Raw genomic sequence first — 44190 nt, forward strand, 5'->3', positions numbered from 1 at the left:
TCAACCAATATGGCGATGAGATTTCAGCCGAAGAAGTCGTAAAAGATATCGATGGAAATGGTGCTAAATTGAAGAAGACCGAACCGAAATTTTATTCCATAACGGTCAGTCCTTCAAAATACGAATTGAACAGATTACAGAACAGCAGCGAAGATTTAAAAAAGTACACTCGTGAGCTGATGAAGGATTATGTGGCATCCTTCAATCGGGAAATTAACGGTCGCCCGATTACCATCGATGATATAAAATATTATGCAAAAATCGAACATCAACGAACCTTTAAGGGAACGGACTTTCAGATTAAAGAAAACCAACCCTACGCCACAAAAATACTTCAGCTCAAAAATGACATCCGTAAAATAGAAAGTGGAACACTAGAAGGGAATATAAAACGCAAAGAAAAGGAAATGGCAAAATTGGAACGTGAAGCACCACACCAACAGAACGGTAAACGAATCGTACAGGGAATGCAAAAAGATGGAAACCAAAGTCATATTCATATTATCGTGAGTAGAAAGGATGCTTCCAATACATTCAGCCTTTCGCCAGGGAGTAAACACAAAGCTTCGGAAGTGGAGATGCACGGTAATAAAGTAAAACGTGGTTTTGACCGTGATAATTTTTTTCAGAGTGCCGAAAAAACCTTTGATAAGACTTTCGGCTATCAACGGAATTTTGCGGAGACCTACAAGGCAAGAAAGGATTTCACAAAGAATCCAAAAATCTATTTCGCATCATTGATGAAATTACCCACCAATGAAAAAGCATTGGCCTTCAAAATAATGGGCAAAGCGGGCATTCCGATGATTCCAAGTATTCCTGTTACGCAAGCGCAATTGGCAATGAAAATATTTAACAGGCTACGACGTGGTGCAGAAGTGGCCATTAAATCAAGTTCCATAGGAATCTAAATTATGCAGTTAGACAATCTCTTAACGGTTCTTTTAATTATTGGTTTAACCAGTACGGTTTTCTATGGAATGTTTCGGATAAACAGATATGCGTTCATTATCAATTTTCTGATACTTGGTGTTCTTGTGGTTTATCTAAACGAAAAAACACAACTAATTTTAATAGCACTCTATTTGGTCTGTCCTCTCACATTAATTAATATAGGACTGTATGTATTCTTGCATAAAACTGAAAGCCCAAAAAATGATAATACCAAGTATCAAGTCAATTTTGACACTACCAACGGAAACTTCAAATTGGATAATATTAAGCGTGGTGCATCGGTTATAGGTTCTGCAGGAAGCGGAAAGACCGAAAGTGTAGTTTATGGATTCCTGAAGCACTTCCGAAAAGAAGGCTTTTGCGGAATCCTCCACGATTACAAAGATTTTGAATTAACCGAAATGGCATATCCACTTTTCAAGGATAGCTCTATTCCATTTAAGGTCATTTCCTTCGATAAAATCATCCATAGGGTAAATCCTATAGCACCTCGCTATTTGGAGAATGAGGAAAGCGTAAACGAAGTTTCAAGGGTGCTTATTGAAAACCTGTTGGAACAAAGAGAAAGTGGAACAACCGGCACGACAAAATTCTTCAATGATGCTGCCGAAGGTTTAATAGGAGGATTAATTTGGAAGCTGAAAACAGACTACCCTAAATATAGTACACTACCACATTTAATAGCAATTTACCAACATCTCGATACAGATAGCCTTATCCAATTTTTGGAAACCAACACTACTTCAAGAGCAATGGCAGATGCGTTTATTAGCGGAAAAGATTCTGAAAGACAAACAGCAGGTGTGAAAAGTACTTTGGCCAATGCGTTAAAACGAATTAGTACACAACGCATTTTTATGGTACTATCCGCAGACGAAGTGCCACTCAATATAAATAATGAAGAAAACCCAGCAGTCATTTCCATAGTGAATAATCCAAAATTTGAGACTTCGTATTCGCCTGTAATCGCAACAATTATTCATACAATTACAAAACAAATGAGTGTGCGGAATAGTGAACCTTCTTTTTTATTAATGGAAGAAGCGCCAACCATTCGTTTATTGAATATGCATCGTATTCCTGCAACATTACGGAGTTATAATATCTCTACTATTTATGTGATGCAGGATAAAATTCAAAATGATATGATGTATGGCGATAAAGCGAGTAAAGCAATATTGAGCAATCTATCCTATCAATTCTTTGGAAAAGTAAACGACCCGGATACCGCCAAATATTACGAACGTTTTTTTGAAATTATTAAAGACCCAACTAAAAGTATTAGTCGTGGACATAACCTCGATTTTGATACTCGAATTACTACTGGAGAGAAGGAAATCCCAAAAATTAGGGCAGATGTTTTCTTTAGATTAAAACAAGGGGAGTTTATTACGTATGCAGACGGAAAGGATAAGAAGGTTCAGTTTAAATTAGCCAATATTCAAAGGGAATTTCCACAAGAAATAAATCGGTATTCCAACGTAGAATTAGAGGTTAATTTTGAACGAATTTATGATGAAGCGCGGTCGATATTTAATTGAATTACAATGAAATTTTATTCAATATTTATGATTGAAATATCCTGACCAAATTTTGCTTTCAATTGAGCTTCGGTTATTTTTTCTGGGAATGCCATAGCCAATAAGTGTTTAGGTCTAGACATAGCCACGTAGATTATGCGTTTCTTTTCCTTAATAAAATTCTCATTATCTGGCTCTAAATCTCTGAAATTAATATTACTTGCGTGATTTCTTTCGTCAAAAAATATGAGAATCGCATCCAAAGTTTTTCCCTTTACTTGATGAACTGTGGTAAGCGAGCTGGTCTTTTCTATGTCCACCCGATTGAAATGGTCTGAAACGGGTTCGGAACGTGTAGATTTTAAAAAGAATTTTGATGTTTGTTTCAATCCAAAGTTTATTTCAAAATCGAGATTTAATACTTCCTTTACATAAGTAGGACACAAATCTGACCATTCCTCTACAGTAATTGACAGCTCTGGCAGTCCTTCTATAAATTTTATAATATGTGCATTAAATAAAAAATCAGTTTTTAGTTTAGCTCGTAAATGACCAAACTCTGAAAAAGTGAGACCTTGGTTTTCTAAGGTTATTACGATGTTTCTAGCAATGTTGATAGCATCTTTCAAATTCTTGTCATCATATTCTATTTTTGCCGTGATTAGATCGTAAGCCAGTTGATTGTGCCAAGGTTTTTGTTGTGCATCCCTACCAAGCATTTTATTTCTTACGCCATTTCCCCTTACAACAACCTTCAATTTCTGGTAGCCTTTACCATTGCAGTACAACTCGAAATTGTTGATTATATCACCTCTATCATCTGCTTTATAACGATAAATCATCAGAGATTCATTTAGGTCTATTTTACAGGCGCTTTTAATAGTGCGTTCCTCAACTGGTCTTAATAATGAAAAGCAATCTACAATACGCTGTGGCGACCTTCTATTATTAGATAAATCCAAACCTTGATAGTCTTCGTGGTTATATTTGTCCAGAAACAATTGAGGGTTGGCATCCCTGAATTCATATAAGCTTTGATATGGGTCGCCAATGAATTCAATATTCTTTAAACCCTGCTTATTCAATTCTTCGAAAATTTGATGTTGCATAAGCGAATTATCCTGTGCTTCATCAACAATAATATGGGGAAACCTTTTGACCAACCATTTACTGATTCTTGGATTTTTTTTGAGAAGTCGTAAAGCAATATAGGCAGAATCATTAGTTGTTATAAGACCTTTTTCGAATTGCCATTTCTTAATATATTCGCAATACTTTTTAAAAACGGCTATATCAACTTTGTCAACTGAAGGAGCGTTGCCGTTCACGGAATAACTTCCATCTGGTTCTAATCTTATTTCTGATGGTAAGTATTGATAATAAATACTTCTGTTGGTTTTTGCCTTAAAAGAATTCATAGGATTCTTTAGACCATCCACCAACTGACCTTTACTGTTCTTGTATTTGGTCTTCCAAAATGAATCTAAACGTTTGTTGTTTTCCAGAATTTGTGGTCTTGCAAAATTTCTTTCCAAGAGATAGTAAAAGGGTAACGTAATGTAAGTGTTGATAAAACTATCAATAGTACTTACCTGATGCGGATAATTTAAGGATTGACCATTAAGTTCATTGTATGTTAAATTGATTTCATCCTTGGCAGCATTAGTAAAAGAAAGACAAGCAATTCCGGAATGATTGCCATAAGTACTTTTATATTCTTTTTCAAGGTTGGTTATCTTTTGTGCAATTGCAGTTGTCTTTCCGCCACCAGGACAGGCATTTAAGACGACTCTGCCCTTTGCATCTAAATAATTTTGTAATTCTTCTGTAATATCTAATTTCATTCCGTTCCCTTCAAATGTTTTAGACTTTTAAGAATGTATTTTGGGATTACAAATTCCTTTCGGGCCCGTTTTACATTTTTGAGAATGTAGAGGGAAAAGTTTTGGGAAAAATCACCTTTTGAGGGAAATGATTTCCAGAGTAGAATTGCTGCTTTTCTTTGTTGGTCATCAGTTAGTTCTTCGGAAACCACAGTATCAATATAATTTAAAATTGCTTCTGCTTTTTCAGGTCTTTTATTTTTAATGTATTTAAAGAGGAAATTATTTTGGACACCTTCTTTTGTTTTGGGAATATTCGCAAGTGCCAATTCATATTCGAGTGTCTTTTCGGCAAAGAAAATTTTTATAGTTTCTTTTTCCTTGATGGCTGAAGTGATGTTTGGAATTCTGGATGAGACTTCCGCATCTTGAATAGCAGCATCCAGTTCATTAAGTTTTTTATAATCCTCAACAAGAAGGTTGTCAAATGAAAATTCTTTTTTCTTTGAGGCAGGAAACTTATCGTTGTCCGTTAAAATTGAAACAGGTTTGTCAATTGATTTGTCTGGTTGATTTGAATTAAATAAGTGGATAAATGGATAAAAACTTGTGCCACCGATATTAACAAGTTCAATTCTGTAATCTTCTAACCGGTATTTATTAACTGCCGTAAAAGCTGAAATTAAAAGTTCTTCCGAAATGCCCTCTACGAAAAGAACAGATTTGGCAAATAACAATTGGGATTTGGTAACATCGATATACCTTTCCAATTGATTTTTTCTAAATTTAAAATTTGCATCCCCCAATTTTTTAGCTTTGACAGTATCTTCAATAATTTCTTCCACAACCCTATTTTGAAATTGCTTGTTTAATCGAAATGCCTTGCCATCCAATAAGATTAAGTTTTTTAAAGGCACTTTTGATGTTAATGTGGGCGAATGGGTAGTTATAAATAATTGGCTATTTTTAGAAGTACTGGAATCTCGTAAAAAACTATATAAACTTAATTGAAGTTGTGGATGAAGGTGTGCTTCTGGTTCTTCAATAAGCAAAGCAAAATGAGGAATTTTAGTTTCTTCAATTTGGTCCTTTATGTCCCCAAGTACGGTAGCTATATAAATAAGGTTATTTTGGCCTAAACTATTTTGCCAAAGTGAAAATCCATCCCCTGCCAAACTATCCCGATTATGAGGTAAAAAAGGTTTGATGGCGTTTACGATATATTCGGTTTTGGATTGCTCAATTTGAAGCCCTATCTGATTATCTTTAAATTGTTGATAGATTCCAGAAAGATTATCATTTACGCCGTCACGAGTTTCGGAAACTTCTAATTGTGCCAAAAGCTCATCGTTAGCTTTTCTCATTATGCCTTCGATAATTTCTTCCGATTCATTTTTCTCGACTCTTCTTTTTATAACCCGACCTAACACATTACCGCGACTTGTCAATAAATCGCGCGTGCTATCTCGCAAACCACTTAAATAATAATGTTGGAAAACAGAAAATGTGTTGAAGTCTGCTTTTTGACCTTCCACATTACCAGTAAAAAAAGAGGAAATGGGATATTTGCCACCTTTGTCCTCATAAGTTAAGGTTACCTTTGCATATTCATTAGTATCGTCCTCTGGATCTATAACCATATACTCATACAATGCACCTTTTTGAGAAGCGGACAAGCCTCTAAAACAAAAGGCGATAGTAATCTTCTCTTCCTTTTTTATAGTAAGTTTACCATCAGCATCTTTCTCTACACTTTCGTGAAAATCCGCGAATCCAACAGAAATATCTCGGATAGGTTCGCCCATATTATAAAGTAATCTTATAGCATCAATTACTGCTGATTTGTTACTTCCGTTTTCTCCGATTAGTATATTAATACTTCGATTGAAATTGAGTTTCATTTCTTTGATTCCACGGAAATTTTGGATGAAAAGGTTGGATAAATACATATTTAAATTAATGGTTGTTTTAGCTTATCAGTTTATCAATGTTTTTAATGGTTTTTAGAGATTCCTCCTTCACAAAAGGGAATACGCAATTTATCTATATTAAAAGAAGACTAAGAACTAACTTTTACAAATGTTAATTCACAAGCCTTACATATTCGTCTTTCTTGGATGTATTCATTGATATCATACCAACCACCAGTTTTTTGCCAAATATCTAGTCCTCTCCCTAAAATCACTTTCCATCCGTTATTCATTTCAATAGATCTGTCGTGAATAAAATCGTCAAACTCATAGGAAAATAGGATACCCATTGATTCCAACGAATAGCGCATTTGTTCAAATGCATCTTTCGCATTTTCTATAAAATCTTCATTATTACTAGTTACTAAGTGAACTTTAACTTCTGTGTCAGGATCTTTCTTTTCACTAATCAGTTTTGCTAGTTCCATAAAGTTGCGCAACTGATAGGGTAGCCTAATGTATGGGTCTGTGATATTAAAATCAGTGGCATTTAATAAATAAGCTCCAAACAAATTATCATAGGAAATACCAGACTGATTATCTCTAATTATTTTTTGCCCAGGTTCTAGTAATAAATTAACGTTTTCGGATTTCTGCGATTGACTGTTCTCAGCAACTTCCGTTTGCTGTATAGTAGGTTTTACTTCATTTTCAATCTCTTCTAGTGTCAAGATAGGAAAATGTTCTCCTGTTGATTTACTAACGTAACTAAAATCTACTTCTTCGAAGGTTTCATCCATTTTACGAAGTTGATCTTTAACACGCTTTCTATTTTCAATAGCGAAATCTAAAATTTCTTTTGCATCAGCTTCAGTGAAATCATTATCTGGATAGATTATTTTAATTAGACCAGCGAATGTTTTGGCAATTGATGTTTTGTCTCGGGTAGTAATTGTGCTCGATAATTCAAAGTATTTTGTATAATCGTGCGTTCTATCTTCTTTCCTGAGGTTCTTTAATACTTCAGCAAGGTAATCAACAATAAAACCGTACTGCGAAGTAAACATTTCATTTCGTAATTTCTGAACTTCCCACCCTGGAAGATATCCGTGCATACGGTCAAGGAAAGCTGTGTCATAATAATCCTTAGGCAAGGCCTCAAAAAGATCGCTATGTTTCATCATATATTTTACTGAATGGTCTGTGTTTCCAACAAATACCATTGAAGCAGAAGCACCATAGACTTGTGTTCCTCTTGAAAAGGATTTATTAGCCATATAATTTTTCATTATATCCACTAAGCCACGGTCTACACGCTTTGTTTTACCTGCAAATTCATCATAGGCAACAACATCCCAATACCCAACTAATCCTATATCACCTGAACTATTATTTACAAATAGTTTCGCTTTTGATACTTCTCCACCAGAAATTAAAATACCGTGAGGTGACATTTCAGAATAAATATGGGACTTTCCTGTTCCTTTTGGACCTAGTTCTATTAAGTTATAATTGTTCTCTACAAATGGAACAAGTCTGCTTAGTTGTAAAAGTTTTGAACGAAATGTAAATTCTTCTGGATTAAGTCCAATTGATTGTAATAAAACATCCATCCATTCTTCCTTGCCAAAATGTTTCCGAACGCTTTTATATTCTTCAATATCTACATTAGAAACTTGAATAGGTTTTAAACTTTCAACCATCCAAGGTATATGATCTCTTTCATCTGAAGGAAAGTAAGCCAAGGTTAAAATGCACCAAACACCACTAGATAATAGTTTTTGATGCTCTCTGATAAGTGCATCTGAAATTGGAACGCGGTTTAAACCTAGATTCGCAAATGAAGCTTCATACCTATCCTGTCTGTCATTAAGCTGAACCGCCACTTTATCTATAATTCTATGAGAACCTTTTTCTCGAATTGTAGATTTTATTATTTGAGACTCGTCTCGATGCACAAAATGTTTGGCAATAATATTTTTAACGGTTTCTACACCTTCATTAATTGTTGCTTCGTCATCTGTAGCGCAGTATTGCCCTAATAAATATTCAAGAACATAGGTAGGAACTATAGCATTACCTTTTACTAATTTGGTTAAATCCTTACGAACTACCTTACCTGCAAAGTGCTCGTTTATTTTTACATTTAGTGCGTTCATAGGTTTTAAAATTCATCAAAGTCATTAGTAAAAGAAATATTGAGAGTATAGTAATACTCTTTGTAAGTTCTCCATTTGTTAGCGCGATCCATTGGTTCTTCTAGTACCAGTTTTACGCGTTTATTTTTATATTTACCGCTTGCTTGAGCGGTTAGTTGGAATCTGTTCTTAACTTCTCGCTGACGTTGATTTTCTTCTTTAATATCGAAGGTGTAGGTAAACTGATCACTTAACAACGTACCATCTTCTGCTTGAATGGATGCTTTAATTTTTCTTTCCAACATAGTATCATCTATCTGCTCTGTTTGAATAAATGAGACCGCGAGCAAGTTTGTAGTTATCTTGTCGGTAGATTTTATAATATCTATTTCTACCTGAGCTGTCGTGTCTTGACGCTTTTTATTCACTTTTACTACGGGTATTATAATTTCTTGTAACGATGCACCACCGTGAATAAATTTAGATCCAGCACCTTTAACTCGTAATCTATTTACCGATTTTGGAATTAATGCATTACCGGTACTTTTTAGTCCGAGTTGCTCGTGCGTAAAACACTTTACTCCATCATTCCCAGTTATGTCAGTTCCAAGTACAAACCTTCTATTTTGCTTATCAACTACACCTTTTATATCAGCTGTTGTAAAATCGCTTTCTTCTAATGTTTCATATTGATATAAAAACCCGTGATCTGAAGTGATAATCATATTATTACCATTCATATTAGAAATCTTCTTTAATAAGTCCATAAAGAAGTTTAGCTCGCTTTCTACCGCATCAAATACTTTGTCTTGCGAGGTTGTGTCATCACCAGTATCATCTATATTGTTATGGTAGATATAAATAACATCATATTGCTTTACAAAGTCCCTACCTGTTGTATTGGCACTAAACTTCATAAAATCTTCAGCTAAAATTGCTGTTGCTCGTGCTTCAGAATTTTCTGTTAGAATTTTCGAGCGAGATGCAATACCCATAGATGGCATTCCATCTACTAAAATTTGGTCTGTTCCTTCTTTTATTGATAGATCTTTATGAGGCAACAATGACGCCATCCCTAATTGTGTATAGGATGGTAATGATGCTAACGCACCTTCAATTTCACTATCATATCTATTCTCTTGTGTTAATCTTTTATGGATCTCAACACCACACTCAAATCGTAATGCATCAGATATTATGACAAACACACGTTGCTTTTTTTCAACAAAAGGTTGGATGTGGTTTTTGAAAAATTGTCTTTGACTATAGTTTTTGGCTACTGGCCAGTTTTCTAAATCATCAATAATTGATTGCCATTTATCATTGTAATGAAGTAACCAGTCATTGGTATATATTTTTTCTACTTTTTGAGCCAAACCGGCAAGTATGTTATCTTGATTGGATCTTCGGTAGTTTAGAATAAACTTTCTATATAGATAATCAATTTCATAAAGTGACGTCGTGTATTGTTCTAAACCATTTTCAACAGACATAAATTCAACTTTAAGTTTTTGAATTTGATATTGTAGCTGTGAAGCAAAAGATACACTTTGGTAAAATGCCACAAAATGAGGGTTATACCAAAACGTATGTTCCCTTTGTTTTACGATATTTTGTAAGGACTCATTTGAAATTTCATTTATAATTAAACGCTGAACGAGATCGTGAATTATTTTTTTGTCAGTGAGTTTAAATAATTCATCGTTTACGGCTTTTTCTAAAGGCAACGTATTGAGAATACTTTCAACTTGTAGGTCGCTTGCTATTTGAAAAGAAATTTTATCAAACCCTTCTCGGTAGGTAATGCTATCTTTCCAAAGGGCTAATAAAAGTCTTGTTTCTTTAGAAAGTTTAGGGCTAGCGGTTGTATTAAAATTATCTGTAAATGCCTCTACAAGGAAATCATAGATTGATGGCGTTTTACTTGTGTATTTAAACTTGTTTTGAATTTGAGTCCAGTAAAAGTCTGATAGTTCGTAACGTTCTAAATCTCTTTGCAACTTTTCATTACCATTAGCAAAAGCTGTTCCGTGTGCGTGTATAAAGGTGTTAAGATTAACGTAATCAGTATTTAGGGTTACTGCTACCATTTTGTAACGAATGTCTCTGTGAGAATCTCCTTTACCTAATAAATCTTTTAATTTGTCAACGCGCTCTTTGGACTTGAAAAATTGGATATGTTCCCCAACTAATTCCTTAAAACTAAACTCTAACCCTAAATCTTGAAGAATAATAGCCTCTTGATCGGTATGGAAAACATGATACGCTAGCTCTAAATCTAACAACCAATTTTCATTGGGTTTAGGTTTTGGGGTATTGCTATACACCAGAAATTTAATCTTAGTGGTATTCGATGTAATCTTATACTTTATTTCAAATTCATTGCTTTGTAGATGGCATTTTTCAACCCCCTTTAAATCCAGGGCATCAAAGCTTTCTTTTAATTCATTACGATCATCGTACCAAAAAATCACATCGTGATCTCGGAACTTTTTTTCTAACGCTTCTTGTATTTTTATACTCATTTAATATTAACACTTTATAATTCTGTTTTAAATACTCTAATAACTTTAGACCAACCACGATTCCATGTTCCACTTGCTTTATCATCAAATAGTAATAATTCATTATTTACGTTACTACTAATTTCTTCAACGAAAGTTTCCAATCGTTGTGTTTTGGTTATTGAAATTAATGGACTTACTAAGACATAGTAGGTTAACCTACTAGAGTTTCTTTTTAGTAAATTAATTAAACTGTGTAATTGGAAAAAATCCATATCAATTACGTTCGAGAAAATATGAACAGTAATGTCTCCAACGTTTTTGGCAAGGACTATATCTTCATCAATTAAAGAGTCAAAATCTTTATTAATCGTTCTTATTATTTGAGTGTCTTTAGAAACGTGCAGAGCTGCTCTTTTAAGTGCAGCTAGGGAAGGTTCTATTAACGTTACTGATTTAATATTTTCACTTGAAAACCTATCAATAAACATTTTTGAGGCTGGTGCCTGACCACATCCCCAATCGAATAAGTGTATATTTTCTAAATTTTCAGGTAATCCATCAAAAGCATCTTTCAACTTTGCGAAATGCATTTTTCCGAGTTGTGACATATAAACCACTAATTGATCCTCAGTTGTTAGAACAGCTGTGCCACGACCTAAAGATCTAAATATTGAATCTGTGTTCAATAAATTATTATAGAGCTCTCTGTTAAGCCCCCAAATTTCACTCATATCGTAATAATTGGCAGATATTAACTCTGCATAAGCTGTGTCGCTTTCAATAATATAACCAGGTATAAAAGGTGCAGTAATAATACCCCTTTCTAGATATGTATCTATTAGCTGTTGGATTTCATTATAAGGATTATCCTCAAAATTGATACTTAAACCCAGAGCCTCTTCTAAAATGGAATTTTGAAGAAATGTCTTTGTGCTATTCCCGTAACTTTCTACTAATAAATCTCTTATTTCAGCAAGCCGACCTCCATTGAATTCTGCAAAATGCCCAACGGCAGTTGCATAGTAATTTAATAAAACGTTCAAAGTTTCTTTTTGCCCATCTGACTGCGTTAAGAAGGAATCCTCCAGTAAATCTAATAGAGGCCCATAGCCATCAATTAATTCAGTTGCATTACGACAATTCATAAATATTGTCGATGCCTCTATAATTTTAGATTTTTCTAAATTTTTTCTTTCAAGAATATCTAAAAAATAACCAAAGCCGAATGGCTCATTTAGCCTAACAGAAGTAGCCAATAATAGGTTAAGAAATGTTTCGTTCTTTGTGTGGGTAAAGTCTAATTCTGAAATTTTAGGATATGTTGGTAAATTCCTGAAGAATAACTTATCCTCAATAATCGCTTCATAATTACTTAGGCTATAGTAATCATATAATTCATCAAGTCTTTCATCAATAAATATTTCTAGCTGTATCTCAGATAAAAGTGCGTTTTTGTAGTCGTCTAAAAATGCCATAGATTATTGAGATAAAATAAATTTAATTAAGTCTTCCTTATTAAATTTTGAATATCCTTTATAACCTTTTTCTTTACATATTCCCTTAAGTTCTAAAGTAGAATACTTTTCTAATTTGGCAAATGTAAAATCATTAACGTTGTCGGTATTTTGTTCAATTTCGGCTGATTGTAAGTCTGTAAAAAGTGTAGGCTCATTAACTGTATTTGCTTTATTCCTGCTAGTTTTGCTTTCTGATTTGATAGTTTCCTTTTTTAGCAATAATTCTTTTTCCATCTTACTACCGCTGTCTGTATTTGATGTTGGTAGTACAGGCGCTTCAATTTTTACATCGTTTGTGTTAGTTGTAATCGTTGTTCGAATTTCTGGAATGATTGATTTACCCAACTTAATTAATAATCGCTCTTCATCAAATTTCGCACTATTTTTTTGACACCAATTCTTTATAGTATTTAGCAGCATAGAAGTTAGTGAGTCTTTCTCTAAAACAACTTTCGCCTGCTTTTCATAAGCATAGCTATCTCCCAATAAACTGATATAATTAAAAGATTTGTTTGATTTTATTTCTTGTTTTCTAGGTGATATATTTTCCAAAAACTCTATTTTATCACTAGTTTTATGGTCTTTAAAAGCATAGTTGAACAGTGATTCAATAAGATAAAACTCGAGCTTAGTATTTAGTTTATATTTAACTTCTACTTTACGATTGTTACTTGTATAGCTGTTGCGTAAAGCGGTGTATCCTGTATGAAGTCCGAATACAAGTGCTAATTCTTCAACTAGGTTGCTTGTTGTATTAGATAATAATCCAAAAACAAGATCATTATCACTTTTCACTTTACCTTTTCCATAGGTGTGTAATATCGCTAATTTGTAGGTTAAGGATTTGGTGTCAATCGACTCTAGTTTTATAGCATTGAATTGTTTCTGTACTTTCTGTTTTTCTTTTTTACCAGATTCGTTCACGTCATCTATTGAAATTGGCTTTGCTAAATATTTAAAAATTGGATTATTTCCCGAGAATATATTTTGAAAATTCGTGTTTACTGCTATTTTTTCGCTTTTAACTTCATTTGTAATTTGTGAATTAAAATAAGTTACAGCTGATAAGTAATTAGTAGTGGTGTCAAGGTCTCTAAAGCTAGAATTTAATAAACCAATCTTCATAAATGCAAGACCACCCATCAAACGGTCATAGGCCTCCATTTTAGTTTTCAGTTTTTGCTCAGAATAAGTTTCTGGAAAGTTATGTTGACCTTCAAGTTTAACCGTTTCAGGTTTTGATTTATATTGATAAGAAATAGCCCACTCGGGAACAAAAGCTGCACCCTGATTTATATTCCAAATCACATTTTCTGCTTTCTCTTTATCTGCGAAGTGAATTTTTATTAAGCGCGAAATAGGCAAGCAATCTGCGTACACAAAATAGTGATCTTGTAATTGCATTAATTTAGCGATATCCCCTTCAATTAATGTAACTTCAATTGAACAATCACTATCAGCGTTCCATTGTTTATCAGACAATAATAGAAAGGAATTATATTGATCTTGAATATCTCGATTCTTATTACTTAAAAATCGAGAAGGGCAGAAAACACCTCTCACTAAGTAATGCGCTAGAGTGTCTGATTGTATATGTAAATAAAATGTTTTTGTTTTTCCCATAATCTTTAAAATGGTAAATCGTCCTCTTCTTCAACAATATTAGTGTTCGTGTTTGACCTTGAAGTTGTAATTGTATTATTGTTATCCGCTACATAATCTTCTTCCTCTAAAGTTCCTCGACTCAGGGATGTCGCCAAAGGTCTCATATTCGACTCCCTATAATTAGAATAACTCCTATCTAATAAAAAAACATTATTTTTTGACCTTGTGAGAACTACGTAAATGTCATTTTCGGTAACAATATTTGGACGTTCACGTAACCACCAAGTGTAACTGGAAAAATTAGGAACTATTATAGTATTGAACTCTAATCCTTTACAAGATTTAAAAGTAGTTACGTGAACACGCTCTATACTTGTTAATTCCTCTTCCTCATTAACATAGAATGAACAATTTATTCCTTTATCACTTAACTTGCTATGTAAGCTGCGCACACTTCCTTGAAATGGATCCAATATTGCGATATTATGAGTTGCGTCTGGGTAGGTATTAATAATATCAATAATAGCTTGAATTTGATCGTCTTCATCATTATCCAAATGAATTAATTGTGGAATTGGGCCAGTGGAATTTCCGTCCTGTATCATATGATCAGGGAACAAGCTTCTAACAAATCTTGTTATTTCACGTGTGTTTCTAAAGTTTGTATGAAGAGTATATTCTTGATTGTTAAATATTTCTCTAAGTTGTTCTGACCTAGTGCACTGATTTGGATATAATATTTGATTGTCATCTGTGGTATAAGATACTGATTTTGAAAATCGCCTTATAATATTATACTTTTCCAGATTTACATCTTGAGCTTCGTCTACAATAATTTCATCATAATGCTGTTGTCCATTGCCAGTTGTGAATCTGAAAGTACGATTTACATTTTGAGCTGCATTATTATTTAAAGTTCGACAGGTTTCAGTAAGAAATCTTTCTAGAGAAACAGTATAGGTTAAGAGCAAACTCTTTTTAGAGCCAGTATCATAATTTCGGATGTGTCGCCATAAACCAATGACGCTTTTTCCTGTTCCCGGTCCTCCAGACACCGCTACTGCTCCAGGGTAATTCAAAACAGACTGTTGGTCTCCTGTTAAATCTGTGATGATTGGTAGTTGAAAATTATAAGCCATATTTATTTTATTACTCTAAAGGTTAAATTAACACGTTCTCCTAGCATTTTTTTAGTTTTAGGAATCTGATGTTTCCAGTAATGCTGCAATTCTCCTTGCATAATTAGTAAACTACCGTGTTGCAATAGAATGTCGATACGTTCTTCAGTCTCTTTATGTTTTAACTGAAACTTACGTTCAGCCCCAAAATTTACAGAAGCTATAACGGGGTTTTCACCCAACTCTTTTTCGGCATCTGTATGCCAGGAAATAGAATCACTCCCGTCTCGGTATCGATTTAAAAGCACGCTATTAAAAACAACATTGGCTTTAGGCTCAATATCATTTTTAACTTTTAATAAGCCTGGACTCCAAGAGTGAGGTTGTAAAGTGATTCCTGAAAAGCTATAGGGCTTTTCATTATCACCATACCAAGCTGTTAATCTTGGAAATGGTATTTCTTTACCATACATTTTCATAGATTCTTGTTTCCATTTGATATCTTCTATCAATCGCTTGAAGTATTTATCTGCAATGGCTTTATCATAAAAATTAGGAAAATAGATATATTCCCCATTCTGTATTTTAACAGGCTTACCGTGTTCTGGTGGTTTTGAAAACATATCTATTGTATCCATAATTATTGTATTTCTGTTACATCTATCCAATCAAATTCTCTTACTTTCTTTTTTGTCTTTCTATCGTTTAAACCTGCAACCGATTTAATGACATTGCCAAACTTGTTATAGTTAACCAAAACACCATCATCTAAATCTATAGCGATACGCTGGGTAGCGATTTTATAAAGTTCACGGTCGTATTCCTGTAATTCTATAAGCACTTTACTAATACGTGCCTGTTCTTTTTCTGCACTTATCTTTTCGCGATCTGTACCTACGTTTTTAACATGTTCTAATTGGGTGTCTTGTGCCTTTAGTTTTTCCTGGTATTCTTTTAAATACCCATTAAGCATTGTATTTAAGGTGTCTGGTGTGTAGCGATGCATATAAATCAATGCATTAAATGCACCAGAAGGCGAAGAGAACAACCAATAAATAGGGCGTTTTTTATAACGCTTTACGTGGTCTGTATAAAATGTTTTTAAGAAGTACTTACGTATATCGCCAACGCTGTCTTCTACAAAAGCGAGGTTTTTATCAAAGTTTTGCTTGCCAAATGTGGCTTTTAAAAAGGCGTAGAAACGATTTACAATATCATCTTCAAACCACTCGTCATCTAGTACTGGGATTACATTATCATCATCTGGAAGAAAAGATACTTCTTCTGCGTTCAGAGAAACATTTTTTAAATAATCCTCAAGTGTTTCCCCTTGATTTGCCAATATTAAACCAGGTTTATCCAAACTATAACGTCCAAACATACAACCTACGGTATAGCTAATAAATTGCGCCATAATTTCGCTTTCGCGAAATACCAAAGCTCCTTTTTTAATTGTGGTCTCATCTTTAAGGATGGTTATATCTTCTAGAGGTACATTTGGTGTTAACTCATCTTGTAAACCATAAATTTCAATAAATTGAAGATTGAGCTCTTCTTCACTTTTATGCAACTCAAGGAATTTGTTTTGCCAATATTGGCAATAGCTATCATAGGCCTCTTGAAGGTCTTGCCCTTTTATGCGTATTAGTTCGTTTTTTTGGAAGTCCCAAGAGGTTTCTCTTGAATCCCATTCTTTTTTACTAATAGCAATAAACTTATTTGGGTTAAATTCAAGTTTTAAGTTTTTTAATGCAGGTAACTTTTCGATATCTCCTTTTTGAAAGGCAAGAGTTGGATTAATGGTTTTGAGAAGTTCGAAAGAAACATTAGAGTTCATTAAACCACATAATTTTATTAATTCTTCTGAGTTTTCGAGAAATAATGACATACCATTTACATCAAATACCGACCCTGAAGGCCTAAATCTTACACAAAATCCATTTGAAGAAGTCAATGACCAAGTCAATGCTTCTTTAAAGTAACTAGATCTATTTATTACTCTCCCATTACTTTTCACTTTAACTCCAGGTGTATTATCAATATAATCACATATTGTCTGACCGTTATTTTCAAAATTCACCAAATACTCTTGATTACCATACCATTTGCGCGCAGAACCACCTTTGCTATAAGGCACCCATTTTACGTCGACTTTAGTTCTTTGCGAATTTTCTAAATGAAAATGAGTATTGTACTGATTACATTCAAACCACCTCCTCATAAAAAGATCGTTTTTTGTCGTCGCCATTCCTTGTTTCAATTCGGACAAATCTTTTAGAGTAGGGTTTTCTGAGAAAATATTAATCATATTTTCACTTAACCAATAACCAATTGGAACTCCTGGTATCTTTTTAAGATTATTTTGATCAGTTTGATAATAATAATCCAACTTTTTGTGCTGAATGGCTTCAATTGTTTTTTCTCGTTTCAAATAAGATTTATTAAAATCAACTAAACGCATATAAACCCCCTCAATTTTACTAGCCTCTTTGCAAAAAGTAAATGCAGTATTCTGAACAACTTCGCCACCAATTTCAGGAAAAGCACGAGACCCTAAATGCAGCATTGTATCAAAATGTATGTTATCAATTAAATGTTCTCGTAGTTTTTCATAGCTACTTAAAAACATCCAACTGTGTTGGTTAATCATTCCTAAATACCCTTGTGGTTTTAGTGTAGCAAGACCAGCTTCCATAAAGCACGCCATTAAATCGGCTTTACTCTTTGGATAATTTGTTTTTACAAAGTCAGACAACAGTTTGTTCATATTGCCACCTCCCATATAGGGTGGATTATCTACCACACAATGGTATTTTTGCGATAGAGCACTTAATTGTACAATGGCTTGTAATATGCCTCTTAAATTATGGGTATGAAAAAGGTCGCTACTATTGACTTTAGTTGCTAAAGAAGCTCTCGTTTTCTCTAAATTCGTTAAGGTAGTATGAGGTTGTATTAGCGACCCTGAATTGGTAGCTTGCTGCATTGTTTTTAAGTCATACAATAATGCGTCGCTTAAGGTTTCATCTACCGCTTTAAATGTTGCCTTAATATCTTCTTCGCTTACTTTTAGATCTTGATAACAAAATATATTAGGGCTAATATCTTTTTTAAATACACGACGGTAATATTGTCTAGCTCTTAGCATTAGTGCTAGACCTGACAATTGTGCTGCACGTGTGTCTATCTCAAACCCATGAAGGTTTTTTTCAATGATGAGTTTTGGTATGTCACTTTCGTTATAACCTTGCTCTTCATAAATTTTAGAAAGCAATTCAAATCCATAAACCAAAATGTGCCCACTACCACAGGCTTGGTCTAATAAGGTAATGTCTTCTACACTGTTTATTTTAAGATAATCGTCTGCGGTTATACTTGGCGACTCTATAAAATAAGGCATATGGTCACGAAGCTTAGATTTTGGGTTGTTTTGCAACCATAATTTCCCTACGGTATTTTGCACCATATATTCAACAATCCAACGTGGTGTAAATAATTGAGTAGCTGCTGGTATGTCCTCCTTTTTTACTTTGCCTTTTCTTGCAAATACTTCATCTTTTTTTTCTGAAATATAAAATTGGTAGAGCCAACCTATTATTTCAACTTCTGTACAGTCCTCGCCAGTCATACCATTACGTACATCTTGTAAAATAGAAAATTGAGAAATTAAATCGTCTGGTAATAATAATTCTGCATAATCATCTATCTTTTCAAATAGAAAAGGCAGTATCTGGTTTAAATGATTACAAGCACCAACTAGTAAAGCTGCATAGGCTTCGTTCTGTGCATCCGCACTTGGTATTCTGCCATCTAATACATCATAAATACGCTGTAGTTGTACAGGCAACTCTTCTGGGATATTACCCTGTTTGGCTTCTTGTAAAATAGCGGGTAAAGTGCCACCTTGTATTGAGCTTACAATAGAAATGCCTAACGGTTCATAACCATTAAGATCCATAAAACGCAACGCCACAAAACGGTTGAACCACGTATAAGCTACGGTGTCTATGACATCTGTTTTAGAAGTTTTATTAATAGCTTCCTGAAGCTTTTTTAAATGGCCTGCTTTTTCTCGCAAGACAACACTATCGCTGGTTAGTACCTTCTCCAGTTTAGCACCTATTTGGTCTATGAGTTTTACACGTGCTTCTTGTGCAAAGCGTTTTAGATGGTTGGTATTCATTTATTTTAGGTTGATCTTGATATTTTCATTTATACGCTTTAGAAAAGCAGCTCTTAGTGCTTCTACATAATCGTTTACATCTTCTTCTGTAACTAATTCATTCTTGTCATAATCCACGTGAATTTGTGAACGTCTCATATATTTAGCTACGGGTTCTGCAGCTTTACCTTCTTCTTTTTTAGGTGCAGCCATATTGACCATAAGATTTAATGCGTCCGTATGAATTTGAGATAACTCTTGTTTAGATTGCCTGATGTTTGCTATAAAGCGCTCATTTGATACTGCATTTTTTTTGTCGCTTAAAATTTTTACAACATTCAATTGCTGATCTGTATCTAGTGTTTTAAAAGAAGGGCGCTTCTTTATATCGGCTATATATTCTTCTGCTGTATCTATAAAACTGGTCTTTTCTTGTCTTATAAGTTCCAATACTTTTTTAGACAATTCATCTTTCGCCGCCTTTGCTAGTTGCACACCACTACCTTTGTAAGGTGTATTGCTAGCTACTAGCGTTTTGAGCGTGTCTAATTCGTCACTTTGTATGTAATCAAAGTTTGCTGTATTTCCTTCTAATAAGGTTTTAACATCGTCATAAATATTACGTTGTTCCCCATTCATAAATCTTTGAATAGGCGAGAGCAAGTCTTCTTTAGTGTCTAATAGGACATCTTCAAATTCAGATACACTTGTAATAAAATAACTGTATTCTTTTTTAGACCAGCGGTCTAGTTTTTCTGAAAATGGTTCTAGACTTTTTAGAAAAGGATACGATTGTTTGCGTGCCAATAATTGATCAACATCTATTCGCATTTGCGTCAATTTATCTTTAAAGGCCACTGCTACATCTTTTGCTTCGCGCAAAGGGCAACTTACATCAAAAGCATCTTTAAAAACTTCTTTTAGTTTTTTTACAGCAGTAGCGTCAAATGTAGCCTGTGGATCAAGAATAATATTGCCGTGAAAAGAGCTATTTAATAACGCGTTTAAAAAGGAGTCACTTTCCAGCAAATTAGAATCCTGCTTTGCTTCAATTTTACCCCGTTTATAAAGCTTTGCGGTTATGGTCCAGATGGCATTAGGATACCAACCATATGGTTTTTTAATGAACGTATTTTTAAGATCGTTTAACGTTGTTCGGTCACTGCGTTTTTTCCGTTTTAAAATTTCACTTAAAATTTCACCTTCCGCCTCAGACATTGTGGTGTCATCATCTGTAAATAGAGCATCTGGTGCAGTATGAACTGTATTTTTTACAGTATCCTCTGAAAAAGCAACTCCTTTTAACATTCGTAAATTAGGATAAACAACAGCCACTAAATTTTGGAAGGCATTAATAACTTTTGTCTTACCATCGTTAGATGCTGTCATTTCTAGCTTACCACCATTTAGGTAAACTTTAGATTCCCCTAATCCTTTGTTTGCCATAAGAATTAAATTCTTCTTGCGTGTCACGTTTTGCATTGACTTTTCTTGAAGAATACGGGCTACTTGAGGTCTGGTTCCAGAACCTCTATTTTGCATCTCATATTTGGCGGTTTTAATATACATTCTAATATCTCGCATAAAGGTTGCGTTAGATGCTAGTACGAGCTTCATTCCTGTACTTCCCATAGTTTGGGATTGTATGAAGGCTTCGTTTTCATAATCTTGATAGTTATCTGTTATGATTTCAATTTCTAGCTCTTTCTCTCGGCCAAAGAAACTACCATCAATTTTACTCGTAAAATCATAGTCCTGTTTGTTCTCCAGGTACTTGATTTTATTATCTCTTATGATTTCATCAAAGAGAATTTCTTTAAGTAGTTGTGTAATGGCTTGTTCATCAATATCTGTATTCTTTATTTCTTCTTCAACATCCTTTTCATCATCGGTTAAGAACTCAAAAATATCGCCGTTACGTTGCACATAACTTTGATTTTCTAGAATAGTTAAAGCGGTATCAATCTTTGTTTCGTGTGCTTTAAGATCTACATTAATGTCATCTATCATTAACACCGAAATATTGCGTTTTGTGGTTTTAAAGTTTCCAAAGTATTTTACTAGAAATAACGCTTTAAGCACTTTAATAGCGAAACGGTCGTCTAGTTGTTTTTCAGCAAGAATAATAGATTGTTGTATTTCGCCACGCAGTTCGTTACGAATACCCTCAAACATTAAATCGAAACTTACCAATGCATTTCCATCCCGTTCTTGAATGGCTTGAATAACTTGTTGAAATACCCCAAGCATAGAACGTTCTCCTACTGAAGCGTGTTTTCCTTGAAAAGCATTATGGTTGGATAAGGCAATTCTACATTGTTGAAACAAATCGAACTGATACGGTACAAAAGGAAACTTATTAGCGTAGTCCGCATTGTCTTTATACCCCTTAAACTGAACCCCAGCCTCTGAAAAAGAAAGTAAAGATTTTAAGTGAGGTCCATTCTTTTTATAAGCTTCGGTTAACGCTGACTGTGCCTTATCATTTTTATCTAACAGACGTTTCTCAATTACTTCATCCACATTAGCAGAGGTCAGTGGCACTTTTATCTTGAAACGTGCCTGAATGCGAGAAAAGTCATTTTGCTGACTTTTATTCATATCGCCTACAACAGTTTCCATATCCTCTTGAGAAGTCACTAAAATCCAAGAATTGCCTTTTGTTTTTGTAGCTAAGGTTTCTGCTATAGTCTGTAAATTAAGCATCAACTTTGTGTTGTCACTAATGTATTGACCTACTTCATCTACAAAGAAATTTAATCGAAAACCTTTAGGCTTGGTATCGATATAGATTTTTACACGATTACAAAAATCTTCAATAGACTGTTTATTTCTATCTTCTAATTCATCAAGAATGTTTTCGTATTTCTCAGGACTTTCATTAAAAACAGTCGCTAAAATATCTTTTACTTCTAGAACAAAGTATTCTAGTCGGTCAATTTCCCAAGTAACCCCATTTACTCTTTCGTATTCAGTTTTAAATGCCTCATATTTTCCTTTTCCATCTAACCACATTTCAAATTCTGCAACGTGCGGTTGAAAACCATAGTAGCCTAAATGGTCATAAAAAACCTTATAGAATACAGATAGGATAGCATTGGCATCTTCCTTACTCGTAATTTGTGCTTGCTGGTCTATATTGAATAGTACTGATTCTGAAGGTATGCGTGTTGCGTTTAGGATATCACCTTTAAGCATTGCATCATTCTCTACTTTTTCTGCGAACAGTTCACCAGACTTCCAGCCATCGTGTTCTTTGTTTTCGAGTACATAAGATAATATTTTTAATAAGTGAGACTTACCACTTCCGAAGAAACCAGAAATCCATACACCATTTGCCCCAGTATAGTCGTTGTACGCTTGAAAGAAATCTCTAACTTTTTTCCCAATCTCATTGGTAACAACGTACTCAGTTACTTCTGAAGAAATGTTATCGCGGTCGTCTGCCTTGATAACCGTTTCGATAGGACGGCCAATAGGTTTTTCAAAATATTTTTTAATCATAGTTTAGCTTCTATTTTGTCCATATTAAATGCGCGGTAATAATTATCATCTTTCATCAAACCAAAAAGATTTAAGGTATGCCCGTTATAGTCTCCAGGAAAGAAAGCCACGGTTGGTGCTTCCTTTGCAATATTTTGAAGGTTGTTGAGTACATTGTGAGAACGTATAAATGGGAATACTAAGCCTATTCCTGTCAGGAAATACACCTTCGCATTATTAGATTCTATTTTTTGTTTTATTAGTGGCATCAATACTTGATGCATATTTAGAGAAGATTGTAAAGCGCTTAAAAACTTATCTTTCGATTTAGTTTTTTCAACTTTAAACATTCGCTCCATTCCACCTTTAGCTTCCAAAATTTCGCAAGCGAGATGGTATAGGTTTAATTCTAAAATAGGGACTCCTTGATTTTCTAATTTCTTTTTTAATAAACGTATTTCTTCTCTACAAGCAATTTCTTCTTCAGCTTTATAGGATGATATGAAAAATGGAATTTCACCACCTAAAGATTCTTTGTTTAGAAAATTTGATGATGAAATGACGTTAAATAAATGTTCGAATTTATGTGTAAGATTGCTCATACTTATGTTTTCAAATTTTCAATATCAAAATCACTTAACAAGAAAATTTTGAATAGCTCAGTATTGTCGTTTAGAATCGCTTTCCTTGTTTCAGGTTCTAGAATTTGTGGTTGAATCATTTTTGATTTTGTATTATCGATTAAGCCTATTTCCTCTAAAATTTTGAAAGTAACTTGTTTTACTTTCTTCTGTGTTATTTCAGTAAGTAAATCCATTTCTGGATGATATTCTGCCTTACGACGAAAGAAGGAAATGTAATCACCTTCTGTTAATTCATAATCAAAAACTAAATACTTCTCTCTAATGACCTCAATTATAAAATCACGTATAAAGTCAAAGCATTTACAGATGGCAATAAATGTTATTTCACTTTGCGCTTTGAATGATCCTTCAATTAGAAGTGTTTTTTGATAGGTCGAAAGCTTTTGCGCTCTCTTAGATATTTCGCTAAAGAGACGCCTGCCTGAGGCTTTTTTTCCATTGCCTAGAATTATATCTATATCATTAAATTTTTCAAAAAAAAGATGTCTGGTCACCACAACAAAATCGCGAGTGCGTAATGTCACTCCAGTAAATGAAAAATTATATTTTTTTTCTTCAATCATTAATCTGTAAGTTTTTCTATAGGAATGTCCAGCAGTATGCTAATTTTCTTGTAATTCTTTAAGCTTGGTTGACTTTTCCCTTGTACCCAATTACTAACAGAAACCTCGCTGACACCAATTTTGTTAGCAAGCCATTTTTGTTTTACACCCTTCGATTTAAGAAGTTCCTTTAGCATAACCAGTTTAATATAAATTAAAGTTTCTCTTCATTGTAAATGTAGAAAAATTGTTGAAATAGTTTGAAAATAAACAGCACAAATATTTCAGTTTTTGACATTCTGAATTGACTCACTTGGATTAGTGCCTATTGCGAGTTGTAGTGAGGATTTTTAGGAAGAAGATATACAAAAAAAACCCAGAATGGCTTTTAGAAAAAAAATGAAAACTAATTAATTCTATATAGAAAGTTCCTAATCGGTATCTTTTAAATGCTGATAATTCAGAATTCGAATGTTATTTGAGTTCCCTTAAAAAGGTCCTTTTTCTCTAGGTCCTTTATTAGTGACTTTCCATAGGCCATTCTCTTTAACCAATTTAAAAATACCAGATTTTCCATCATAGGTAGAGCTATATTTTACCCAAGCAATCTCGCCATCAATAGCTTCATCTAAAATTTCTACCTCGATTTCTTTATCAGAATCTGGTATCATATTTTGAACAGTAACCAAACTGCTATATCCTTCCGGTGTTGTATGCTTCTTAAGAACTGATTCATCTTTAGAGAAAAAGCTTTCAGCAACAATTTTTGCGGTTTCTGAAGGGGACGTATTCTTATTTTCTGAACAGGAAATGAAGAGAAGTAGGAGTGAGCAAATGACTAAATTTTTCATAATATTTTTAATTTGGGTTATTGATATATCTATGTGATATTTTTAGTTCAATATTTCTTTCGCCATCTTTTTCATTCAATTCCAAAATTGCCCTACGGTCATTAGATAATGAGAATTTGGGCAACACATAAACGAATCGTATCAGCTTACCCTCAGCAATTTTTGATGGTAGATGGTGTTTGTAAATAGGTTCTTGATACAAACTCTGTAAAGATTTCTTTTTCCCTTTTTGTCGAGTCTCGATTGAAAGGTTCAAGAAATTCAAATCGTAATCCAACGTAGAATTATTCTCAATCTGGATAACGAAGTAGAGTTCTTCTTTATCAAAAACAATATTCTCAACACTCAAAACAATGCCTTCGTTTCGCTTCTTAATTCGACCTATACGCTGGTTTCTGTTAAGAAAATAAGAGCAAAATTTGTGATAATAATACGTTCTGTTGTCTATACTATCTTTAACAGTTGCAGTCTGAATAGAATCGCTTACTAATGGCTTTTCATTCCCAATACTATTTGATAAAGGAATGAAGTAATTGAGCTTAGACAGTTGCTTTTTATACCTCACAATATACGAAAAAATTGATCCATTTCTGTTGACTACCAGTAGATTACTTTCTTTTCCAGGCTTTGCCTGAAGTAATCCAAAGTATTGTTCTTTCTCACGATTGTAGGTAAAAACAAAATTATCCGAACCGGTTATACCCTGACGTATAGGTTCTGGGAAAAATAGCGCAACATTTTTAGTGTCGTTTGCGTAAATAGTGTCGAGGACTGTGTTCGTTTGCGTTGTAGCTTGTGCCCAGCACAATCGAGGTGTGATAGCGGACATAATTATAAGAGCTGAAATAATGATATGCTTTTTCATAAGAGTGCGTTTTTAAATGCCCATTATGGGCTCATAATTTTGGTTTTAGAATTAATCTGTAATTATTTAGTACGGTTACTTTTATGTTTCGATTGTTACGCCTAAACACCTTTGTAATTCCGCCTACTTGTGGAACGGTAGGAATATTGATGTCGCTAACAATATCGTCTATAACTTCGGTGGTAGCTTCTGCTCGAAAATTGTTTTGTACATAGATGCCCTCACTACCATCCGATAAATCGAAGGCTTTAAGTTTGGTGGGGTGATGCTTTATATTTTCAATTTCAATCAAAGCCCGATTGGGCTGAAAGCTTATAAATCCAAAAACTGGTGTGTTCTTTGACATCAATTTATTATTGATTGTTGCAGCTTTAGTTAGGCGCATTCGCAACCTGGTATTCGCTTTTACAACTTGGTCGCCATCAACGACTACGTAAATGGTTTCATCTGTATTGCCGTGGATTGAAACTTCATTTGGTTTTGGCGCAGCAGCAAAGAACAGCTGATGTTCAAGCCCCAATTCTTTAGTTTCAATTTTTTGCTCTCTTTTAATTTCCGATGAATCGACTTTTGGCGTATTCTTTTGAGCAACCTTTCTTTGTCCCAAATTTTGATATCGCTTTTCAGAATATTGAATCTTGCCAGCACTATAAATGCTATCCACAATACGTTTCTTTTCACGTTCGGGTAAATCTGGGTCATAAAAGCCTAAGGAATCAATCAATTTTTCATCATAGATGCTAGGTGCATTATTTTCGCGAACTTCCTTTAAATCATTAATGGCATCCAGTTTAGAATCATACTCTTTTTGGTTTTCATCTAAATCTGGCACTAAAGTTTGTTCAAGATTTTCATTTTCACTTTTATCATCGCCCATAACCATCATAGAATAGGAAATTAGGAATATGAAAATCACGACTAATACCGCTGCAAATACTATTTTATTCTTTTCTACTTTCATAATCGTGGTTTTTTTAATTGCCGATTATCGGCTCAATTTTCATCGTTTAATTTTTTTAAGGTGTTCTCGAAATAGTTTGTAATCAATAATCCGTGTGGATTGTTTGGAAAATTTCTATCAACTGATATTAAGTTTCCACTAGAAATAAGTTCGTAGGTGTCTATTATTGAACCACGATTGATTTCAAAAATGGTAACGGTTCTAAAGACATACGTTCCGTTTTGTTCTTCGATTTGTGAGTTTGTGCTCAGCACCTTCTGAACCAGCGAGTATTGAAGTAATCTGTTATAGACGCCATCAGCCTTTTTCTGGCGATATAAATTGTCTACAGAACTATTCCCTAGCCAAAGTGCCTTTTCAAGATTCCGTTCGTAATTACTCGCATCGATGTTATAGAAGTAGTTATGAAATAGGTCTAAATGTGCCAAAGCTTCAACCTTAAAATTCTCTTTTTGGGTCACGAGTTTCAGCGGAATAATACTGCCATCTGTATTGATTGCAAAAGCACTATTGAGCGCCTTTTGATTTGTGTTGAATGCCATCCAGACTGAAAAGGTACTAGACAGCAATGCACAGACAACGACTGCCAAAACGATAAATCGATTCAATTTTAAGACGTTATAGATATTTTTGTATGGTGTTTTCATTCTGAATTGGATTAGCTGGTAAACAATCTGAGTGTGAAGGACGTTGCACGTCTATAGAGTTTGAATTTCAAGAAAACGATAAAGCCTACTGAACCGAGTTGCACAACAGGTGCAAAAAAGCCTTGACCTACATCTGTACCAAACAAGTTGGTCCAGAAATTTGTGTTTATTTCTGTGTATAGTGCGTTAACAAACACATTGACTAAAAAGAAGGCTGGTACCAACATATAGACAGCAGCGTACAATTTGAAAAATGTATAGGCAAGCGAACGGAATTTTTCAAAAACTGCTAGACTTATAACCAATGGAAAAAAGGCTTGCATTATTCCTAATAAAAAATAACGTTCTGCAAGAAATAGTGGATAGATAAATAAATCCAAAATCCAAAGAAAGAGACTAATAATGAATGCAAATATTTTAAAACCATAAAGTGGTGTTATTAAGGCTTCATATAAGAGTGTCATTGCTGCTTGAGCAACTTCAATTATACTTACGTCTTCTTCAATGGGAATGTCCTGCATCTGCAATGGCAACAATGCTGGTGCTGTACCACGATATTGCGCTTCTATGGAAACAAGTATGCTATCAAAGAAGCCCAGTACTTGCGTCGAAAAAATGACCAGAATTACTATTGCAAAATTCTTGGCTAGTTCCCCAGGGCTTAGTCCCCAAGTGTAACCATCTTTATCAGCGATACCTTCATTATACTTTTTAAGAATATTGACTAGAAAAAACAGGACAGCAAGCGTTTTCATTCCCGCAATTGTGTATTGCGAGAAACTGCTGTTCTGTATGGTCTGGAAAACTGTATCTATATATTCCAGTCCTATTCCTAAAAGAATGGTAGCGGTCATTTATTAATAATTTGTTTCGCGGTTATTAACTTTGTCCTGCATTTTTCTAAAGGAAATGATGTCCTTGTAACGTCTAGTTTTAGTTTTGATATTGGAAACCATTTCTTTCGATTCCAATTCTTTTTCTTTCAAAATTTCTGCACGTTCGGCATCGCTCATTTTTAGGTAATCGCTTGATAAGATTTCGTCTATAAAGTCAACCGTGTCCAAAGAATTTTGGACTATCGAATCGAATGATTCCATAACTCTGCTAACTTCATCTGGTTTGATGTATGGCGAGTTTAAAATATCTTGTAATTCATTTTGCATTACCTGAATAAGGCGCTGATTGTTTTGTCCAATTTCTTGAACAGCTCTTAGCTGTTGTACCACACTAGATACTTTCTCAATGCTCTCTTTTGCATCTTTTAAAAATTTTACAGACTTAATCATTTGAGCTGTCTGTTTACCCGACTCTATAAGTTGTTTTACCAAGCTGATAAAGTTGGTGTTGTCATAAGTGGGCATTCCTTGGGCTTTAATATTCAGGCTGAACAGAAGTGCCATCGAAAGTATTAGAATTTTTGTCTTCATAATATTATGTTTTAGATGTGAATTGAATTATTGCTTTTTCCATATTGTGATGCTCATCGTAGAGCTTCATTATTTCTTCGTTTTCCGTTCCGTCCGTTAGATAAGCTGCATAGACTTTTTTAGGAACTTCGAGTCGGAAGATGTTGCTTTCCTTTCCTATTTTGATAAACATTTCAGTGTACTTCCGTGGTCCGGAAAGATTATTCTTGATAGACTTTAATTGGTTTAGGTCGTGGGTCGAAAGGTTAAGACGTTTGACCAATTCATCATATCCCTTTTCGTTGTTGAGGCTATAGATGACCTGAGTGTTTTCCAATATGCTCGCTGACGTTGAATTATTCGGAAGCTGATTGATGGATTGCAGTATAATCCCAATTGCTCCGTTCTGTTTACGTATGGCTTGATAGTAGAATTCCACGCTTTCCAACACGTTTTCAAACTTCAGTTGCTTTGCGAATTCATCAAAAAGTATAATGCCTTTTTCAGCCCTATTTTTCCAAATGGTTCTTTGGATGGCTGACTTAATCAGCTTTAGCATTACGGACAAAATTTCCTTATTGTCCTTGACTTCATCCAGTTCAAATACAATCAAACGTTTGTCCTCGATTTTATAGGTCTGGTCTTCACTAACTTCAAAAAGGAAGCTATATAGACCATCGCCGACATATTCTGACATTACGTGCAAAAAGCTCGTCACATTGAAATAGTCGGGATGGATTTTTAAGGTGTCCAGAAGATCTTTCTGATTCCTTTCTATAAAACTGTAAAAACCATCTAATGAGTGATTTTCTGGAATACTATCGTAATAATGACGCAATATCTTTTTGACGGATACAGACTGTGCCTTGGTTACTTTTAAATCGGAAGCAAACAGTTCAAACAGGAACACCGATAAATCTTCCAATCGTTCTGGTGTGAGGTCATTTGTATCACTTATGTAAAATGGGTTAATGCCTAAGTTCTTTCCGCTTTCGTAGCGAAGCACCGTGTATTTTTCAGGATAGAGTTTGGCAAACTTGGTGTATGAGCCACCCAAATCAATGATGACCAAGCGAACACCACTTTCAAAATATTGGCGCAAGATGTTATTGGCCAAAAAGGATTTGCCCTCGCCTGTTGGAGCGAAAATGGCGAAGTTCCGAGCCTTGATACGTTTTTTACGTTCATCCCAAACATCTTTTAGAACAGGAATGTTATGTTCACGGTCATTGAAGATGATTCCGGTAGTGTCCGATTTGTAATTGGTGTTGTTTATAAACAAGCAAAGTGCGTGTTTTAAGTCGGTTACGTATAAATCGTTGTTTGAGAAATTAGACGAGAAACAGCAGTAACTATTTAGGATATAGTTCTTTCGTTCTTCGCCTTGTGGATAGTATGGGATTATATCCAGTTCCTTAAATTCTGTCTTTATTTTTGAAGTTATTTTATCGAGTTCTTTGGCTTCTTTAGACCAATACACTATGTTTAAATGCCCGCGAATGATTCGTGCATTATCATCGGCATTAATTTGGTCAAGGATGTGCTGGATTTTGCCAAGCACTACTTTATTCTGCGAACCAAAATTGGAACTCTTGTTAAGTTCCTCGATTTTCTTATCCAGTAACTTGCGCCACTTTTGTTTATCATCCAAATAGAGAATCTGGTTGACAATATGATTTTCGTTAAGCGTAAGCCCTAAACCATCAATAAACCCTTGATGAAATACAAAATCGTCAGAAGTGAATTTCTCATTGGTTTTGCTACTCTGTACACTTTCGCCAAAGCACAGTTCGCTATTGATGGCAAGGGCATCAAAATGGTTTTCGCCAATATTGACGCTTTTTTTATCCAGTAAAATATCGGTATCATAGCCTTCATTAAAGCCATTGAAGTAATTGTTTGTCAGTTGCTGTATTTCTTTCGCTTTAAGCGAAATAAATTCCATTTTTCGGCTATTGTTGATGAAGGAAATCGAATCACTAACCGAGTTTGCGAAGCTCTTTATGTTATCATCCAGTTCCTGTACAATTCCCTTTGAAATTTTTCTAAAGGGATTAACATATTTCGAGTTGTTAAGCGCCTTGTTTTTGGTCAAGATGAAGAATAAATAACATTTGTGCTCAATATGTCCACGCCCTTTAAAATGCTTGTGAGTAGCTTTTTCGAGAAAAGTTGTATTCGGAAGTTGTTCCGAAGTATAAGATTTCTTCTGGTATATATCCTGTTTGTGAACCACGGTTCCCACAGGCAGCGACTTCAAAGCCTGAAACCAAGCACCGTGCATATCTTCAAAGTCCTTTTCAGATAAGGAATAGATTTCTGGTAGATTTCCTTTGTAGCACAGAATAACATTGCCATTATTGGCAAATACGATATTCTCCTGAATATCTACAATAGGTTGATATGCCGAAAGGTTAATCTTGTTCATAATCGAAGCCAGAGTTTCTTTTGTTACTAATGATTTGCGGAAATACCTTTGCCATTTGGAAAAGCTGTGGATTGTGGGCTATCCGTGTCAGCGCCACATATAGGGAAGCATTGAACACCAACACACCTATTATTATCCCAAAGCTGAATGAGAATATGATGATGAGCAAAGAAGCCAATATGGAAACCATCATTAAGGCAAACAGTGAAATGGGCAGCCCGAAAATGACCGCCCTTTTCCTGATGTTTTTATAGACCTCGAACCGTTTCATTTATACAACGATTCCTATTAGGTAAGTAAAGATTCCGACTACTGCACCTGCAATCAAAACAAATACAAGTACTCTTGTAATTCCCTTTTTTAAGTCAGCATTTTCCCCAAAAAAATGTCCTGCGTTGAACAGGAAACCGATGAGGAAAATGACCCCTAATATGATTGGAAAAATGGTTCGGATGGTGTTAGAAACATCATCGACCGAATCTTCAATTCCCCCAATTTGCGCAAAAAGTGATGTTGAGAGCAACGACAAAAAAGTTGCCAAATAGATTGATTTTTTCATAACGTAACAGTTTAAATTCTTAGTTGTTTTCGTTATTGGAAATTTACATATATTTGAATATAAATAACTGAAAATCAAATATTTGTGAATAAAATATTATTTGATATTGATTGAATTCCGTTGTTATTATTTGGCATCAAATTCTATGGAATTTTGAAGGGAAGTTGTTGATAACCGGAAAATTGAAAATGAAAAAAGCGCTCAAAAACGTCAGTTTTGTGATTTTGGTTCTAAAAATGTGCTTCATTTTTGGACAAGAAACGAGTGCTCAAAAACGAATAATAATTGACGTTGGACACGGTCGAAAAGATGCTGGTGCAATTGGCATAAATGGCATCCAAGAAAAGGATGTGGTTTTAATTATTGCGAATGAGATTCTGAAGCTTAATAATGAATTGGATAAGCCTTTGGATATTTATTTAACCAGGTATAGTGATACGCTCATTTCGCTATCGGATAGAACCAAACTGGCCAAAGCATTAAACGCGGATTTATTTGTGTCCTTGCATTGCAACCATTCTGAAAATCCAAATGCGAGAGGGATAGAGGTTTATGCATCAAGAACGCAGAAAGCATTTTCTAAAGCCTCAGTTTTTATTGCTTATCAAATTGAAAGAGCAGTTTGTAATGCGATTGGATATGTAAGTAGAGGTGTAAAGTTTTCGAACTTTCAGGTGCTGAGGGAAACGACAGAATATTGCCCTGCTATATTAATAGAATTGGGCTTTTTGTCAAATTGGGATGAGGGCAGTTATATTTCAGATAAGAACAATATGGAACGCATCGCATTATCAATATTATTATCCATTCAAAAATCTATAGAATTATGAAAGACATTTTTTTAGAGTTAACAAAGAGCTTGAAGGACATTATACTACAATTTATTTCAGAAGTAATTTTACTGTACAAATCATTCAAAAGCTGAATTACTTCCGCTTATCCCCAGCCTTTGTGTCAAAAGCAATCAAGTTAAACAGTTCTCGCATTCGGCTACGAACTCGGTTACCGTAGCGTTCTTCCAACTCTTCAGCATTTAGATTTGTTGTAGCGTGTGTTTTAATTTTATGTTTGGTTTGTAAATACAACTCGTATCGAGACAAGAGCACTTCGCCCATCACATTAAGATCCTTCCCGTAGAACCGTCCAGCAGGTTCCACGCCCAAATCATCAAAACAGTAGAATTTAGTATTGCCGTATTCTTCAACAGTTTTAAAACCAAGATGGTTAAAACTGAAAGTTACATTTCGGCAGGGAATCATTTCGTAAGTTCGTTGCAATGGCACCAAATGTCGCAGTAATTTCATAAAGCTGGTCTTTCCGCATCCAACGGGTCCAGAAAGCAAAATGCCTTTGTCAATGTCAATACCGTAAGTCTCACAGTTGTCTTTGTCTTTGATGAAGTAGGAACAGAGCTTCAGCAAAATGTCTTTGTCTTCATCATAGATCCTAAACTTTTCGCCAAACAACAGCTTGCCTTTGGCATTCAGATAAATCAATATTTTTGGAAAATCGTAGAGTACACTTTTACCATCAAATTTTCCGAGCGAATATTCCACGCCACCTTCGGTTATTTTAGAGGGGTTGTCCATAATCTTTGTTTTTAGTGGTTCGCAAGTTGTCCTTAATTTGGGACACTTGTTTTTTGTTTGGTTTGTTTTCCTCGTCAAATATTTCGGTTCTGTCCATCCAGTTGATGGCTACGGCTCGCCAATCTCTGATTTCTTTTCCATCGCCTGTTTGCCAATTTCGGGTTTGGTAATGCTCATAGAATTTTTTTGCTTCATCAGCATCAAAACCTTTTTCTTCAAAAAAAATAAAAACGGCCTGCCAGCCCTTTGGCTGTTTTATATTGTTTTCTTGTTTGTTATTGTTTATAGTAGATACCAATGCTTGTCCACCTATGGGACGGTGCGAGTCCACAGCTTGTCCATTTGTGGGATGGTGGTGTCCCTCAAGCGGTACACCTCTGGGATGGTACTGTTCCGCAAGCTGTTCTAATATGGGATTGTACTGCCCCACAACTGGTTCATCACTTGTCCCAATAATGGCCATCTTGATTTTGCTGCCTTTGTAGGGATTGTTGGAAGGGAAATAGGTTAAATATTGCCAAGAATCTAACTCGACGATACATCTATGATAAGTTGATTTAGAACCTATTTTTGCACAGCGCATCAAATCCCTACGGTTCACATAGAATTCATCCAAAAACCGACAACTGTTCCATTCTTGGAACAGCGCCATATACAGACTGATATGCGTTGGGTTAAGACGGTCATCAAAATAGAACTTCTCAAAAGCCGCATTAAGTAGCTTTATGTAGTTCATAGCTTAAGAATTTAGACCGTGGTGCACACGGTTGGCATCCATAACTTTTTGAATTTCCTCTGTATCATAGTAGATAATACCACCCACTTTTGTGTATGGCAATGTGCCATTGATGCGAAGATTTTGCAATGTGCCAGGACTTACCTGAAGCAAGTCCATAACCTCAGAAGATTTGAGGTATTTTTTGAGTTTCCCGCTGGCTTGTCTGGTCAATAATTGTTTGATGTCATCGAGCAATTCCATTTTGAATTCCCGAAGGTCGTCTGTGGTAATAATACTTGTCGGCATAATAGAATGGTTTTAATGGAAAGGGACTATTTGGTTTATGATTTTAAATGATAGTCCCTGACCTGATTTGACTTTCGTTCTACAAATTTGAATAGGTTTATTGGATTTTATTCCCCAGTACGACCGAACTACGGTCAAAATTTAACATCTTGAAATTTTATGGATTTTGTAGTGTTTTGGTACTTCTAAAGTAGAAAATGTGTCTTAAATCACACTAAATTATATGAAGAGTGCTTCCAAAACCAAAAGACCGTAGGTTAACCGTACTACGGTCTTTTATTAAGAGAAAAATTTTACTCTATTCCTCGCTTTTGTCCATTTCTATGAGTAGTGATGTAGAGAGTTCGTCGAGAAAAAGTGTTCTACTGTTTTTCCTGTTTTTGATATCGTGATAGGTTTTGTAGATGTCCTTTGGCTCAATATCAAAAAGCTGTTGCAATTTTTTGGAAACCTGCATTATGGCTTGATTGTCCTGTTTACCTAATCCCTTTGAGCATAGCGCATATACCAATTCTACGTAATCTGTATTCGAAAATGGCCAATGCATCTTTTCTATTTTCTTAACGCCATTTAGTTTGCCGTTCAATCCTTTCCGAATACGATGCTTTTTTTCATCCAAGTAAACCACCAACAAATCATAAGCTATGTATTTGCCAAGCAGCATATCTCGTGGTGTGCAAAACTCTGGGTCTTGAAAATAGAATTTTGAAGTTGTGATATGGAATGTTTCGAGGTAATCTCGTGTGTAATATTCCTTATCGAAATGGGTAGCACCGGAATTTACATAACGCCCAAAATCGATATTGTAGAGGAAGAACCGATTGATTTTGCTGATTTTCTTCTTAATCGATTTTAGTTGGGCATCCTTATCGCCCTTGGGAAGCTGAATCTCAAAAGAATGTATTTCTGAAAAGTATATCAGTTTAATGAGTGGAACTTGCTTAGTGGTCTTGAAGAAATTTATTTCATCTTGAATCGTCTTAAATTTCGTCTCAATTATTTCTTTTTTGTAGGCACTCAGTAATTTGCGGCAGGCTTTTATGGAGCTATAAGCACTTTCTAAAATGCTTCCATTATGAATTTTAATTTCATCCAGATCCTTCAATAGTTGTTTTGATAGTAATTGCGAATTCATAAGCAGGAACTTTTAAGTAATAAACCATAGATATTGGATTTAGTTGATGTCATAGTTCTGCAAAATGATTTAAATGAAAGTCACGGGTCATAAAATTTGTGGCTCATTGGTATATTTTAGGGAACTCTTACTAAAGTAACTTTACTTCGTAATTGTACAAGGAAAACGTACCGTATATAATTACGGAATAGTCCGTATTTTTCTACGTATTATTTGTGAAGCATTGCAAATAGTCGGTTCTCTATAGAATTAAATTTGCTTACATTTTCTTTCTAAACCGCTTCAAAAATTCACGCCTGTTTTTTACACCTGTCTTTTTGAAGATATTTGATGCGTGTTTTGAAACGGTACTTTCGGCAATGAACAAATCTTTAGCAATATTTCTGTAGCTTAGATTACTTAAAATTGACAAAGCCACTTCAATTTCTCTTCTAGTCAAATCCTCATAGATAATCTTGCGCTCTACCGATTCGTCCCGTTGTTTCTTCTTCAAGGCAAAGACTTCATACATTCGGTTATTGTTTTCTATGAAATACAAATACCTATCTGCTTCAATAGCGGTTATGGCAAAAAAAGCCAAATTCATTACAGTAAATGTTATCCATTGATAATCACCTATAACTGTGCAAATGGGCAACAAAGCAATACTCGAAATGCTTACCATTGAAAGTTTATTTCGTCTTAGTATAAAAGGATTTGGATTGCTGGGATTCGATATTCGACGGTAGAAAATAAATAGAAAAATAAACGCGATAACTGATATTGGTATGGTAAAAAGAAAGCGTGCAGAATTAAGAGAATTTGTCAGAAAATAGGGGATTAAAAATTGTATTATAAAACTCACGCTTGCGAGTATAGCAAGGTTTCTTATAGATGAATTGAATTTTAGAACAACAATATCATATTCTTTATAAAGGTAATAAACGATATAGACACACAATGCTATGGCAACGCCATACGTGATAATGTACTGTAGAATAAATGGGCCTGGAAAGTTGTCAATTGGAAAGAAACCGCCAGTTGCATTATAAACAATAAATAGGATTCCGAGGTAGAGGAAACGTCTTAAACTACTGCGCGTTTTCTTTCTTGAAAAGTAGAGTGTAAACAATACTATGAACGTATCTATTAATAGATAGAAAAAAGTTGTCCAATGTATCGATGTGCCAAACATTTATTCTACTTCTCATTGCGGTCAAACTTGTTAGTTTCTAAATTTTTGGAAACATTATTCCAATTAAAAATTTGTCCGTTCATAGCAATATAAACATCCGGTTTTAGAAACTGTAATGAGCTAATTGCATACCCTAAATTAAACGGTGCATCTGTATCTGCAGATGAACCTAAAATGAAAGACCCAACCAAAACGATTGTCTTATTCAAATTGAGTTTTCCTATATATTTTGCGGTATCTTCCATTGTGAAAGTGCCGTGGGTAATCAGTATCTTAGTCGCATTAGTTTCCTTAATCTTGCTCGCCAATAGCTTTCTGTCATCATCTGTTATAGCACGACTGTCTTTTTTGAAGACGATTTCGATATTATAATGAAAATTGACATTTGCCTTATCCAAAAAATACTTAAAACCTACATTGGATGAAGTAATGCCACCGTCATCAATATAGTCCAACCCTTCGATTGTACCGCCAGTTGTGAGAATGTGAATCATAGATTTAGACTTCTTATCACTTATAAAGATAACTGAAATATTTTAAGGACGGTTTTCAAAAACTGACAACGCTATCCAAAGCATCATCAGCATCTTTGTGGATGAAATTGGCTTGGTAGCGTATAGTGGTTGTTACGGACGAATGACGATATAATTTCTGTAACATTTGAATTGGGATTTTATCGCCAGATATATTTCCAAAACTATGTCTAGCAATGTGCATACTGATGTTTTTATTTATGCCTAATTGTTTTGCAGCAATTTTTAATCTTCTATTTAAGTTTCTGGTTATCGATTGAGTGCGCTTCGTAACTTCTTCAGAATCGCTGAGATTTGCACTTTTCAATTGCGGAAATACAAGACCATCATAAGAAGAGTCTTCCCTATATAAATTAAAAATTCCTATAGCTTTATCTGGTATTTTAAGAGAAACAAGTTTGCTGTTTTTGTTCATACGATAGAGTAGGCGGCCATCATTTAAATCTGACCATTTTAACTTTAATACGTCACCCACTCTAATACCAGCAAAGTAAAAACTCACAAGCCACAAATGAATTGCCTTTTGCTGAGCTTCGGTAATCCCTTCGGCATTTTCGAGGATTTGAATTTCATCTGTCGTAAAACCAATTTTTTGAGATTCAGGTATTCTAATGATCATTTTACCTTTGCCGAATGGATAAAGGCCTCTTTCTGTAATTGACTCAGAAATAGCTAAATTGAATATGGTTCTAATAAGGATAAGATAGTTTACTACTGTCCTTGGCGAAAGCTTCTTATGATGTAGAAGATAGGTTTCAAATTTTTTGAGAACAGTAACATTCAACTTATTGAAGGGAAATGAATCCTTTCCAAGAAATTCTTTGAATCTTTTAAGTCTACCAAATTCAGTATCATATTGATGGTGTTTGTTTCTATTTTTAAGATTTTGAAGGTGCATTTCTGCAACTGCGAAAAAATCAAGTCCTTTTGTAACTACAATTTTGTTTTTTATTTCTGAAACAGTCTGATATTCAGAATTCATTTCAGATTTTATGACCTTATCGTTTGCTTCTGCAACCTTGGTGGTTATAAAATTGTTCAATACATTAGAATTAGGGTGAGATTTGCGAACATTCCGGTTGATGCTATCCCAATATTTTTCCTCAATATATTGACCCGTATTTAGATAAGAGCTTTTACGGTCTTTTGTAATCCTAATTGCAATAGGAAGCAATCCAGCTTTGTTTTTCTTTTTCCTTAATACTACTCTTACTGTTGCCATAATAAAAAAATATTTAGATTATAAAGATAATAATTTTAGGTACAACATAGGTACAACATTTGTAGGTTTTGTTTAATATCAGATGACATTAAACTTTATGAATTAGATTGTACACCATTGATTTACATAGGTTTTATGTTAGTATAATATAGTAGTGTCAAAAACTCATAACCCGAAGGTCACTGGTTCGAGTCCAGTTCCCGCTACTAGTAAAACCTCTCAGGAAACTGAGAGGTTTTTTTATGCGTTATTTTCAGCTTTTCAGTTAATTCTAGATTTGTACTGCGGTCAGTTCTCAAAAGCAAAATTCATATTTCTTTGTTGATCATTGCCAAATACATTTCTAAGGTATTGAGGATCTTTTCTCTGAAATTATAGCGTCCTAATTTTGACAAAATATTATTTTACTCAACATTTGTTCCAGTAGTATTTGATGGCTCTAGTGCGGATCTTCTAGATAATGTTTGATAATACTAATCCAGATATTTGAGCTGAGTTTTAATTAAAATCCACCTCACAATTCACGTGAACTATCTCATGATTTTTTCTAGAATACATGATAAAATGAACTTTTTATTTTCGTGCCGTTTAAAGTCAATTATTAGAATTTTATCAAATAAATATTCTACGACTAAAAACATGATCAATCGATTAAAACCCATTTCGAGCACTAAAACCATCTATTATATCTAGGTCATTGATTTTAAACCTACATTTATATCACTTAATCAGAATGTTAAATTAGATGATGTTTTCAAAGAGATATCTCATTATTTTATTCCTCGCTATCGTGTCTACTGTATATGCGCAAAACGGTGTTGGAATAGGTACCACCAATCCTAGAAAAACTTTAGAAGTCGCAGGTGATGTTAATATTTCGGAAGCAATTGAGATAGTTCAAATTGATAACCTCTCAGATGAGAATACTTCGACTTTTCTAATTCAAGATGACAGCTTTAAAATAAAAGCATTAGATGTCAGTAATCCTACCGGTGCAGCATTGGGTTACATACAGGAGTATGTCATTTATAATCCTAACGAAGACTGGGTTTTAGATTTTGATACTGGAATAAGTTCAACTGACTTTGTCTTGAATACTATATCAGCATATTATGATAGAGAACTGGATATAAGCCAATATTCATCAATCCCATACTATTCTGCCTTTATTAGGAATGGTACTTGGCATATTATAGCTGATTTCCCTACTGCAAATAATGTAGATGAAAATGAATTGGGCACCTGGACAATATCAACGCTTATTTATTCGAGAGATTTGTCAAAACAATTGGGAACCGTGGAAGTGCTAATGGATGGAAAAAACGCTGGAGCCGCTGCGAATGCTATAATCAAATAACAGGTATGAAGAATACATTATTTATATTTCTACTTTGTTTTCAGACCACCTTTTTGTTTAGTCAGGTTGGTATAGGCACTGAGGTGCCAGAAGCAGATTTGCATGTCAATGGTTCGATGCTGGTTACAGAAGAATTTCAGTTAGGAACACTACCAGTCGTAAATAGTACTGACGAGAATTTTAAGCTTCTTACTAGAGTTGCTAACTCTACTCCTGTGGGGGAAATCACAGTCCTGGATGTAGATGGTCTTACAGTAGCACCTATCAATGTTATAAATTATGAATTCAATGATTTGAGTAGTGACAATCTTACAGATCTTGATTTAGGATATGATACGACCAGATATATTGTTGGTGTATCTAATTTTCAGTATATAGGTGCTCCAGTCGTAAAGAGAGACATTGTAAATTCCACGCGAAAATCCATAGGAGCTTTTGTGGTACGCACCTTCATCGATCCAGCAACAAAAACCTGGCATATTGAGATAGGCAATCGCTTTCTAGACATAGACACCAATAGTTCTGGAGTTGTAAATTACAAGGTAACCCTTATCATTTATGATAGATCTTATTTTAAAAACCTTGACCCTATAGAGACCAATTTGAACGGAAGGAACACTGGAACTGCATCATCAACTCCTAATCTTATAAACTAGTTGCAATGAGATTAAAAGCTTATCTAACGCCTTTTTTACTAATAACTACTTTTGTTGGTCTGGGACAAGTGGGTATAAACAATACATCGCCTACAGCTGCTCTTGATGTAATTGGAAATGTCAAAGTGAATGAAAAGCTTTTTATGGAAAATCCAGGCGATTTTAATAAAATAAGAGGATCAAAACTTCTGATACAGAAGACCGATAAATCAATTGTACAGTATGATATCGATCAAAGTAAATATGGTCCTATAAATTATGCGCAACTTATATTTAAAAAGACAGGCAGGGAAGGTGTTCAAAATTATAACACAAAAATATCTACTACAGATTACTCAGTAACTGTACAAGGTTTTTACTTTAGGGAATTTAGTTCAAATTCGACTAATGTATTGTCTTTCAGTACTGCTGGAGATGATTTCGTAGAAGGTTTTCAAGCTTATGCCTATAAAAATAATACTACCGATACCTGGTGGGTTAAAGCCTTTATAAACAATGGATATTTTAGAACCAGTGCAAAAGATAGTACGTTTGTAGATATCTATATGAATTTGATCATATTTAGGAACGGTTTAATTGCCAAACCCAAAAATAATGTAATTATAAGTATGGGAGGAGCAACTACTAAAACTGTTGCTCCACCCGCAGGTTTCAAATAATCATTTTCCAACTCGTATTTTAAGAATACCAGAGAAGGTCTTTTTGTTTAGTAACAAATATGGAATTTGTCGTTTATCAAGAGTGATGTCTAGACATATTTAGTGAAGATGTAAAATAGTAATGAAGTTTGCAATGTTCAACAAATAATAATTGCAAGTTCTAGCATTTTTCTCTGAATTACTTGTGCATTTAGGTCTTTTAAATATCGCTTTCGCGAAAGCGAAACATCTATTAGATGAAAGAGCAATTAAATTCGCTCAAATACAATAGGCTTTCCTGTCAAAAAGTGTTTTTTAAAATCCAAAAGTTATTTTAATTAACAGATGTTAAAACAAAGAATGAGAATAAAAATTGGAATTTCTTTTAATCGGTTTAATATATCGACAAGCGAAAGTATTTGCAAGGCATTATCATTGTGCTATTTTTGCAAGGTATAGTGGGCCTATCGTCCACCACGCAATGTTACTAAAGTTAGGGGATTAGTATCAGCTGCATTTTTATTGTTTTTTGCTAGTAGGTGAGCTCCCCTATGTTTAGTGCTATTGAATCATTTAATCAATTAGTCAATGAGCAACTCTACTATTGTAAAAAATTCTTCTTTACAGTTTTTACTCGTATTTATTTTTGGTCTTGTATCGCTATCTGCGTGGGGCCAATCTCGTTCTTGTTTGAGGGAGAATTGTTATGATATTATTTCTTTTGCTTCAAAGCCTGTCATTGTTAATGGAGGGGCACCCGGTGCAGTGGAGACTATTTACAGCTTCAAAAATGCTGTAGCTGCTGTTAATGATAGGCCTGCACTTGATGTTTTAGTTGAGATATTGGAGCTAAATAATACATTGATAGTAGATTTCGATGTTGCCAACGATGGTCTAAAAAGAGCATTTCAACCACGGATAACAACATCGGATAGTGGTGAAACCAGTGCTAAATTCCAAATAACTTTAGTAGAATCAGGTGTAACGGATCCAAATAATCCTATTCAAGGGATATGTTTTTATGCCACACCATTTGATATTGATGGAAGCAAACCTAGAAATGGAGATATCAATGAATTTGCAGAATTATCGTTGACTGATGTTTACACTCAATCCGCAAACACGGAAATCGCAGTAACAAAAACAGGATCTATAGTACGTGGAATGAATATAAATGCTAGTTCTGCTCCTGTAGAGCCTATTGATGAGAACCCTCGTTTTACTTTCAGTAATTATTATGAAAATAAAAGTTCATTTACCTATAAGATTGGTAAAGTTGGTGATGGTACTCAAAATAATAGATTTTTTGCGCTTGTATTAGAACGAGCAAAATATGTAAACCCAGTCTCTGTTTTTATTACTCAACCTTTATTGTGTGGTTCAGTGCTTAGTGATGATGGAAGTCCTTTATCTGGTGTTACAGTAACATTAGAGCGTCCAGATGGTTCGATCACATCAACGGTAACTGGTGCCGATGGTGCTTATCAATTTGCAGCTGATAGAGATGCCACTCAAAGTTTTGAAACATTTATTATTAGAGAAATCAACCCAACTCAAATAGGCAACAGTAATTTTGCTGTAGCATCTGTTTCAGACGTAGATGGAGCTAATGATGATGTTATTACAGTAATAGTTAGGGAAGCTTCTATTGTAAATAATAATTTTATTGACGGTATTGATTTTGATAGGGATGGTGTTGCAGACTCCGTTGATCTTGATGATGATAACGATGGAATTACAGATATTGATGAAGGAGGGAATAATGCTAATGCAAACGTTAACGGTTTGCCTAATAGAATTAATTACGATTCTGATGGTGACGGTTGTACTGATGTAATAGAAGGTGGGTTTCAAGATCCAGATGGAGATGGTAAGATTGGCCCTGCAGCAATAACAGTGAACGCGTTGGGACTTGTAACTAGTGGTGGTGGTCAAACCGTCAATGGGGCTGGAAATAATTATAATGTTCGCCCTAGGGATGGTGATAATAATCAGACATCAGATGCTAGAGAAGCGGGTACTAATATTACAATAAGAACTCAAGATCAGCCTCAAAATGACACTGCCTTTAGACCAGGAAACGCGAATGCGACTTTTTCAGTAACTGCAGCAGGCAGTAGTAATTTGATCTACCAATGGCAAGTAAGCAATGGTTCAACCTTTACTAACATTAGTGATGGAACACGATATAGTGGAGCTACGACAAATACATTGACGGTCAACAATGCACCTGCAAGCTTTAATGGGAATCTATACAGGGTAGTCGTGACTAGTTCATCCTTTGCCTGTGCAAATACCATAAGTAATGCAGCCATTTTAACGGTAGGATCTACACTTGCAATTACAAAAGCAGATACAGGAGGACCTTTCAATACGGCTGGACAAGTAATAACTTATAATGTAATAGTTACTAATACTGGTAACTCTACGATTACAGGAATTAATTTAACAGATAACAACGGTACGCTTAGTAGAACGACAATCGCTACTCTTGCTGCAGGCGCTTCTGTTTCTTTAACATCTGAACATATAGTCACTCAGGCAGAGCTTAATGTTGGTCAAGTATTAAATCAAATAACCGGTACAGGTACTAATCCTACAGGGGATACGATTTCTGATCTTTCAGATGATCCAGGTGTAAATGCGAATGTTGATGCTAATGGTAATGGCAACCCTGATGATGTTACTGTCACTCCTTTAGCGATCACTGATGCTATTGCTATCATAAAGACCGCAGATTTTACAGATTCTGGTAGTGGGATTCCTGCAAATGACAATGATGGTTTCGCACAAGTGGGTGAAGTTATAAACTACAGCTTTAGAGTCCAAAATGTAGGAAATACCGATTTGACTAATGTTCGTGTCACTGACCCACTACTAAATAGTCCTAATGGAACATTGACAGGATCTCCTTTAGGCTCCTTGAACTCTAGAGATTTCAGCACTGCAGTTTCGGGCACATATAGATTACAACAATCCGATATCGAAGCAGGAAGAGTAACCAATCAAGCAACTGCAATTGGTACACCATCAGCTGGTCGCCCAAATGTTAGGGATGAGTCTGGATCTGCGAATAATCTTAACGATCCAACAGTGACTGTCTTGAATGACGACAATGGTATAGCGGTCATAAAGACTGGTGTCTTCAATGATGAGAACGGAGATGGGAACGCCCAGTTGGGTGAGACGATCAGTTACAGTTTTACGGTGACCAATACGGGA

The 44190-nt window shown here is 34.7% G+C and carries 37 protein-coding genes (1 of these 37 cut by a window edge); 8 read left to right on the top strand and 29 right to left on the bottom strand.

The annotated features are described in order from the left end of the window. Both mobB and IQ282_RS01305 read left to right on the top strand, forming a co-directional pair. On the top strand, positions 1 to 911 hold the 3' portion of the coding sequence (mobB, locus tag IQ282_RS01300) for a MobB family relaxase (protein WP_194850136.1). It extends 121 nt beyond the left edge of the window; only the last 911 of its 1032 coding nucleotides appear in the window; its start codon lies off the left edge, out of view; it ends in the stop codon at positions 909 to 911. A 3-nt stretch (positions 912 to 914) separates the two neighbouring features. After that, positions 915 to 2495 (top strand): type IV secretory system conjugative DNA transfer family protein, encoded by a 1581-nt coding sequence (locus IQ282_RS01305; RefSeq protein WP_194850137.1) that lies wholly within the window; start codon positions 915 to 917, stop codon positions 2493 to 2495. 14 nt (positions 2496 to 2509) lie between these two features. Here the strand turns inward: IQ282_RS01305 and IQ282_RS01310 are convergent, their stop codons facing one another. The 21 genes from IQ282_RS01310 to IQ282_RS14915 form a co-directional block, all read right to left on the bottom strand. Continuing rightward, complete coding sequence (locus IQ282_RS01310) at positions 2510 to 4318, bottom strand: UvrD-helicase domain-containing protein (RefSeq protein WP_194850138.1); 1809 nt, start codon at positions 4316 to 4318, stop codon at positions 2510 to 2512. Beyond that, entirely contained in the window at positions 4315 to 6246 is a 1932-nt protein-coding gene (locus IQ282_RS01315) for an ATP-dependent nuclease (RefSeq protein WP_194850139.1), read from the bottom strand. The genes IQ282_RS01310 and IQ282_RS01315 overlap by 4 nt, the downstream gene beginning before the upstream one ends. Before the next feature lie 110 nt (positions 6247 to 6356). Further along, positions 6357 to 8366 carry a BREX system Lon protease-like protein BrxL gene (gene brxL / locus IQ282_RS01320; RefSeq protein ID WP_194850140.1) on the bottom strand — a complete coding sequence of 670 codons (2010 nt, stop codon included), beginning with the start codon at positions 8364 to 8366 and terminating at the stop codon, positions 6357 to 6359. 5 nt (positions 8367 to 8371) lie between these two features. After that, positions 8372 to 10870 (bottom strand): BREX-1 system phosphatase PglZ type A, encoded by a 2499-nt coding sequence (gene pglZ / locus IQ282_RS01325; protein ID WP_194850141.1) that lies wholly within the window; start codon positions 10868 to 10870, stop codon positions 8372 to 8374. Between the two features lie 14 nt (positions 10871 to 10884). Then, on the bottom strand, positions 10885 to 12327 hold the full coding sequence (locus tag IQ282_RS01330) for a hypothetical protein (protein WP_194850142.1): 1443 nt from the start codon (positions 12325 to 12327) through the stop codon (positions 10885 to 10887). 3 nt (positions 12328 to 12330) lie between these two features. Continuing rightward, positions 12331 to 13992 (bottom strand): hypothetical protein, encoded by a 1662-nt coding sequence (locus tag IQ282_RS01335; RefSeq protein ID WP_194850143.1) that lies wholly within the window; start codon positions 13990 to 13992, stop codon positions 12331 to 12333. 5 nt (positions 13993 to 13997) lie between these two features. Further along, positions 13998 to 15113: a DNA/RNA helicase domain-containing protein gene (locus IQ282_RS01340; protein ID WP_194850144.1), complete on the bottom strand. Its 1116-nt coding sequence runs from the start codon at positions 15111 to 15113 to the stop codon at positions 13998 to 14000. Positions 15114 to 15115: 2 nt separating this feature from the next. After that, on the bottom strand, positions 15116 to 15730 hold the full coding sequence (locus tag IQ282_RS01345) for an alpha-ketoglutarate-dependent dioxygenase AlkB family protein (RefSeq protein WP_228547178.1): 615 nt from the start codon (positions 15728 to 15730) through the stop codon (positions 15116 to 15118). A 2-nt stretch (positions 15731 to 15732) separates the two neighbouring features. Further along, positions 15733 to 19275: a BREX-1 system adenine-specific DNA-methyltransferase PglX gene (gene pglX, locus IQ282_RS01350; protein ID WP_194850145.1), complete on the bottom strand. Its 3543-nt coding sequence runs from the start codon at positions 19273 to 19275 to the stop codon at positions 15733 to 15735. Further along, a complete protein-coding gene (gene brxC, locus IQ282_RS01355) occupies positions 19276 to 22758 on the bottom strand; it encodes a BREX system P-loop protein BrxC (protein ID WP_194850146.1) in 3483 nt (1160 codons plus the stop codon). Beyond that, a complete protein-coding gene (locus IQ282_RS01360) occupies positions 22755 to 23339 on the bottom strand; it encodes a DUF1788 domain-containing protein (protein ID WP_194850147.1) in 585 nt (194 codons plus the stop codon). Before IQ282_RS01360 ends, brxC begins: the two co-directional genes overlap by 4 nt. Before the next feature lie 2 nt (positions 23340 to 23341). Then, positions 23342 to 23944, bottom strand: a complete 603-nt coding sequence (locus IQ282_RS01365; protein WP_194850148.1) for a DUF1819 family protein — start codon at positions 23942 to 23944, stop codon at positions 23342 to 23344. After that, positions 23944 to 24120: a helix-turn-helix transcriptional regulator gene (locus IQ282_RS15085; protein ID WP_194850149.1), complete on the bottom strand. Its 177-nt coding sequence runs from the start codon at positions 24118 to 24120 to the stop codon at positions 23944 to 23946. Before IQ282_RS15085 ends, IQ282_RS01365 begins: the two co-directional genes overlap by 1 nt. Positions 24121 to 24411: 291 nt before the next feature. Continuing rightward, a complete protein-coding gene (locus tag IQ282_RS01375) occupies positions 24412 to 24774 on the bottom strand; it encodes a hypothetical protein (protein WP_194850150.1) in 363 nt (120 codons plus the stop codon). A 7-nt stretch (positions 24775 to 24781) separates the two neighbouring features. Further along, positions 24782 to 25639, bottom strand: coding sequence for a DUF4138 domain-containing protein (locus IQ282_RS01380; RefSeq protein WP_194850151.1), 858 nt, complete (start codon positions 25637 to 25639; stop codon positions 24782 to 24784). 31 nt (positions 25640 to 25670) lie between these two features. After that, positions 25671 to 26600 carry a conjugative transposon protein TraM gene (gene traM, locus IQ282_RS01385; protein WP_194850152.1) on the bottom strand — a complete coding sequence of 310 codons (930 nt, stop codon included), beginning with the start codon at positions 26598 to 26600 and terminating at the stop codon, positions 25671 to 25673. Between the two features lie 32 nt (positions 26601 to 26632). Then, positions 26633 to 27247: a conjugal transfer protein TraK gene (locus IQ282_RS01390; RefSeq protein WP_194850153.1), complete on the bottom strand. Its 615-nt coding sequence runs from the start codon at positions 27245 to 27247 to the stop codon at positions 26633 to 26635. 11 nt (positions 27248 to 27258) lie between these two features. After that, the gene (locus IQ282_RS01395; protein WP_194850154.1) at positions 27259 to 28101 is read right to left on the bottom strand and encodes a hypothetical protein; all 843 of its coding nucleotides are present in this window, start codon (positions 28099 to 28101) and stop codon (positions 27259 to 27261) included. Positions 28102 to 28104: 3 nt separating this feature from the next. Beyond that, complete coding sequence (locus tag IQ282_RS01400; protein ID WP_194850155.1) at positions 28105 to 28674, bottom strand: conjugal transfer protein; 570 nt, start codon at positions 28672 to 28674, stop codon at positions 28105 to 28107. Between the two features lie 4 nt (positions 28675 to 28678). Continuing rightward, the gene (locus IQ282_RS01405) at positions 28679 to 31081 is read right to left on the bottom strand and encodes a TraG family conjugative transposon ATPase (protein ID WP_194850156.1); all 2403 of its coding nucleotides are present in this window, start codon (positions 31079 to 31081) and stop codon (positions 28679 to 28681) included. After that, the gene (locus IQ282_RS14915) at positions 31068 to 31259 is read right to left on the bottom strand and encodes a hypothetical protein (protein ID WP_228547180.1); all 192 of its coding nucleotides are present in this window, start codon (positions 31257 to 31259) and stop codon (positions 31068 to 31070) included. Before IQ282_RS14915 ends, IQ282_RS01405 begins: the two co-directional genes overlap by 14 nt. On the opposite strand from IQ282_RS14915, the gene IQ282_RS01410 reads away from it, so the two are divergent. Continuing rightward, entirely contained in the window at positions 31192 to 31335 is a 144-nt protein-coding gene (locus IQ282_RS01410) for a hypothetical protein (RefSeq protein ID WP_194850157.1), read from the top strand. The genes IQ282_RS14915 and IQ282_RS01410 overlap by 68 nt on opposite strands. Positions 31336 to 31352: 17 nt before the next feature. On the opposite strand, the gene IQ282_RS01415 is transcribed toward IQ282_RS01410, so the two are convergent. Beyond that, positions 31353 to 31640 carry a hypothetical protein gene (locus IQ282_RS01415; protein ID WP_031428457.1) on the bottom strand — a complete coding sequence of 96 codons (288 nt, stop codon included), beginning with the start codon at positions 31638 to 31640 and terminating at the stop codon, positions 31353 to 31355. Between the two features lie 188 nt (positions 31641 to 31828). Here IQ282_RS01415 and IQ282_RS01420 point away from each other — a divergent pair, with 188 nt between their 5' ends. Beyond that, on the top strand, positions 31829 to 32470 hold the full coding sequence (locus IQ282_RS01420) for an N-acetylmuramoyl-L-alanine amidase family protein (RefSeq protein ID WP_194850158.1): 642 nt from the start codon (positions 31829 to 31831) through the stop codon (positions 32468 to 32470). 96 nt (positions 32471 to 32566) lie between these two features. Here the strand turns inward: IQ282_RS01420 and IQ282_RS01425 are convergent, their stop codons facing one another. From IQ282_RS01425 to IQ282_RS01455, 7 genes are all read right to left on the bottom strand, one after another. Continuing rightward, on the bottom strand, positions 32567 to 33229 hold the full coding sequence (locus IQ282_RS01425; protein ID WP_194850159.1) for an ATPase: 663 nt from the start codon (positions 33227 to 33229) through the stop codon (positions 32567 to 32569). After that, on the bottom strand, positions 33213 to 33965 hold the full coding sequence (locus IQ282_RS01430; protein WP_194850160.1) for a hypothetical protein: 753 nt from the start codon (positions 33963 to 33965) through the stop codon (positions 33213 to 33215). Before IQ282_RS01430 ends, IQ282_RS01425 begins: the two co-directional genes overlap by 17 nt. A 3-nt stretch (positions 33966 to 33968) precedes the next feature. After that, on the bottom strand, positions 33969 to 34253 hold the full coding sequence (locus IQ282_RS01435; RefSeq protein ID WP_047550478.1) for a helix-turn-helix domain-containing protein: 285 nt from the start codon (positions 34251 to 34253) through the stop codon (positions 33969 to 33971). Positions 34254 to 34551: 298 nt separating this feature from the next. Next, positions 34552 to 35388, bottom strand: coding sequence for an RteC domain-containing protein (locus IQ282_RS01440; RefSeq protein WP_194850161.1), 837 nt, complete (start codon positions 35386 to 35388; stop codon positions 34552 to 34554). A gap of 259 nt (positions 35389 to 35647) precedes the next feature. Then, the gene (locus tag IQ282_RS14920; protein WP_228547179.1) at positions 35648 to 35974 is read right to left on the bottom strand and encodes a response regulator transcription factor; all 327 of its coding nucleotides are present in this window, start codon (positions 35972 to 35974) and stop codon (positions 35648 to 35650) included. A 593-nt stretch (positions 35975 to 36567) separates the two neighbouring features. Then, positions 36568 to 37056 (bottom strand): asparaginase domain-containing protein, encoded by a 489-nt coding sequence (locus IQ282_RS01450; protein ID WP_194850163.1) that lies wholly within the window; start codon positions 37054 to 37056, stop codon positions 36568 to 36570. Positions 37057 to 37111: 55 nt separating this feature from the next. Then, positions 37112 to 38317 carry a site-specific integrase gene (locus IQ282_RS01455; RefSeq protein ID WP_194850164.1) on the bottom strand — a complete coding sequence of 402 codons (1206 nt, stop codon included), beginning with the start codon at positions 38315 to 38317 and terminating at the stop codon, positions 37112 to 37114. Positions 38318 to 39107: 790 nt separating this feature from the next. Here IQ282_RS01455 and IQ282_RS01460 point away from each other — a divergent pair. From IQ282_RS01460 to IQ282_RS01475, 4 genes are all read left to right on the top strand, one after another. After that, positions 39108 to 39674, top strand: a complete 567-nt coding sequence (locus tag IQ282_RS01460) for a hypothetical protein (RefSeq protein ID WP_194850165.1) — start codon at positions 39108 to 39110, stop codon at positions 39672 to 39674. A 5-nt stretch (positions 39675 to 39679) separates the two neighbouring features. Then, positions 39680 to 40330, top strand: coding sequence for a hypothetical protein (locus IQ282_RS01465; RefSeq protein ID WP_194850166.1), 651 nt, complete (start codon positions 39680 to 39682; stop codon positions 40328 to 40330). Between the two features lie 5 nt (positions 40331 to 40335). Continuing rightward, positions 40336 to 40989: a hypothetical protein gene (locus IQ282_RS01470; RefSeq protein ID WP_194850167.1), complete on the top strand. Its 654-nt coding sequence runs from the start codon at positions 40336 to 40338 to the stop codon at positions 40987 to 40989. Positions 40990 to 41556: 567 nt separating this feature from the next. Further along, positions 41557 to 44190 (top strand): DUF7507 domain-containing protein (locus IQ282_RS01475; RefSeq protein WP_194850168.1); only part of this gene is annotated, 2634 nt, incomplete at its 3' end.

Source organism: Nonlabens antarcticus (genome assembly GCF_015356755.1).
Classification (GTDB): Bacteria; Bacteroidota; Bacteroidia; order Flavobacteriales; family Flavobacteriaceae; genus Nonlabens; species Nonlabens antarcticus.

Coding starts and splice junctions, on each gene's coding strand:
- IQ282_RS01305 (WP_194850137.1), top strand. CDS start 915: ATGCAGTTAGACAATCTCTTAACGGTTCTTTTAATTATTGGTTTAACC.
- IQ282_RS01310 (WP_194850138.1), bottom strand. CDS start 4,318: ATGAAATTAGATATTACAGAAGAATTACAAAATTATTTAGATGCAAAG.
- IQ282_RS01315 (WP_194850139.1), bottom strand. CDS start 6,246: ATGTATTTATCCAACCTTTTCATCCAAAATTTCCGTGGAATCAAAGAA.
- brxL (WP_194850140.1), bottom strand. CDS start 8,366: ATGAACGCACTAAATGTAAAAATAAACGAGCACTTTGCAGGTAAGGTA.
- pglZ (WP_194850141.1), bottom strand. CDS start 10,870: ATGAGTATAAAAATACAAGAAGCGTTAGAAAAAAAGTTCCGAGATCAC.
- IQ282_RS01330 (WP_194850142.1), bottom strand. CDS start 12,327: ATGGCATTTTTAGACGACTACAAAAACGCACTTTTATCTGAGATACAG.
- IQ282_RS01335 (WP_194850143.1), bottom strand. CDS start 13,992: ATGGGAAAAACAAAAACATTTTATTTACATATACAATCAGACACTCTA.
- IQ282_RS01340 (WP_194850144.1), bottom strand. CDS start 15,113: ATGGCTTATAATTTTCAACTACCAATCATCACAGATTTAACAGGAGAC.
- IQ282_RS01345 (WP_228547178.1), bottom strand. CDS start 15,730: ATGGATACAATAGATATGTTTTCAAAACCACCAGAACACGGTAAGCCT.
- pglX (WP_194850145.1), bottom strand. CDS start 19,275: ATGAATACCAACCATCTAAAACGCTTTGCACAAGAAGCACGTGTAAAA.
- brxC (WP_194850146.1), bottom strand. CDS start 22,758: ATGATTAAAAAATATTTTGAAAAACCTATTGGCCGTCCTATCGAAACG.
- IQ282_RS01360 (WP_194850147.1), bottom strand. CDS start 23,339: ATGAGCAATCTTACACATAAATTCGAACATTTATTTAACGTCATTTCA.
- IQ282_RS01365 (WP_194850148.1), bottom strand. CDS start 23,944: ATGATTGAAGAAAAAAAATATAATTTTTCATTTACTGGAGTGACATTA.
- IQ282_RS15085 (WP_194850149.1), bottom strand. CDS start 24,120: ATGCTAAAGGAACTTCTTAAATCGAAGGGTGTAAAACAAAAATGGCTT.
- IQ282_RS01375 (WP_194850150.1), bottom strand. CDS start 24,774: ATGAAAAATTTAGTCATTTGCTCACTCCTACTTCTCTTCATTTCCTGT.
- IQ282_RS01380 (WP_194850151.1), bottom strand. CDS start 25,639: ATGAAAAAGCATATCATTATTTCAGCTCTTATAATTATGTCCGCTATC.
- traM (WP_194850152.1), bottom strand. CDS start 26,600: ATGAAAGTAGAAAAGAATAAAATAGTATTTGCAGCGGTATTAGTCGTG.
- IQ282_RS01390 (WP_194850153.1), bottom strand. CDS start 27,247: ATGAAAACACCATACAAAAATATCTATAACGTCTTAAAATTGAATCGA.
- IQ282_RS01395 (WP_194850154.1), bottom strand. CDS start 28,101: ATGACCGCTACCATTCTTTTAGGAATAGGACTGGAATATATAGATACA.
- IQ282_RS01400 (WP_194850155.1), bottom strand. CDS start 28,674: ATGAAGACAAAAATTCTAATACTTTCGATGGCACTTCTGTTCAGCCTG.
- IQ282_RS01405 (WP_194850156.1), bottom strand. CDS start 31,081: ATGAACAAGATTAACCTTTCGGCATATCAACCTATTGTAGATATTCAG.
- IQ282_RS01415 (WP_031428457.1), bottom strand. CDS start 31,640: ATGAAAAAATCAATCTATTTGGCAACTTTTTTGTCGTTGCTCTCAACA.
- IQ282_RS01420 (WP_194850158.1), top strand. CDS start 31,829: ATGAAAAAAGCGCTCAAAAACGTCAGTTTTGTGATTTTGGTTCTAAAA.
- IQ282_RS01425 (WP_194850159.1), bottom strand. CDS start 33,229: ATGGACAACCCCTCTAAAATAACCGAAGGTGGCGTGGAATATTCGCTC.
- IQ282_RS01430 (WP_194850160.1), bottom strand. CDS start 33,965: ATGAACTACATAAAGCTACTTAATGCGGCTTTTGAGAAGTTCTATTTT.
- IQ282_RS01435 (WP_047550478.1), bottom strand. CDS start 34,253: ATGCCGACAAGTATTATTACCACAGACGACCTTCGGGAATTCAAAATG.
- IQ282_RS01440 (WP_194850161.1), bottom strand. CDS start 35,388: ATGAATTCGCAATTACTATCAAAACAACTATTGAAGGATCTGGATGAA.
- IQ282_RS14920 (WP_228547179.1), bottom strand. CDS start 35,974: ATGAATTTGGCTTTTTTTGCCATAACCGCTATTGAAGCAGATAGGTAT.
- IQ282_RS01450 (WP_194850163.1), bottom strand. CDS start 37,056: ATGATTCACATTCTCACAACTGGCGGTACAATCGAAGGGTTGGACTAT.
- IQ282_RS01455 (WP_194850164.1), bottom strand. CDS start 38,317: ATGGCAACAGTAAGAGTAGTATTAAGGAAAAAGAAAAACAAAGCTGGA.
- IQ282_RS01465 (WP_194850166.1), top strand. CDS start 39,680: ATGAAGAATACATTATTTATATTTCTACTTTGTTTTCAGACCACCTTT.
- IQ282_RS01470 (WP_194850167.1), top strand. CDS start 40,336: ATGAGATTAAAAGCTTATCTAACGCCTTTTTTACTAATAACTACTTTT.